The organism is Emergencia sp. JLR.KK010 (assembly GCF_037018265.1).
Taxonomy (GTDB): Bacteria; Bacillota; Clostridia; order Peptostreptococcales; family Anaerovoracaceae; genus Senimuribacter; species Senimuribacter intestinalis.
This window is the reverse complement of record NZ_CP143550.1, coordinates 979753-1035404: the sequence shown is the minus strand read 5'-3', so window position 1 is coordinate 1035404 and position 55652 is coordinate 979753. Positions and strand designations below refer to the sequence as shown.

The 55652-nt window shown below is 44.9% G+C and carries 66 protein-coding genes, 1 other RNA gene and 2 riboswitches (2 of these 69 only partly in view); of the genes, 4 read left to right on the top strand and 63 right to left on the bottom strand.

Annotation, left to right across the window (positions count from 1 at the left end; translation table 11 throughout):
- Together nifJ and V1225_RS04890 are read right to left on the bottom strand one after the other, a co-directional pair.
- On the bottom strand, nucleotides 1-2357 hold the 5' portion of the coding sequence (gene nifJ / locus V1225_RS04895; RefSeq protein ID WP_338547693.1) for a pyruvate:ferredoxin (flavodoxin) oxidoreductase. It extends 1171 nt beyond the left edge of the window; only the first 2357 of its 3528 coding nucleotides appear in the window; the start codon lies at nucleotides 2355-2357; its stop codon lies off the left edge, out of view.
- Between the two features lie 165 nt (nucleotides 2358-2522).
- Nucleotides 2523-2783: a pro-sigmaK processing inhibitor BofA family protein gene (locus V1225_RS04890; protein ID WP_251613429.1), complete on the bottom strand. Its 261-nt coding sequence runs from the start codon at nucleotides 2781-2783 to the stop codon at nucleotides 2523-2525.
- A gap of 94 nt (nucleotides 2784-2877) precedes the next feature.
- Between V1225_RS04890 and V1225_RS04885 the strand changes: the two genes are divergently transcribed.
- Entirely contained in the window at nucleotides 2878-3075 is a 198-nt protein-coding gene (locus V1225_RS04885) for a DUF2508 family protein (RefSeq protein WP_160202034.1), read from the top strand.
- Between the two features lie 112 nt (nucleotides 3076-3187).
- Here the strand turns inward: V1225_RS04885 and recR are convergent, their stop codons facing one another.
- From recR to V1225_RS04790, 19 genes are all read right to left on the bottom strand, one after another.
- Nucleotides 3188-3787: a recombination mediator RecR gene (recR, locus tag V1225_RS04880; protein WP_160202033.1), complete on the bottom strand. Its 600-nt coding sequence runs from the start codon at nucleotides 3785-3787 to the stop codon at nucleotides 3188-3190.
- Nucleotides 3787-4146, bottom strand: coding sequence for a YbaB/EbfC family nucleoid-associated protein (locus tag V1225_RS04875; protein ID WP_160202032.1), 360 nt, complete (start codon nucleotides 4144-4146; stop codon nucleotides 3787-3789). Before V1225_RS04875 ends, recR begins: the two co-directional genes overlap by 1 nt.
- 26 nt (nucleotides 4147-4172) lie before the next feature.
- Complete coding sequence (gene dnaX, locus V1225_RS04870) at nucleotides 4173-5810, bottom strand: DNA polymerase III subunit gamma/tau (RefSeq protein ID WP_251613427.1); 1638 nt, start codon at nucleotides 5808-5810, stop codon at nucleotides 4173-4175.
- Nucleotides 5811-6313: 503 nt separating this feature from the next.
- Nucleotides 6314-6525: signal recognition particle sRNA large type (gene ffs / locus V1225_RS04865), an RNA gene on the bottom strand.
- An 88-nt stretch (nucleotides 6526-6613) separates the two neighbouring features.
- Complete coding sequence (locus V1225_RS04860) at nucleotides 6614-7498, bottom strand: MBL fold metallo-hydrolase (protein WP_251613425.1); 885 nt, start codon at nucleotides 7496-7498, stop codon at nucleotides 6614-6616.
- Nucleotides 7499-7776: 278 nt separating this feature from the next.
- Nucleotides 7777-8883 (bottom strand): AIR synthase family protein, encoded by a 1107-nt coding sequence (locus V1225_RS04855; protein WP_338547692.1) that lies wholly within the window; start codon nucleotides 8881-8883, stop codon nucleotides 7777-7779.
- Nucleotides 8876-10849 carry an NAD-dependent DNA ligase LigA gene (gene ligA / locus V1225_RS04850; protein WP_338547691.1) on the bottom strand — a complete coding sequence of 658 codons (1974 nt, stop codon included), beginning with the start codon at nucleotides 10847-10849 and terminating at the stop codon, nucleotides 8876-8878. The genes V1225_RS04855 and ligA overlap by 8 nt, the downstream gene beginning before the upstream one ends.
- A 14-nt stretch (nucleotides 10850-10863) precedes the next feature.
- Nucleotides 10864-13077, bottom strand: a complete 2214-nt coding sequence (locus tag V1225_RS04845) for a UvrD-helicase domain-containing protein (RefSeq protein ID WP_338547690.1) — start codon at nucleotides 13075-13077, stop codon at nucleotides 10864-10866.
- A gap of 55 nt (nucleotides 13078-13132) precedes the next feature.
- Nucleotides 13133-13900, bottom strand: a complete 768-nt coding sequence (locus V1225_RS04840) for a sugar phosphate isomerase/epimerase (RefSeq protein ID WP_338547689.1) — start codon at nucleotides 13898-13900, stop codon at nucleotides 13133-13135.
- A gap of 52 nt (nucleotides 13901-13952) precedes the next feature.
- Nucleotides 13953-14084: a hypothetical protein gene (locus tag V1225_RS04835; protein WP_275557584.1), complete on the bottom strand. Its 132-nt coding sequence runs from the start codon at nucleotides 14082-14084 to the stop codon at nucleotides 13953-13955.
- Nucleotides 14066-14266, bottom strand: a riboswitch (cobalamin riboswitch). Its footprint overlaps the gene before it by 19 nt.
- A gap of 141 nt (nucleotides 14267-14407) precedes the next feature.
- Entirely contained in the window at nucleotides 14408-15226 is an 819-nt protein-coding gene (locus tag V1225_RS04830; protein ID WP_161908375.1) for a hypothetical protein, read from the bottom strand.
- Nucleotides 15223-15777, bottom strand: coding sequence for an RNA polymerase sigma factor (locus V1225_RS04825; RefSeq protein WP_251613414.1), 555 nt, complete (start codon nucleotides 15775-15777; stop codon nucleotides 15223-15225). The genes V1225_RS04830 and V1225_RS04825 overlap by 4 nt, the downstream gene beginning before the upstream one ends.
- A gap of 313 nt (nucleotides 15778-16090) precedes the next feature.
- Nucleotides 16091-17377: a fibronectin type III domain-containing protein gene (locus tag V1225_RS04820; protein WP_338547688.1), complete on the bottom strand. Its 1287-nt coding sequence runs from the start codon at nucleotides 17375-17377 to the stop codon at nucleotides 16091-16093.
- Nucleotides 17378-17392: 15 nt separating this feature from the next.
- Nucleotides 17393-18478 (bottom strand): hypothetical protein, encoded by a 1086-nt coding sequence (locus V1225_RS04815; RefSeq protein WP_338547687.1) that lies wholly within the window; start codon nucleotides 18476-18478, stop codon nucleotides 17393-17395.
- Nucleotides 18479-18521: 43 nt separating this feature from the next.
- A complete protein-coding gene (locus V1225_RS04810) occupies nucleotides 18522-19889 on the bottom strand; it encodes a DUF4430 domain-containing protein (RefSeq protein WP_338547686.1) in 1368 nt (455 codons plus the stop codon).
- 1 nt (nucleotide 19890) lies between these two features.
- Nucleotides 19891-21186 (bottom strand): fibronectin type III domain-containing protein, encoded by a 1296-nt coding sequence (locus V1225_RS04805; RefSeq protein ID WP_338547685.1) that lies wholly within the window; start codon nucleotides 21184-21186, stop codon nucleotides 19891-19893.
- 118 nt (nucleotides 21187-21304) lie between these two features.
- The gene (locus V1225_RS04800; protein WP_161908370.1) at nucleotides 21305-22237 is read right to left on the bottom strand and encodes an ECF transporter S component; all 933 of its coding nucleotides are present in this window, start codon (nucleotides 22235-22237) and stop codon (nucleotides 21305-21307) included.
- The gene (locus tag V1225_RS04795; protein ID WP_251631405.1) at nucleotides 22216-23862 is read right to left on the bottom strand and encodes an ABC transporter ATP-binding protein; all 1647 of its coding nucleotides are present in this window, start codon (nucleotides 23860-23862) and stop codon (nucleotides 22216-22218) included. The genes V1225_RS04800 and V1225_RS04795 overlap by 22 nt, the downstream gene beginning before the upstream one ends.
- Nucleotides 23835-24743, bottom strand: a complete 909-nt coding sequence (locus V1225_RS04790; protein WP_338547684.1) for an energy-coupling factor transporter transmembrane component T — start codon at nucleotides 24741-24743, stop codon at nucleotides 23835-23837. The genes V1225_RS04795 and V1225_RS04790 overlap by 28 nt, the downstream gene beginning before the upstream one ends.
- A 114-nt stretch (nucleotides 24744-24857) precedes the next feature.
- A riboswitch (cobalamin riboswitch) is annotated at nucleotides 24858-25050 on the bottom strand.
- A 277-nt stretch (nucleotides 25051-25327) separates the two neighbouring features.
- Here V1225_RS04790 and V1225_RS04785 point away from each other — a divergent pair.
- Entirely contained in the window at nucleotides 25328-26239 is a 912-nt protein-coding gene (locus V1225_RS04785) for an Rpn family recombination-promoting nuclease/putative transposase (protein ID WP_251613398.1), read from the top strand.
- Between the two features lie 93 nt (nucleotides 26240-26332).
- On the opposite strand, the gene rplQ is transcribed toward V1225_RS04785, so the two are convergent.
- The 37 genes from rplQ to V1225_RS04600 form a co-directional block, all read right to left on the bottom strand.
- Entirely contained in the window at nucleotides 26333-26674 is a 342-nt protein-coding gene (gene rplQ / locus V1225_RS04780) for a 50S ribosomal protein L17 (RefSeq protein ID WP_161908366.1), read from the bottom strand.
- Nucleotides 26675-26718: 44 nt separating this feature from the next.
- A complete protein-coding gene (locus tag V1225_RS04775) occupies nucleotides 26719-27663 on the bottom strand; it encodes a DNA-directed RNA polymerase subunit alpha (protein ID WP_160201943.1) in 945 nt (314 codons plus the stop codon).
- A 49-nt stretch (nucleotides 27664-27712) separates the two neighbouring features.
- Nucleotides 27713-28333, bottom strand: coding sequence for a 30S ribosomal protein S4 (gene rpsD / locus V1225_RS04770; protein WP_160201944.1), 621 nt, complete (start codon nucleotides 28331-28333; stop codon nucleotides 27713-27715).
- A 22-nt stretch (nucleotides 28334-28355) separates the two neighbouring features.
- Entirely contained in the window at nucleotides 28356-28754 is a 399-nt protein-coding gene (rpsK, locus tag V1225_RS04765) for a 30S ribosomal protein S11 (protein WP_160201945.1), read from the bottom strand.
- 17 nt (nucleotides 28755-28771) lie between these two features.
- Entirely contained in the window at nucleotides 28772-29140 is a 369-nt protein-coding gene (gene rpsM / locus V1225_RS04760; RefSeq protein ID WP_160201946.1) for a 30S ribosomal protein S13, read from the bottom strand.
- Nucleotides 29141-29261: 121 nt separating this feature from the next.
- On the bottom strand, nucleotides 29262-29375 hold the full coding sequence (rpmJ, locus tag V1225_RS04755; protein WP_050738992.1) for a 50S ribosomal protein L36: 114 nt from the start codon (nucleotides 29373-29375) through the stop codon (nucleotides 29262-29264).
- Nucleotides 29376-29512: 137 nt separating this feature from the next.
- Nucleotides 29513-29731, bottom strand: a complete 219-nt coding sequence (gene infA / locus V1225_RS04750; RefSeq protein WP_067532786.1) for a translation initiation factor IF-1 — start codon at nucleotides 29729-29731, stop codon at nucleotides 29513-29515.
- 19 nt (nucleotides 29732-29750) lie between these two features.
- Nucleotides 29751-30497: a type I methionyl aminopeptidase gene (gene map, locus V1225_RS04745; RefSeq protein ID WP_161908365.1), complete on the bottom strand. Its 747-nt coding sequence runs from the start codon at nucleotides 30495-30497 to the stop codon at nucleotides 29751-29753.
- Between the two features lies 1 nt (nucleotide 30498).
- Nucleotides 30499-31143, bottom strand: a complete 645-nt coding sequence (locus tag V1225_RS04740) for an adenylate kinase (RefSeq protein ID WP_338548155.1) — start codon at nucleotides 31141-31143, stop codon at nucleotides 30499-30501.
- 17 nt (nucleotides 31144-31160) lie between these two features.
- Nucleotides 31161-32447 carry a preprotein translocase subunit SecY gene (secY, locus tag V1225_RS04735; RefSeq protein WP_330588301.1) on the bottom strand — a complete coding sequence of 429 codons (1287 nt, stop codon included), beginning with the start codon at nucleotides 32445-32447 and terminating at the stop codon, nucleotides 31161-31163.
- A 1-nt stretch (nucleotide 32448) separates the two neighbouring features.
- A complete protein-coding gene (gene rplO / locus V1225_RS04730) occupies nucleotides 32449-32889 on the bottom strand; it encodes a 50S ribosomal protein L15 (protein WP_160201949.1) in 441 nt (146 codons plus the stop codon).
- A gap of 20 nt (nucleotides 32890-32909) precedes the next feature.
- On the bottom strand, nucleotides 32910-33089 hold the full coding sequence (gene rpmD / locus V1225_RS04725; RefSeq protein WP_160201950.1) for a 50S ribosomal protein L30: 180 nt from the start codon (nucleotides 33087-33089) through the stop codon (nucleotides 32910-32912).
- A gap of 13 nt (nucleotides 33090-33102) precedes the next feature.
- Nucleotides 33103-33606 carry a 30S ribosomal protein S5 gene (rpsE, locus tag V1225_RS04720; protein ID WP_160201951.1) on the bottom strand — a complete coding sequence of 168 codons (504 nt, stop codon included), beginning with the start codon at nucleotides 33604-33606 and terminating at the stop codon, nucleotides 33103-33105.
- A gap of 16 nt (nucleotides 33607-33622) precedes the next feature.
- Nucleotides 33623-33988 (bottom strand): 50S ribosomal protein L18, encoded by a 366-nt coding sequence (gene rplR / locus V1225_RS04715; protein ID WP_251631408.1) that lies wholly within the window; start codon nucleotides 33986-33988, stop codon nucleotides 33623-33625.
- An 18-nt stretch (nucleotides 33989-34006) separates the two neighbouring features.
- Entirely contained in the window at nucleotides 34007-34549 is a 543-nt protein-coding gene (rplF, locus tag V1225_RS04710) for a 50S ribosomal protein L6 (protein WP_160201953.1), read from the bottom strand.
- A gap of 13 nt (nucleotides 34550-34562) precedes the next feature.
- Complete coding sequence (rpsH, locus tag V1225_RS04705) at nucleotides 34563-34961, bottom strand: 30S ribosomal protein S8 (RefSeq protein WP_160201954.1); 399 nt, start codon at nucleotides 34959-34961, stop codon at nucleotides 34563-34565.
- A 178-nt stretch (nucleotides 34962-35139) separates the two neighbouring features.
- Complete coding sequence (locus V1225_RS04700) at nucleotides 35140-35325, bottom strand: type Z 30S ribosomal protein S14 (protein ID WP_160201955.1); 186 nt, start codon at nucleotides 35323-35325, stop codon at nucleotides 35140-35142.
- Between the two features lie 9 nt (nucleotides 35326-35334).
- Nucleotides 35335-35880, bottom strand: coding sequence for a 50S ribosomal protein L5 (rplE, locus tag V1225_RS04695; RefSeq protein WP_160201956.1), 546 nt, complete (start codon nucleotides 35878-35880; stop codon nucleotides 35335-35337).
- Nucleotides 35881-35897: 17 nt separating this feature from the next.
- The gene (rplX, locus tag V1225_RS04690) at nucleotides 35898-36203 is read right to left on the bottom strand and encodes a 50S ribosomal protein L24 (RefSeq protein WP_160201957.1); all 306 of its coding nucleotides are present in this window, start codon (nucleotides 36201-36203) and stop codon (nucleotides 35898-35900) included.
- 14 nt (nucleotides 36204-36217) lie between these two features.
- A complete protein-coding gene (rplN, locus tag V1225_RS04685) occupies nucleotides 36218-36592 on the bottom strand; it encodes a 50S ribosomal protein L14 (RefSeq protein WP_160201958.1) in 375 nt (124 codons plus the stop codon).
- 14 nt (nucleotides 36593-36606) lie between these two features.
- Nucleotides 36607-36867, bottom strand: a complete 261-nt coding sequence (rpsQ, locus tag V1225_RS04680) for a 30S ribosomal protein S17 (RefSeq protein WP_338547683.1) — start codon at nucleotides 36865-36867, stop codon at nucleotides 36607-36609.
- 18 nt (nucleotides 36868-36885) lie between these two features.
- On the bottom strand, nucleotides 36886-37089 hold the full coding sequence (gene rpmC / locus V1225_RS04675; protein ID WP_160201960.1) for a 50S ribosomal protein L29: 204 nt from the start codon (nucleotides 37087-37089) through the stop codon (nucleotides 36886-36888).
- Complete coding sequence (rplP, locus tag V1225_RS04670; protein ID WP_160201961.1) at nucleotides 37089-37520, bottom strand: 50S ribosomal protein L16; 432 nt, start codon at nucleotides 37518-37520, stop codon at nucleotides 37089-37091. Before rplP ends, rpmC begins: the two co-directional genes overlap by 1 nt.
- A gap of 26 nt (nucleotides 37521-37546) precedes the next feature.
- Complete coding sequence (rpsC, locus tag V1225_RS04665) at nucleotides 37547-38425, bottom strand: 30S ribosomal protein S3 (protein ID WP_160201962.1); 879 nt, start codon at nucleotides 38423-38425, stop codon at nucleotides 37547-37549.
- 17 nt (nucleotides 38426-38442) lie between these two features.
- Entirely contained in the window at nucleotides 38443-38778 is a 336-nt protein-coding gene (gene rplV / locus V1225_RS04660; RefSeq protein WP_160201963.1) for a 50S ribosomal protein L22, read from the bottom strand.
- 16 nt (nucleotides 38779-38794) lie between these two features.
- Complete coding sequence (gene rpsS, locus V1225_RS04655) at nucleotides 38795-39073, bottom strand: 30S ribosomal protein S19 (RefSeq protein WP_160201964.1); 279 nt, start codon at nucleotides 39071-39073, stop codon at nucleotides 38795-38797.
- A gap of 17 nt (nucleotides 39074-39090) precedes the next feature.
- Nucleotides 39091-39924: a 50S ribosomal protein L2 gene (rplB, locus tag V1225_RS04650; RefSeq protein WP_160201965.1), complete on the bottom strand. Its 834-nt coding sequence runs from the start codon at nucleotides 39922-39924 to the stop codon at nucleotides 39091-39093.
- 18 nt (nucleotides 39925-39942) lie between these two features.
- Complete coding sequence (gene rplW / locus V1225_RS04645) at nucleotides 39943-40233, bottom strand: 50S ribosomal protein L23 (RefSeq protein ID WP_160201966.1); 291 nt, start codon at nucleotides 40231-40233, stop codon at nucleotides 39943-39945.
- Entirely contained in the window at nucleotides 40233-40856 is a 624-nt protein-coding gene (gene rplD / locus V1225_RS04640; protein ID WP_338547681.1) for a 50S ribosomal protein L4, read from the bottom strand. The genes rplW and rplD overlap by 1 nt, the downstream gene beginning before the upstream one ends.
- A gap of 29 nt (nucleotides 40857-40885) precedes the next feature.
- Nucleotides 40886-41521, bottom strand: coding sequence for a 50S ribosomal protein L3 (gene rplC / locus V1225_RS04635; RefSeq protein WP_160201968.1), 636 nt, complete (start codon nucleotides 41519-41521; stop codon nucleotides 40886-40888).
- A 287-nt stretch (nucleotides 41522-41808) separates the two neighbouring features.
- Nucleotides 41809-42120: a 30S ribosomal protein S10 gene (gene rpsJ / locus V1225_RS04630; RefSeq protein ID WP_160201969.1), complete on the bottom strand. Its 312-nt coding sequence runs from the start codon at nucleotides 42118-42120 to the stop codon at nucleotides 41809-41811.
- 693 nt (nucleotides 42121-42813) lie between these two features.
- Nucleotides 42814-44412: a polysaccharide biosynthesis protein gene (locus V1225_RS04625; RefSeq protein ID WP_338547680.1), complete on the bottom strand. Its 1599-nt coding sequence runs from the start codon at nucleotides 44410-44412 to the stop codon at nucleotides 42814-42816.
- A gap of 211 nt (nucleotides 44413-44623) precedes the next feature.
- Nucleotides 44624-45529, bottom strand: coding sequence for a carbohydrate kinase family protein (locus tag V1225_RS04620; protein WP_251613393.1), 906 nt, complete (start codon nucleotides 45527-45529; stop codon nucleotides 44624-44626).
- A 33-nt stretch (nucleotides 45530-45562) separates the two neighbouring features.
- Nucleotides 45563-47227 carry a nucleoside kinase gene (locus V1225_RS04615; protein ID WP_338547679.1) on the bottom strand — a complete coding sequence of 555 codons (1665 nt, stop codon included), beginning with the start codon at nucleotides 47225-47227 and terminating at the stop codon, nucleotides 45563-45565.
- Between the two features lie 120 nt (nucleotides 47228-47347).
- Nucleotides 47348-47485: a hypothetical protein gene (locus V1225_RS04610; RefSeq protein WP_160201973.1), complete on the bottom strand. Its 138-nt coding sequence runs from the start codon at nucleotides 47483-47485 to the stop codon at nucleotides 47348-47350.
- A gap of 87 nt (nucleotides 47486-47572) precedes the next feature.
- The gene (locus V1225_RS04605) at nucleotides 47573-48097 is read right to left on the bottom strand and encodes a PC4/YdbC family ssDNA-binding protein (RefSeq protein WP_338547678.1); all 525 of its coding nucleotides are present in this window, start codon (nucleotides 48095-48097) and stop codon (nucleotides 47573-47575) included.
- A 121-nt stretch (nucleotides 48098-48218) separates the two neighbouring features.
- Nucleotides 48219-49124 carry a metallophosphoesterase gene (locus V1225_RS04600; RefSeq protein WP_251613554.1) on the bottom strand — a complete coding sequence of 302 codons (906 nt, stop codon included), beginning with the start codon at nucleotides 49122-49124 and terminating at the stop codon, nucleotides 48219-48221.
- A 156-nt stretch (nucleotides 49125-49280) separates the two neighbouring features.
- Between V1225_RS04600 and V1225_RS04595 the strand changes: the two genes are divergently transcribed.
- Nucleotides 49281-50732, top strand: a complete 1452-nt coding sequence (locus V1225_RS04595) for an MATE family efflux transporter (protein ID WP_338547677.1) — start codon at nucleotides 49281-49283, stop codon at nucleotides 50730-50732.
- 403 nt (nucleotides 50733-51135) lie between these two features.
- Here V1225_RS04595 and V1225_RS04590 read toward each other — a convergent pair whose 3' ends face one another.
- Both V1225_RS04590 and V1225_RS04585 read right to left on the bottom strand, forming a co-directional pair.
- Complete coding sequence (locus V1225_RS04590; RefSeq protein WP_338547676.1) at nucleotides 51136-51885, bottom strand: exodeoxyribonuclease III; 750 nt, start codon at nucleotides 51883-51885, stop codon at nucleotides 51136-51138.
- 12 nt (nucleotides 51886-51897) lie between these two features.
- On the bottom strand, nucleotides 51898-52812 hold the full coding sequence (locus tag V1225_RS04585; RefSeq protein WP_160201978.1) for a pseudouridine-5'-phosphate glycosidase: 915 nt from the start codon (nucleotides 52810-52812) through the stop codon (nucleotides 51898-51900).
- Nucleotides 52813-52949: 137 nt separating this feature from the next.
- Here V1225_RS04585 and V1225_RS04580 point away from each other — a divergent pair, with 137 nt between their 5' ends.
- The gene (locus tag V1225_RS04580) at nucleotides 52950-53651 is read left to right on the top strand and encodes a M23 family metallopeptidase (RefSeq protein WP_160201979.1); all 702 of its coding nucleotides are present in this window, start codon (nucleotides 52950-52952) and stop codon (nucleotides 53649-53651) included.
- Between the two features lie 26 nt (nucleotides 53652-53677).
- Here the strand turns inward: V1225_RS04580 and trmB are convergent, their stop codons facing one another.
- The 3 genes in view from trmB to V1225_RS04565 are tightly spaced (at most 7 nt apart) and all read right to left on the bottom strand, a layout consistent with a single transcriptional unit that may run on beyond the window.
- Nucleotides 53678-54316 (bottom strand): tRNA (guanosine(46)-N7)-methyltransferase TrmB, encoded by a 639-nt coding sequence (trmB, locus tag V1225_RS04575; RefSeq protein ID WP_338547675.1) that lies wholly within the window; start codon nucleotides 54314-54316, stop codon nucleotides 53678-53680.
- 7 nt (nucleotides 54317-54323) lie between these two features.
- Entirely contained in the window at nucleotides 54324-55121 is a 798-nt protein-coding gene (locus V1225_RS04570) for an energy-coupling factor transporter transmembrane component T (protein WP_338547674.1), read from the bottom strand.
- Nucleotides 55118-55652, bottom strand: partial view of an energy-coupling factor transporter ATPase gene (locus V1225_RS04565; RefSeq protein ID WP_338547672.1) — the 3' portion only. It continues 323 nt past the right edge of the window; 535 of the gene's 858 nt are visible here — the last part of the coding sequence; its start codon lies beyond the right edge, outside the window; it ends in the stop codon at nucleotides 55118-55120. Before V1225_RS04565 ends, V1225_RS04570 begins: the two co-directional genes overlap by 4 nt.

The following is a 55652-nucleotide window of genomic DNA, read 5'->3' as shown; positions in this document are numbered from 1 at the left end:
TTCTTGATGGTCATAGCATAATCCCAGTTGTCTGCTTCGTGAACCACATCGGCATAAGCTTCCATCTTAAGTGCCTTTTCCTTTGCTGGACAGATGTCTGCGCAGTTGCCGCAGCCCATACAGTCAAGAGCAGAAAGCTGCATCCTGTAGTGCAGTCCGTCAAGCTGTGCGCCCTGCGCTTTGATGGTCTCAAAACCTTTTGGCGCTGCTGCCAGTTCCTCATCATTGAGCAGCACAGGTCTGATTGCAGAGTGCGGGCAGACAAAGGAGCACTGATTGCACTGGATACATTTTGTCATATCCCACTTCGGCAGATGTACAGCTACGCCGCGTTTTTCGTATCTGCTGGTGCCCAGAGGGAAAGAGCCATCCGGGTGATTGATAAAGGTGCTGACCGGAAGATCTTCGCCTTCCTGTTTATTCATCGGAATCAGCACTTCTTCTACGAATACCGGCAGATCCAGAACCTTTTCTTTCGGATCTTCTGCATCCAGCCAGCTTGCCGGAATCTCGACCTTCTGAATTGCGTTGATACCTTCATCAACAGCCTTCCAGTTCATCTCGATGACCTGTTGACCTTTTTTCTTGTATGTCTTTTCGATACCTTCTTTCAGATATTTGATCGCATCATCTACAGGAATTACTTCCGTCAGTTTGAAGAAAGCTGCCTGCATGATCATGTTGATTCTGCTGCCAAGACCGATGGCTTCACTAATTTTCCATGCGTCGATGGTATAGAAGTTGATTTCTTTCTTTGCCAGTGCGCGCTTTACGCTTGCAGGCAAATGTTCGTCCATTTCCTCCGGTGCCCACAAACTGTTGAGCAGGAAGGTGCCGCCCTTCTGCAGATCCTTCAGCATGTCGTACTGTCTCAGATATGCCTGGTTATGACAGGCAACGAAATCCGCTCTGTTAATGCCGTAAGCCGACTTAATCGGATTTTTACCAAAACGCAGATGAGAAATGGTTACGCCGCCAGATTTTTTGGAGTCATACGCAAAATATCCCTGTGCATATAAGTCAGTCTTATCACCGATAATCTTAATGGCTGTCTTGTTAGCGCCGACTGTACCGTCAGAGCCCAGACCCCAGAACTTGCATTTGATGGTGCCTTCCGGTTCTCTGGAAATGCCCACGGTATATCCCAGGGAATGCCCGGTTACATCATCTTCGATTCCTACGGTAAAGTGGTCTTTCGGATGCTTGTGATACAGATTATCAAAGACCGCACGAATCATACCCGGCGTTACATCCTTGGAGCCCAGACCGTATCTGCCTCCGTAAACTTCCGGCGCATACTTTTCACCGTAAAGCATAGTCTTAATATCCTGATACAAAGGTTCACCGATGGCACCTGGTTCCTTGGTTCTGTCCAGCACTGCAATTCTCTCAACAGTCTTTGGCAGAACATCCATAAAGTATTTCTTTACGAAAGGACGGTAAAGTCTAACCTTAATCAGACCAACCTTGTGGCCGTCCGCAAGGAGTTTTTCCATGGATTCTTCGATGGTTTCGCAGACAGATCCCATCGCCACGATTACGTTCTCTGCGTCAGGCGCACCGACATAGTCAAAAGGCTTGTACTTGCGACCGGTTACCTCGCCAATCTTATCCATGTATTCTACTACGATTTCCGGCAGCTCATCATAGAACTTGTTGGAAGCTTCTCTTGCCTGAAAGAAGATATCCGGATTCTGTGCAGTACCGCGAATCATCGGATGTTCCGGGTTGAGCGCTCTCTTTCTAAACTTATCGACTGCATCTAAATCGATTAACTTTCGCAGTTCATCGTACTCGATGGTTTCGATTTTCTGAATCTCGTGAGAAGTTCTGAAACCGTCAAAGAAGTGTACAAAAGGCAGACTGCCTTTGATTGCCGCAAGGTGCGCTACAGCACCCAGGTCCATAACCTCCTGCACAGAACTTGAAGCCAGCATTGCAAAGCCTGTCTGTCTTGCTGCCATAACATCGGAATGATCGCCGAAGATACAAAGGGCATGACTGGAAACAGTTCTTGCTGCTACATGAAATACTGCCGGCAGCATTTCGCCTGCAATCTTGTACATATTTGGAATCATTAAAAGCAGCCCTTGTGACGAAGTATATGTAGTCGTCAAAGCGCCTGATGAAAGAGAGCCGTGCACTGTTCCTGCAGCGCCCGCCTCAGACTGCATTTCCGCAACTCTGACAGTTTGTCCAAAAATATTTTTCTTGCCATATGCTGCCCATTCATCTACCACCTCTGACATTGTCGATGAAGGTGTAATCGGGTAAATAGCCGCCACATCGGTAAAAGCGTAGGAAACCTGCGCTGCTGCGGTGTTGCCGTCCATAGTTTTCATTCTTTTTTTAGTCATAAGATTTTCCTCCCATTCTCTCTTCTCATTTCTAAAAAATAGTTTTAAACTCTAATTTTTTGTAATAAAAATCGTAATGTATCTACTTTAATACAGAAAAGTAACTTTGTCAAGATTGTACAACTAAAAATACAATATACATATAAATATGCACAAAATATACATTTAATTGCATAACAAAAGCAACGTGACAACGCCAGGAACCCCTAAAACGCCCACTGTTAAAGAATTAACAACGTTAATTGGGATGAGAATTCCAAAATTCATTCCAATGTAATTTATTACAATAATTAAAACAGCACCTATCAGACTGTTCGCCAGCAGCCGCAAAATTACTTTCACTGGAACAAGCAGTGCTTTTCCCAATAAAAAGATTAAAATCAACGTACCGCCAAAAGTCAAAAATACGCTCAGTTCTGTGCCCATAGTAAATCCTCCGCCTAAAATAATGTACTCGTTGTATAAAATATGCGCAGGTGGAATAAAATAGAATAAAATAACTACAAAGGATGTGATTCCATTGAAAAACAAAGAGAACCAAATTTTGTCCTGTATCAAAATCGCCCGCTCCGAAATGGAAGCAGCGACAAACCTTTTCAATGAATTGACCGATACTGCCGCTATCGACTGTGCTGCTTACAGTCTTCTTGCGGCAACAAAGAAATATAACTATTTTATGCAGATTGCAAAGGAAGAAGGGCTGCGGGTGCAGGGATGACAGTCGGCTCGGCAATTTTGCGCAGTGCAGAAGTCTCACCGCACCAGTCTGCCCCTTTTGCCCCTTTACCTTCATAATCCAAAAAAGAGACAGATTCCAAAAATCTGTCCCTTTATAATGTTCTGCGCCCTTCCATAGCTTTCAAAAGTGTTACTTCGTCAGCATATTCTAAATCGCCGCCTACAGGTATACCGTTAGCAATTCTGCTGACTTTGATTCCGGAGGGTTTAATCAGCCTTGCAATATACATAGCCGTCGCTTCCCCTTCGATATTAGGATTTGTTGCCAAAATCAGTTCTTTGACCTGACTGTTCTGCAGCCTTACAATCAGCTGCTTCAAGTTGATATCCTCAGGTCCTATGCCATCCATAGGAGAAATTGCTCCATGAAGCACGTGATAAAGCCCGTCGAATTCTTTGATACGCTCCATCGCCATTACGTCTTTCGGACTTTCCACTACGCAAATCACATCCTGTCTGCGGTTTTGGTCAGTACAAATGCTGCACGGGTCCTGATCGGTCAGATTTCCGCAGACAGAACAATATTTCATCGTCTGTTTTGCCTCCAGAATAGAGTGCGCCAGCCCCTGCGCCTCTCCATCTGTCAACGACAGAATATGGAATGCAAGGCGCTGTGCTGTTTTTCCGCCGATTCCTGGCAATTTGGACAGTTCATTGACCAGTTTTCCTAATGGTCTTGGATACTGTCTCATTACATCAATCCCGGAATGTTGAGCCCGCCGGTCAGCTTGCTCATTTCAGTATTAGAAATCTCGTCAATCTGGCGCATTGCCTCGTTGACAGCGGCAATCACTAAATCCTGCAGCATTTCCACGTCATCAGGATCTACAATATCTTTATCCAGATTCAGACTGACAATTTCTTTCTTTCCGTTTACAGTTACGCTCACTGCACCACCGCCAGAAGTTGTGGTAATTTCCTTTTCTTCAAGTTCTGCCTGCATCTGCTCCATCTGGCGCTGCATCTGCTGCATCTGCGCAAGCTGCTTCTGCATATTGCCTGCTCCTCCGCCAACTTTCGGTTTCTTTCCTGCTCTCATTCCTTTTCCCATGTCTTTATCCTCCTATGGTTTACTCTTTATTTAATCGTGATGTCCACACCCAAATCCAGTTTGCTGCGAACTTCTGATGCCAGCTGTTCCGCTTCCTGTCTATGAGGTGATACTTCTTCATTCTGCTCCTCTGTCTTGCAGACCAGTTTCAGGTTCTTTCCCGTAATCTTCTCCATCAGCTGACAAATCTGCTGCTGATTACTCTCTACATACTGTTTGGTGAAAGCGTTTTGTGCGATAACCTTAAACTGACTGTCATTTATCTCTGCCAGTACTGCACCGGTACGAATCAGGTTAAAGCTACCCTTAATATCCTCGCCCTCTTCAAAAATGCGCTCCCAGATTTCATCCAAATCGTAATTGGGTATTTGCACGGTCTGCGGCTGTTGCTGCAGTGCATTGCCTGCACCGTTTTCTTCTAAAACTACTGGCGCTGAGGCTACTACCTGTTCCGCCTGAGGCTGCTGCAGCGGTGCTGTTGCTGCTCCCACTGGGGCTGGCTGTGCCATCTGTGGCTGCCCTTGCGGTCTTACGCTTGCCTGCTGCACCTGACGAACACTTTTGCCTATAGGCGCTGCCTCCGTCAGACCTGAAGCAATTGTTACGATGGCAAGCTCCAGCAGTATCCTCGGCTGGCTGGAATATCTTGCGTCATTGATAGTTCGTGACAAAGTAACAATTCCGCTGTTAATTTCATCCAGAGAGATTTGACTGCTCTGATCCCGCAGCTTTTCTATATTTTCTGTAGACATGTTCAACATGTCTTCTGCATTCTTAATGTATTTTGTAATCAACAGGCTTCGGTAGTGACTCATCCAGTCTTTCATCAGCTGTTTGACATCCTTACCTTCCTGCAGCGCTTCATCCAGAATCACCAGCGCCCCTGCAACGTCATGAAGGGAAACTTTGTCTGTCAGATTGATAAAGAATTCTTCGGAAACCGTTCCCAGAAATTCCAGAATAATGTCTCTGTCAAGTTTACGATCACCTGCTGACAGGCACTGGTCTAAGATGCTGAGTCCATCACGGACAGAGCCATCTGCATTGGCTGCCAGAAGTCGCAACGCCCGCTCTGTAATTTCGATTCCCTTCTCTGCGCAAATTCTACCCATATGGTCGATGAGCACCTTTTCCGGTACTCTTTTAAAATCCAGACGCATACATCTTGACAGAATCGTCTGAGGCAGTTTCTGCGGGTCAGTGGTTGCAAGAATAAAGATTACATTTTCCGGCGGTTCCTCCAAAGTCTTCAACAGTGCATTAAAAGCGCCTGTTGACAGCATATGAACTTCGTCTATAATGTAGACTTTTTTCCGTCCCACTGCCGGCGGATATTTTACACTTTCCCTGAGTTCCCTGATATTATCTACCCCATTGTTGGACGCCGCATCAATCTCAATGACATCCATAAAAGTTCCATCTTTGATCGCCATGCAGTTTGCACAGTGACCGCAGGGTTTTTCTTCCTCTGTAAGACAATTAACTGCCTTAGCTAAAATCCGCGCAGTCGTGGTCTTACCCGTCCCTCTGGTCCCGCAAAATAAATATGCGTGACTGACCGTTCCGGTCTGAATCTGATTCTTTAAGATCCTGACAATGTGGTCCTGCCCGATCACCTCGGAAAAGACCTCCGGTCTCTGCGCCCTATATAAAGCTGTGTACATGAAGTTCCTCTCCTTGTTTTTAACGGTGCTTAATGTGGTAGGAGGCGTGCCTGCTGCTTCCTGACTCGGCTCGGCTCGTTGTGCCCCGCGCAGCGTGCCTGCTCTCCGGCTCGTTGTGCATATTTTTTAAAAAAATCCCTAAAATATGTACAAGTTATCGCTCCCTTATGCATATTTCTCAAAAAACACCTGAAAATATGCACATTCCCCTTCCAAAATCAAGGAATTACACCGAAATACGCTACAAAATTCAACCTTTATCCGAGCAAATATGCATAAATTTTTCTATTTTGCCGAAAATATGCACACCGGCGTGCATATTTTCGATACTTTTTTATTATATATGCACATCACACTGCTCTGGCTGTTTCCGAATAAGAAAAGTGCACATGACAGAATTATAAATTCCTATGCACACATGGCGTCTGCCTCGCGGCGACGCTTCACAAAGTGCTTTTCTCGAAACATATGGAAATATCGACCAGTGGATATTTCCTATGTTATAAAAAAATTGCCCTTTTATAGCTCCGCAGGCGTTGGAGAAGGCTTATCTGCGGCACATAAGAACTTCCGCTTATTGCTGCTTCCTTCCGGACCTGACAAGGTTCACGGCATCCCATTGCGCAGGACCCAAACCATACCAGGCGAAGCTATAAAAGGGCAATGATTCAGTTTTCTCTACAAAGTTTGTACGTTTTAGTCGCACATATTATTATATGGGTTTTGGACGGGATTGTCAAATAGTATTTAGGGGTTTAAGAAGTTTCACCAGTTCCAGGTGCTACTTGCACAAAGGCAGCATGTTAAAAAACAGACTTCCATTTTATATAATTGCCTTCTATTACAATCTCCATCTTCTCTGCCTCATGGAGATAGGTCAGCATGGCCTTCACTGTAGTTCCGTTGAGTACATACTGCCCCAAATCAAAACAAAGGTTATATTTCTCAAAGAGGGCCGCCATGATATCATCGAAAATCAACGCCTTGTTGGAGCAAAGATTCAGAATGTCGTCCATGATTTCCATAGCGTTATCAATATTTACCTGGGCAAGAGGTACGATATCCTCACAGGCTGCGCCGTGGGCTGGCACAAAGACTTTGGCAGAGATCCCTTTGACCATTTCCAATGTCTCCAGATATCTTCCCATATCAAATATATAAGAAATTCGGTATTTATCCAAAGTTTCCTGGCCTACAAGACAATCTGCCAGAAAGACTACATCATCGCAGGTTCTAAGTCCAAACTGCGCATCGGAATGACCAGGAAGTTCTATCATAGATAAACCTTCTGGAAGCAGTTCCTCTGTCAGTTCTGTAACCACACTTTCCTTTGCCATCAAAAATTTGTTCTGCAGTTCGTGCGGCGGACAGGAGCCGAAGAGAAACGCCGGCTCCAGCAGCGGCCGCGCCACGAAGGCGCGGTCGCTGCCACGGCTGCACACGGTGCAGCCGGTCCGCTGCTGTAGCAGTTGGTTTCCACCAATGTGATCTGCATGAAAATGGGTATTGATTACCATCTTCAGCTTCCAACCCTGCCCCTCGATGATGCGCAGGGCTTTTTTGGCAGCATCCTTATCATTGCCGCTGTCAATGAGACAAACCTCTTCTTGATTAATCCTGAAGAGTCCCATCTTTGCAGGGCACTCTATGTAATAAGTCCGTTCACCTATCTGTATCAACTCGTACATCTTGATCCCCTTTCCTCGCTTATCAGCAGAGAAAACTTAACCTATAATTTGATTTTCAAGAAAAAATGTATAAAAATCTCTCAAGTTTGCGCAAAGTCCCTGCATTCAACTCTTAAAATCCTCTAAATCAACCCTGCATTTAAACAATTTTTACAAAATCCACACTGCTGCACAATCTTTCTTATACACTTTTCCCTATTTTTTTCATTTTCGGTTAAGATTTGCCGATTTCCTTATACATTTTCTCGCGATTTTATCGTTATAGGTTAAAAGCTTTGCTATTTTACCACCTTATACAACTCATCCGGCTCTGGCGGCGTGATTTCAGACCGCTCACCGTCTGCTCCAATCAGCACAAGCCCTGCCTCCTTGGCGCAAATCCGCCCAATACAGCAAACCGGCACACCTACCGCTGTAATCGCCTCCAGCAGCGCCTCCTTCTTCTCCGACGCTGCAATGATCATCATGCAGCCGCTGGAAATCAGCCGCAACGGATTGATTCCAAAGTGGTCCGCGATTTTTCTTGTAACCGGCTGCACCGGAATGGATTCTTCCCAAAGCTCCACACCGAGATCTGCGATATGGCACATCTCCCAGACTGCTCCCAGAATGCCGCCCTCAGTTACATCATGCATACCGCCGGTTCCAATCTTTCCGGCAGCAGTGCCCTCTTTCACGACGCTTACATCGTCTAATAGCGATTTTGCATGTATTAGCTCGGATTTTGTCAGCACATCTGTCAGTTCTGCTTCAAAATCGCCTGCAATAATGCCAGTGCCCTCAAGCCCCGCCCATTTTGTCAGAAGCACATAATCGCCCGGGCGCATATCGCCCGCTGACTGGCAGCTGCCTGAAACTGCCCGACCAAAAGCAGTAGAGACGATAACCGGCTGATTCACCGCCGGCGTCACTTCGGTATGACCGCCGATGATCTCAACACCAGAAGCTTCTGCCGCTTCTCCCGCCTGCTCCATGATCGTTGCCACATCTTCAATGGTTGTTCCTACAGGCAGCATGACTGCCAGGGTAATGCCAAGGGGTTCTATACCGTTGCTGGCAATATCGTTGCAGGAAATATGAATCGCCAGCCGGCCAATTTCAGAAACAGCTGCTGTAATTGGATCAGTGGAAATTACACAATCATATGATCCGAAGTCGATAACGGCACAATCTTCTCCCACACCTGCACGAGTTTTCACTTCAGGTCTGCGGTAGGTAATCCTGTCCAGTACAATTTCCTGCAGTACATCGCTGTCCAACTTGCCGACTTTCAGTGGAGCAAGGGCCTGCGTTCCGCCAGATGCTAACTCTGCTTCCAGCGGCGATGCCTCTGCACACCTCGTCATTTTTTTAGCCGACCTCGCCAATTCGTCTTCCTTACACATCTTCTATCACCCCTGTTTCAATCCAAGTCTTGATTGTTTCTTCATCTATAATAGGAATACCAAGTTCCTTTGCTTTCTTGTTTTTTCCGGAAGTGGACTGCAGATCATTATTAATCAGATATGCGGTCTTTGCGCTGACAGAGCCTGCTACCTTGCCGCCAGCCCGCTGAATTTCTGCTTTCAGTGCATCCCGATTCTCATAGTGCTGCAAAGAACCTGTAATAACAAATGTCTTTCCTTCCAGAAAGTCTGCCGTTTCTTCTTCCGTCTCATCGAGACGCACCATGGCACGCACATCTTCCGCTTCCTTTCGCTTCGCCTCATCGTCAAAATACGATACATAGGCGTCTGCCATAATTTCGCCAATTCCATCGATTTCAATCAGTTCTTCACGGGTCAGTGCTGCAGCTTTGTCCCACTTGCGGCCGCAGGCTTTGATAATTACCTTGGCATTGGCAACACCGATGCCTGGAATACCCAAACTGTAAAGGAGCCGTTCCGGCGTCGTATCTCTCGCTTTTTCTATGGATGATGCCAAATTCTCAAAGGATTTTTCTCCAAAACCCTCCATTGCTGTGATTTGTTCCCGATACTGTTCCAGCGCAAACAGGTCCGCTAACTCACGAATCAGCCCTTTTGCAATCAGTTTTTCGATGGTCGCCTCGGACAAACCGTCTATATTCATCGCGTCTCGAGAAACAAACAATGTAAACCGTTTGATCTGCTTTGCGAGACATGCCTCGTTGGTGCAGTACAAGGTTTCTACGCCATTGTCGTTTTTCACTGTAGTTTTCTCTCCGCAGACCGGACAACTCTCCGGCACTTCTATCGCATTACTCCCCGTCAGATTCTCTGCAATCTGCGGAATAATCATGTTTGCCTTGTACACCGTAATGGTATCGCCAAGTCCCAGTTTCAGATCCCGCATCACGCTGATATTGTGCACCGATGCCCGGCTCACTGTGGTTCCTTCCAGTTCTACCGGTTCAAAGATTGCCACCGGATTAATCAGACCAGTTCTCGATGCGCTCCATTCAATCTCCTTTAAAGTCGTCTCCGCAACCTGATCCTGCCACTTAAATGCAATGGAATCCCTTGGAAACTTTGCAGTAGTCCCCAGACTGCGGCTATAATCGATGTCATCCAGACTCAGAACCAGCCCGTCCGACGGCAGATCGTTATCTGCCACTGCTGCTTCAAAATATCCAACGGCATCTACCACATTTTCTGCGTCTACCATCCTGTATTCCACAACATCAAAGCCCTGGTCACAAAGCCACATCATCTGCTTTTGCCGGCTGCCCGCAAAATCTACGCCTGCAGCTTCCACCAGACTAAAAGCGAAGAAATTGACGTTTCGCTCAGCGGTAATGCGGTTATTCAGCTGACGTACAGAGCCGCTGCACAAGTTTCTCGGATTTTTATATTTAGCATCGGCATTCCCGATAGAAGCATTGATCTTCTCAAAATCGCTGTACTTGATTACTGCTTCTCCACGCAGAACCAGTCTGCCTTTATGCGGAATTTCCACAGGCACATTGGCAAAGACGCGGGCGTTGTTTGTAATCACTTCGCCAACATCTCCGTTTCCACGAGTCAGCGCCTTAACCAGCTTTCCTTCCTCGTAAGTCAGTACAATGGTAAGTCCATCCAGTTTCCAAGATAAAAGCCCCTTCTGTCCTGCAAGCCATTCTGCCAGCGCCTGTCTGTCCTTTGTCTTATCCAGCGACAACATTCTCTCCGGATGCCGCTCCTTCGGCAGATCCGAAAGCACCTCATATCCCACATTCTGCGTAGGACTGCCTGCCAGAATCATGCCGGTTTCCGCCTCTAAAGCTGCCAACTCATCGTAAAGCTTATCGTACTCAAAGTTGGACATCATCTCCTCAGCATCCTGATAGTACGCCTTGCTGGCTCTATTCAAAATCTCTATTTTCTCTTTCATTAAAGACTTTTTGTCTTCCATGGTCATTTTATCTCCTAAATTTTCTTTAGCGGAGCGATACCCTTCGCCATTTTTTTCTGTCCAGCAGCATCGAAAATAACAGTCATCGTCTTGTCATCCTGATCGATGACGAGTCCCTCTCCAAATTTAGCATGGCGCACTCTGTCTCCGATAGCAAAATCTTCACCGCCTGCCGCAGCGCTTACATTGGCACGGGTGGCTGCTTTTGCAAAGCGCAGCGCATCGTAAGGTTTCGGGCTTTCCTTGGTTGCATAACCGTCGATAGATCCTGTGGATACACCTAGACCGCTATCTCTTGACTTTCTGACATACACAGCGTCTCCCTCAAGGAGTCTCTTATCAACTTCCCGCAAAAACTGGGACTCTCTTGTGTAGTCCGTCCGTCCGTAGAGCGTTCGCATAGCTGCGCTGCACAGAATCAGCGTTTCCTTTGCACGGGTCATGCCTACATAGCAAAGCCTGCGTTCCTCTTCCATACCTGTCGGCGTATCAAAGGCTTTGTGCCCTGGAAAAAGACCGTCCTCAAGTCCCGGCAAAAATACTACCGGAAATTCCAATCCCTTTGCGCTGTGCATGGTCATCAGCACTACCGCATCCTGACTCTCATCGTGGTTGTCGACTTCTGCCATCAGGGTGATCTTCTCCATAAACTCTTCGATGGTCGGATTCTCGGCTTCATCTTCGTAATCGTAAATAACCGATTTAAATTCCATCAAGTTTTCGATACGTCCCTCTGCCTCTACAGTATTTGCATCTTCCAGGGCTTTCATGTATCCGGTTTTTACAAGGAGGTTGTCATAAATGTCAGACACCCTAAGGTTCTCCCTCTCGGCTCTGCAAAGGTTGATACATTCTACCATCGCCTTGACACCGGCATAAGCCTTAGACGGCAGGGTGGAAAGCACCTCTTCATCAGACAAAGCTTGCAGCAGACTTTCCCCTCTGACCTTGGCAAATGCCTCAACCTTTTCCACCGACTTATCACCCATACCCCGCTTCGGCTCGTTGACTACTCGCTTAAAAGAAAGGTCGTCGTACGGATTTACCACAAGGCGCATGTATGCCATCACATCCTTGATTTCTTTTCTGTCGTAGTAACGCAGTCCCGACAGTACTCTGTATGGGATGTCTCTTGCAGTCAGTGCCTCTTCAAAATGTCTGGACTGAGCGTTGGTTCTGTAAAGAATGGCAAAATCACTGAACTTCCGCTCTCTGGTTTTCATCAGGTCGATCTGCTGCGCCACAAAACGAGCCTCGTCCTTTTCCGTGTCGGCGCGGTAATATTTGATCTTATCTCCAGCTTCCTTTTCGGTCCACAGCTTCTTACCTTTTCTGCCGTGGTTGTTTTCGATCACGGAATGGGCTGCCGCCAAAATGTTGCCTACGGAGCGATAGTTCTGTTCCAGCTTGACCACCTTTGCCTCAGGAAAGTCCTTTTCAAAGTCTAAAATATTCCTGATATCCGCACCTCTCCACTGATAGATGCACTGGTCGTCATCACCTACTACGCAAAGATTGTGATGGGCCTCAGCAAGCATCTTTATCAGCTTGTACTGAATATGGTTAGTATCCTGATATTCGTCTACCATGATATAACGAAACCGATTCTGATACTTGAGCAAAATCGCCTCGTCTGCTTCAAAAAGTCTGACTGTGTTTAAGAGCAGGTCGTCAAAGTCCATGGCATTGTTCTTCCTAAGTTCCTCCTCGTATGCCTTAAACACATTATAAATAATCTTCGTCTTGAAGTTATCCTCCATGGTCTTCCGATAACCCTCAGCGTCCACAGCTTTTTCCTTAAAAGAACTGATAATGCTGAGAAGATACGGCGCACCGAATTCCTTATCGTTGATATTCTGCGCCTTAATGATATTCTTGACGATAGTTTTCTGATCTGTGCTGTCATAAATGACAAAGTTATGATCATAGCCGATGATCTCACAGTGATACCGCAAAATCCGAAGACACATAGAGTGGAATGTCATGATCCACATGTCCCTGCAGCTGCCTACTAAATCCTCTACTCTGCTCCGCATCTCAGCTGCCGCCTTATTGGTAAAGGTTACAGCCAGAAGGTGATAAGGGGATATCCCCTGCTCTATCATATAAGCGATACGCTCTGTCATGGTGCTGGTCTTGCCGGATCCGGCGCCAGCCAGAATGAGCAGCGGTCCTTCGATCATCATAGCTGCCTGTCTCTGTTTGTCGTTCAATCTGTCTAAACTCATCTATGTAAACTCTCCTTATTTTAAATGCTCTTTTATTCTACCACAAACAAACGTTCTATGCACGAAAATATTGACAAAGCCATGCAGCACTTTCCGCACACTGCCTGCTTTCAATGGTCATGGTTACATCTTGCCCGCAGTGCCTTGCTATTTCCTGCAAAACTTTTTTCATATCCATAGCCCCCTGATGAACAGGTCCATGGGAATCTGACGTTCCATCATTGTTATGCAGATGAAAATGCCCGATATAAGGTCCCAGCACGGAAAGCCAGTCAAAGATATCGTATTCCGGCAGGGTGCAGACATTGGCATGGCCTACATCAAGACAAATGCGTGCCCGCGGGTCGTCAAGTTCCTCTAACAGCTGCTTCATCATATACGGTTCATCTTCAAAAACATTTTCGATATAAATAGTAAAATCCTCTGACTTATCCTCTAAGAACTTTTTCCAGAAATAAAGAGATTTCTCGTGGTGCCATTCTTTGAAATATAGAAGCGGCTGATATCCGCTGTGCACAACCATTCGATTCACGCCCAATTTTTCGCACATTCGGTAGGCTTCATTAAGCCTGGTAAGTCCCAGCTCCACCGCTCTGTGGTCGATAGAAGCTGGAATAATCTCCGTAAATGGTCCGTGCATAATTACATTTTTTGCCTGTGAGTCAGAGATTTCCTTTCTCATTGCTCTGATAGTATTTTCTTCCTGGTCGGCATCCAACGCTTCTGATATACAAATATCGTTAAGTTCTATGCCAAGCCCATATCTGGCAATCACCTCTACAGCGTTTTCCGAAAATGTCGCGATACAAATTTTATCCTTCATACCTTCTAGGTTCCTTTCAAAAAATAGTTGAGGCAGGCTGACGAGACCTGCCTCAATCTGTATGAAAAAAGAATGAAAAGCCGGTCATCCACGCTTTAAAAAAAGGGCTGTGGATAACCCACAGCCCGTATTTGCTGTTCTTTTTCAGGTTCGGTTCACCGCCGAATCCGGAAATTCCTCTCATGCAGGTCTCCTGACTCAGGACTCAGCATTTCTTCTGCCTTCCCAGAAATATTCCAGTGGCACCTTAGAAGAAACTCCTCCAATACAGTGGCGGGACCGCACAGGATTTGCACCTGTTTCCCTCTTAGCCTCCTTGCGCATCAGAATCTATCGCAAAAAGGAACATGAGATTGTATCGAATTACAGTTTTATTATAGCTTTTTTTAACTGAAAAGTCAATGAAAACCCACTTCCAATTTACTTATATAAAGTCGCCTAATCGGCACAGCCCCTAACCTAAAACGAGCTTTTTCGGCACCAGTGCACGAGACGTCAAATCTCTCACTACTCCACCACAACCTGCTCTGTTTCACAGATAAAAGATGTAATCACCTTCACCAGTTCAGACAGCGGCAGTTGATGACTGACAAACTCGTAGTGAACATCATCGATTATGAAGGTTGCTACGTATAAATCATAAGTTCCCTCCGGCGCATGGGTATTTTCATCATAAGGTCCATACTCCATCTCCCTGTGCCCAAAGGTGACTTCCGTATTTCCAATGAGGGAAGTCTTAGGCTGCTGTTCCTCACTAATCCACATGTAGTCTCTGCTCATCCCTTTTTTCCATGCACTCAAAGTAAATCCCCTCTCGGCATTCACGCCTTTTGTCATCATAGGCATACCGTCCTCATAAAAACTATGGTAAAAATCCAAAGAAATTTCATCCAAGTATAGCTTGCCGTCCAACATAAGAACGCTTTGTTTATCATTATTAGGCGATTCTCCTAGCCCATTGGGAATATACACAGGCCACAAATCCCTTCCGAAATATGCATTGATTTCTTCCTTCGCCCAAACCTCTTCCACGCAATTATTCGGTACGTGGATTTTGTCGGCGCTAAAACTAGCAAGCTCACTTACTGCAATATCCGAAAGTTCCACCCGCACCAGTTCTGTCGCCGGCGCATTCAACCCCTGTCTATGCAAAAAAACACCGGTTACCGCAATACAGATACAGGCTGCCGCCAATCCAAACCCTTTTAAAAAATTTCTGGAGCGTGCTTTTCTCTTATGCACTGGCGCATAAGCTTCCGAAATAATATCCGAAATAACATCCTCATGCATATAACTCAAACCTGTCAATAAATCTTTTCCGTTCATATTGTAATCCCCTCTTTCTCTAAATAGCTGCGCAGCGCTTTTCTTGTGCGATGCAGTTCTGTCTTCACCTTACTCTGACTAATGCCCATGGTTTTTGCTAGCTCTGCCACAGACTGTCCCAGCCAGTAACGCCGCAAAAACATCTGCCTTTTTCCAATGGGCAACTGCTTCACAAAAGAACTGAGCAGCACTCCGATTTCCTGCCCTGTAAAACTACACTGGACAGATTCGTCGGGTATACACGTCTCCAACTCCACAGATAATTCCACCACCGGAAAATTTCTCTTCTTCGCATGATTCCAGTCCAGTCTGTCAAAACAAGTAAGCCTGCAGATTTTTGCCAAATATGCGAACAAATGATTCGGTCTTTTCGGCGGAATGGCATTCCACGCTTTCAAATAAGTATCGCTGACGCACTCTTCGGCATCCTGACGACTATGCAAAATATTTTCCGCCAGCCGTAAAAGTTGACCTCCATAAAGTGCCTCCGTTTGGGCTATGGCATTCTGATTTCTCTGCCAGTAGAGCATCAAAATCTCCTCTTCATTCACTGGTTGCACCTCCTTTCACTTCTATAGACGGAGAACAATTTCCAAGGTTACACTTCTCACACAAAAAAAACATAAATACGCTCAATTTCTTCTTGAAATTACCACAAAAACCGTATATACTAAAGGAGTCAAAAGTTAATGGTTTGCACACTTTTGAACGTTCTTTCTTAATTAAATACTAAATATCGCAAGAAAAAGACTCTGCCGCCAAGCGGAGTCTTTTTCTTTACAAGAATTGAAATATACGTCTTTTCATCCGCTATAATCCCGACAAAAAGAGAACATCAGTCCTGACGTTCTCTTTTCCTTTGATTTATTTCACTTTTACCTTCTTTGCGCTGCAATACTCACCATAGAGTTTGCCGCCCTCGCCATCGTCTTTATAGGCCCGGATTTTCACATAATAGGTTTTTCCCTTTTTCAGGCTTTTTATAGTCTTTTGCACGCTGGAAGCGGTAGCTGTCGCTGTCTTGCTCGCTGTGAATTTACTGTTTGCGGCATAGACAAGCTGGTAGCCCTTTACGCCGGAAATCTTTTTCCACTTCACTGTCAGCTGTTTTGTTTTTAAAGATTTCAGTGAAGAAATTGTCGGCTTTATTGGTCTTGCAATGGTTTTACCATCTCTCATATCATAGAGCGTATTTTTCCCATTTAAAAACCTGCTGTATGCCGTCAGTCCATAATATCCCTGCGCCGTCGCAAGACCATTGACTACCGGCTCGTAGCCAACTGTAGACTTGTTTACATGGCGAAATCCGCCGCCTGTGGCATAATAAGTCAGCAAAGCATCCAAAACAGATTTGCCATTTTTAATAAAACGCTTGTCCTTATGAGGGTCTATTCCCAAAGAAGTCAGTGCTACAATAACCTGCACGTTGCTCTCTGCGTTAGCAGTCTTCAAAGTTTCAAAACCTCCGTCTGCCATCTGCTTTTCAGAAAGTACAGCAATTGCGCGATCAACAACGGTCCCAACATCAGTCCTCGTCCGATATGGCGCCAGAGCAGACAATACCATAGCGGTTATGTCCACATCCGCTGCATCGCCAGTCAAAGCAAAACCGCCACCTTCTTTTTCTTGAGATAAAATATTCTCAATCAAAAGTTCCCTGCTTGTAACCTGAGAAATTCCTTCTACCTTTGGAATCTCATAGCCGTCGCAGTCCAGTGCCAGCAGCGCCCAGACAGGTCCGTTGATGCCCTGCTTCTTTACCATTTCAAAGTCTGCTAATTTTTCAAAAAGATTGTAGCCGCCTACATTTGTAGGATCTTTTCCCATGGCAGTCAGGGTCAGAATTACCTTGGAATACTCACTGTACTTACGGGCATCCAGCACACCTTTTTTGTCCGCCAAAACTTTCCCGAGATTTTTATAGTACTTATTATATGTAGCATCTGTAACCGCTGCACCATTTCTGGCAAGTCCAAGGAGTGCCCATTCGTCACCATAAGTCGGATTTGCCAGTTTCTTTGTCATATAGCTTTCGGTCTTGCTCATAGCAGTCTTCCAGCTGACACTTGCTCCATGAGCAGAAGCAGCTGAGGAAAGCACTAGCGTGAAAGCCATTGTCAGGGACAAAAATACACTTAATATTTTTTTCATGATTATCTCTTTCAATTATTTCGCAATTACAGAAACAACGTTCGACCATTGAGTATAAACAGTCTTTCCATCTACAGTTCTGTAACCTCTGACTTTGTAATAGTAACGAGTTCCCTTTTTCAGAGATTTTGTGTTCTTATAGGATCTTGCTTTGGTAGTAAACATCTTGGTAAATCCGCTGGATTTCTTAGTAGATCTGTATACCTGATATCCGTCTACTTTATAGCCTGCGCTCTTCTTCCAGGTCAGGGATACCTTTCCTTTGGAGGCAGCTGCTTTCAGATTGGTAATTTTAGTTCCTTTTACGCCTGCTGCAATCTTGCTCTGCACGGTTACTTTGCAAACCGGCGCCATAATCGGAGCATCTACATCCACAGTCGGGGTTCCTTCTGCATTCCAATCGGTTGCAGTAGTTGCTACTGTGCCCTTTGCAGAAATTACGTAAGTCTTTCCAACTTCAAACTGTGCCGGGTCCATTTTAATGACAGCATTTCCTGCTTCGTCAGTTACAACACCTTCCAGTGCCACAAAGCCTTTATCAGTTACAACACCCAGCTGTGCATTTGCAATAGCCGCTGCATCTCCTCCTAGCATGCCAGAGAAGCCTTTCAGTGTCAGGGAAAGATCTTCACCTGTGGTGACAGTGGTTTTCTTTGGGCTGAAATAGCTATAGAAGTCAGAATAGAGTTTATCATCTGCGTTGATGGACGCAACGATTCTATCGCCAGCCTTAATTTTTACATTGGAAATTGTCTCTACCAATGCTACATCGTTGACAAAGAACAAAGTGTTCTGTGTCTCAACGCCCCAGAGTTTTGAAACAAAAGGTCCCCAGTTTCCCTCTTCCATCTTGTATCCATCTTTGCAATATGCCTCATGGAAAGCCTTCATGACGTCGTCCACTGTTGCGCCTTTTGAAACCTTTACGGCTACGTCCGCCATGACTTCGCCTTCTTCTGTTACAGCTACATCACCACGATTGCTGATGGTTACATAAACTGTAGCGCCTTTCTCTGCTGCCCAGGACAGGCAGGTCATCGCTGCTGCAGAAGATACTACTAATGTTAAAACCAGCAGCAAAGATACTAATTTTCTTTTCATTTTTTTCCTCCTTAAAATATATATCAATACTTTATAAATAAATTTATTCTGGCAGTTTGCGGCCTACATCTTCACCCGAATCACAGGTATATGCCCACACGATGGAATCTCCATCTTTCAGCGTATAGGCAGAGCATCCATAATTCGGGAACCAGCCGTTTACTTTGTACATCCAGCCGCTTAAATTGCCGCCGTCAAACTCGTAGAGATAGTTGATTCCTTCTATATAGTAAGAACCAAATGCTGGTGTATAAGAAGACTCTACGTGAATTTTCTTATCCCGGCATACTTTATTCAACACATCAAATACTGTGCTTCCCTCTTTTACAGTCACCTTGGTGGTCGGCAAAATCGTACCGTCAGATGGCACATATGCCTCAAGAGCCGGATTCTCCAGTTTGGATAAATCCTGCGCCAAAGTATCGCAGCGAATTTCGATGGATACGGTAATATTCTTAGATTCTGGTTTATCAGAAGGATTGTCATTGGAAGAATTTCCACCCTTGTTGGAAGAAGAACTGCTGCCTTTCTTATCTCCTGTTTTTCCATCATTGCTCTCAGCATCCTGCTGTGCCACTTCTTCCAGTTCCTCGATATCCAGCGCCTTTTTCTTGCCGTCCTTGTGTATTTTCTTGGTGACAATGACGTAATCGCCGCCTTCTGACACGCTGAAAGTCGCCGTCTGACCCTCTTTAGAGAGCTTGGCATCGGAAACATATTCTAAAGTACCTTTTTCCAAATCAACTTTATAGGCATACGCCTTTGTCTCTTTTTCCAGATACATCGGAGCAGTCACACTAATTTTTCCACCAAAGCTGCCGTCCTGATAGAAAGAGACCACCTGCCCCTGCAGCGAAAGTTCCGCAAGAATCTCAGAAATCTGACCATAGTATGGTCCTTCTTCCTGTGCAGTCAGGTTCATGGTAACTGGCTTTTTCAGATTTTCTCCTGCAATCACATAAGACAATTCTTTGTCCTTTTTAAAATCAACCGTGTAGTTTTCAGACCCCTTTTCTTTAGCCAGTTTTTCTGCTTCTTCCGCAGGCACCACATCGCTGTTATCAGCCTTTTTAAAAGCCTTGATATCATCTTTTAGCTGTTCGTAGGCGTCCTTTTCTGTATTGTACTCACTGGCCTCATCCTCCGCTACTGCTTTGGCTTTGTCTATCTGCTGCGAGAAGGCAAGCAGTGTATATGGAGCATACTGCCCCTCTTCATTTCCGGCATTTTCCTTCTGTTCATCGTAAAGACTCTGAGCAGCTGTAATCTGTTCCTGCAGAGAATCACCGTAGTCAGCCTTCTCAACATCCATGTCATAAATCAGATACGCTGCGATAGCAATGACGATAATTGCCACTGCCGCTGCCCGGATTCTCTTCATTCTGACTTTCTTTTCAAATTCTTTATCCATACTATTTTACTTTAACCTTCTTTATCAAACTGTAGCTTCCGTAAAGCTTATTTCCCTTGGCATCGGTTCTGTAAGCTCTAACTTTAACGTAATAGGTCTTTCCCGATTTCAGACTCTTCACAGTCTTTGACAAGGTGGACTTAGAAGCAGACACAGTCTTGCTTGCCGTGAATTTGCTGTTTGTCGAGTAAACAATCTGATATCCGCTGGCATTTGTAACCTTTTTCCACTTTACTACAAAGGTCTTTGCTTTAGAGGATTTCAGTGAGGAAATTGCCGCCTTTGCAGGTTTTGCCAGAGGTTTTTCACCATCTGTCATATCGAAAAGACTGTTCTTTTGGTTTATAAATCTGTCATAGGCCACCAGTCCATAATACCCCTGCTCTGTTGCCATACCGTTGATAACCGGCGGGTAGCCGTCTGCAGCAGTATTTACATGTCTGAATCCACCCTGTGCATCGTAGAAGGTCATCAGACCATCAACTGCACTTTTGCCATTCTTAACAAAACGCTCATCTTTTCCCGGATCAATCCCCAGTGCTGTCATAGCTATGATAGTCTGTACAATGCTTTCAGCGTTCTCAATTCCCCATGAATCATAGGTACCGTTATCTTTCTGCATATCTGACAGGCATTGCACAGCCTTATCCACAGCTTTCTTTACTTCACTGCGACTAGTATACGGTGCTAGTGCCTGCAGTGCCATAGCCGTAATATCCACATCAGCTTTCGCTCCAGACAGTGCAAAACCACCGCCTGCAAGCTGCTGCCCCAAAATTTCCTGAATCAGTTTATCTCTGGTTGTCTGCACCTCCACGCCTTTTACCTTTGGAATTGTATAATTCTTAGAATCCAGTGCAATAAGCGCCCAAATCGTTCCATTGATTCCCTGCCACTTAATCCGATTGAAATCCGCCAGCTTTTCCAGGAGATTATAACCGCCTACATTGCTTGGGTTCTTGCCAATAGCACTGAGCGCCAGAATCGTTCTGGAATACTCTGTGTACTTTTTTGCATGAAGAACACCTTTACATGCTTTGACGGTTTTCACCACATCGTTATAGTAATCGCTGAAAAGCTGGTCATTCAAGTTTGCACCAGAACGCGCCAGTCCCAAAATCATCCATTCTGTTCCATAAACAGCACCCTTTTCATTCACCTGCTTTGTAATATAGGTCTTCGTTTTTTCAAGTGCTTCATTGTACGGAGTGTCACTGTCCGCTGCGAAGGCAAAGCTTGTCATGAACGACAAAACCAGACAAAACGCTACAAACAAGGATAGTAGTTTTCTTTTCATAGATTCCTCCTTAATACAACTAAATCTTTCTAGTCAGATTTCACTTTTCTTACTCTTTTAGAAATTCTTGTAAAGCAAGGACTTGTCATCAAATCACTCTGTCAACCTGCGAAAACCATTATTTGTATATTCCATACTTTATTTTAATCCTCTCTAATTTCTTTATGATGCTGTTGCCAAACAGAAACACGCATAGCGCCGCTGTACTGCCGTGGTACGCATCATAAGGTGCGCCTGAGATGTACAAAAGTCTCATCTGCTCAATAGATAATGCTGCTCCAGGTGCGCCCGCTGATGTTACCAGTGCGCATATATTCATAATCCCTCCGTAAAGGACGAAGGTTGTAACAAAGGTAAATATTGCCAAAGTCACGCCGTCTACAGGCAGTCTCTTTCGCTGCAGCAGCACACCCGCTAAAAGTCCTAGAAAGCCGAAAACATAAAGTCTCCATCCGAAAAAGGTTCCGTCTGTACCCGGCCATATCTGATAGCATACATATGCAATCAGTATTCCGAATATCACGCACAGTACTGGTCCCATAATTAGCTTAAAGTGGCGTGATTTCAGCTCATCCAGGTCTACCTTGTTAAATGCCAAACCTGCAAGAAATCCTAGAATCCCCCAGCAGAACATCTGCCACGGTGTCCACGGTCCCTGCCCCATATAAAAATTGCAGACAAACCGGGATACTGCGCCAATGAGGAAACCTGCCTCCGGTCCAAGAGAAATACCTGATATGATGATCATCGCCGTGCCAATTTGCAGCGGCAGTGAAATATGGCAAAACAGCTGCAGACTTACTGTCAGCGCCGACATCATAGCAATCAAAACGATTTCTCTCGCTTTTGGCTTTCGCTTTTCAAAGACCATGAAGAAAGGAAGCATGGTATAAATCAGCAGAATCACGCTGACAATCATAAATTTGCTCTTTCCAAACTGCAGTCCGATAAAAATTGTCAGAGGCATTGCCAGAAAAATCAGGGCTGCCGATACCAGCGTCCGTTTACGATGCGCTGCTTCTACCTGCGTTAAATTGTAGCTTTTAGCCATGTAGCCACCTCCTCACAGGTAATACCGTCCGGCTTCCACTGACGAATAATCTTGTTTGCTGTGGTGGTGTAAAAGTTGTTACCGGAGAAGAAGGTCTTCGGATTGCCAATAGATACAATGTCTCCGTCAAAGAACATTGCGCACTTATCCGCATATTCTGCGCAAAACTCTACATCGTGGGAAACCATAAAAATGGTCACGCCGCTTTCCACCAGCTTTCGCAGAATCCCAGCAAGGGTTCTCTTGAAAAAAGGATCAAGCCCCTTAGTCGGCTCATCCAATAGCAAAATCTTAGGCTCCAGCAGAAGGATTTTACCAAGTGCCAGCCTCTGCTGTTCTCCACCGGACAAATCGTAAGGATTCGCCTTGCGAAGATGCTCTATTTCCATCAACTTAAGCATAGCATTGACATGCTCAATTCTGCGGCTGTCTGACATTTTCATAAAATGCAGAGCTTCCAGCAGTTCCTCTTCCACTGTAATCTCTGTAAAAAGCGCCTGGGGATTTTGCGGAAGCATAGACATGATATCCCTGTCAGTTTTCACCGTGCCCCGCTGCGCCTTTAGCATGCCTGCAATCATTTTCAGGGTCGTGCTCTTTCCGGTTCCATTTCCGCCAAGAAGACAATACCACTGATTCTCTTCCACGGAAAGATTCAGACCCCGCAGTACTTCACCGCTTTCTCTGCTGTATTTAAACCAAAGGTCTTTCACCGTAATCACTGCCTTGCCGGAAGACTCTGCCGGCTGCTCTTCTGCTGGTGTTGTGACCTCCGGGCTCTTTCCCTCCAACAGTTCTGCCGCCTTCAGTCTGCCCTCTCTGATGGTCAACGGGCTCTTTTCGTCAGGCAATACACTAGAAAAAATTCTCATCACTGCAGGCAGCCCATAGAACATTGGATGCCTATCCTCTTCTGATTCTCCGGACAGGAATTCTCCAATTTTTCCCGGCTCATCAAAGGCGATAACCTCACCTTTGTCCATAACCATGACTTTGTCTGCCATAGGGAATATCTCCTCAAGGCGATGTTCCGAAATAATAATGGTCGTACCAAGATCTCTGTTAATTTTATATATGGTTGATAAAAATTCTGAAGCCGCAATAGGATCCAGCTGGGAAGTCGGTTCGTCCAGAATCAGAAGCTTCGGTTGCATTGCCATAATAGACGCCAGATTGAGAAGCTGCTTCTGTCCGCCAGACAGTTCGCTTACATTTTTGCGAAACCAGCCCTGGATGTCGAAATAGCTTGCCATTTCTGCCACTTTTCGCTTAATCGTCGCATTGTCCATGCCCAGACTTTCAAGGCCAAAGGCAAGCTCGTGCCAAACCTTATCCGTAACAATTTGATTGTCCGGATTCTGCTGTACAAATCCAATTTCCGTTACACTGCGCCGATCATCGAGATCTGCCACAGGCTCACCGCAGTACAAAACCTGCCCCTGCAAATTGCCGTAGGGAATCAAATTTTTCTTCAGTTGTTTCAAAAGAGTGCTTTTTCCGCAGCCCGACTTGCCGCACAGTACGATAAACTCGCTGGGCTCTATAGCAAAACTTACATCCTTTAAGGCGTTACCTTCCGCTAGGGGATAAGAAAAAGTCACATGTTCAAGTCTAATTGTTTCCATTTATATTCTCCTATGATGTCGACAATCATCGGTGCCGCTGATAAAATTGCGTAGCTGATTAAAATCAACGCCGTTGTCAAATCCAACTGCGGAAGGACCAGTTTCGGATAAAAGTACATGTTGGTGACCCCTAGATAAGCACCATAAAATACCGGAGATGCCGTCACTGCCATCAATATCAGCATGGCAATATCTCTTCTCGAAAACTTGAAGAGGTGAAAGCTTGTTCTGCCCTTCAGCCCATAGCCTCTGGCTTCCATAGAGTCAGCACTTTCAATAGATGCTTCCAATGACCATGCAATTAAGATGGATACTTCCTTTAAAAGCTGTCTGGCGCGTCTGATTAAATTTCCTTCGGTATGACTGCGTTTCATGCATTTTTGCCCCAGCGTAATTTCCGCAAAGCGGTTTTTGAGCAGGGGGATAAATCTGAAAATCATGGACAAGGTCAGCCCCAGCACTGGTGCAACTTTTCCGAAGAGGTAAATCAGCTTATCCGCTGTAATAATTACGTTGAAGCAGGAAAACCACACAACCACGGCAATGAGCATAACCGCAGATGCAATACCGTAAACGATAGACTCCGCTGTAATTCTGTTGGTATTGATATACATCAGCACCGTTTCTCCATTGTTGTTGAAAAACATGTTGATAATTACCATGACAAGGAGCATCGCCAGCGAAATCCCAAGGTTTAGCTTCAGGCTCTTAAAGCCTTTGAGCACGAAGGCATAGCTCCAGGAAAATACCAGGCTCACCGCCAAAAAATACGGTGAAATAGAAAACATAGTAATACCCACAACCAGCGCAAAATAGGTAATGTTGACAAGTGGGTGAAAGGAACAAAATTCCGCTGTTTCACCAAGTCCTTTATTTTCCATGGCTCACCTCCTGTGATATGATATCATTATCCTCAGACAATAAAAAAGCTGTAGCACAATGGTGCTACAGTCCGTTTTTTCTGTATCTTCTATCTCGCTTAGCCAATAACCGTCAGCCGCTTTCATATTCCATGCAGGTCTTCTGGCTCAGAGATCATCACACTGCTATCCTTCCCGACGTTTCATCACGAAACGTTAGTGGTTTCTTAGCAGCATTCCTTCAATACAGCGACGGTAACCGCGCAGGACTCACACCTGCTTCCCTCTTAGCTGACAACTTGTCAGAACATGAAATAGTTTCATTCAATTGTTTCTAATGATTTATATACAGTATAGCACAGGCGGAAAGCTTTGTACAGTATAAAACTCTGCTTCCAAATCAGTTTACCATTTTTACAAAGTATTTTCTCAAAACATAGCTGGCAGCCCGTTTCTTCTTTCAGTCTATCATCTTCCAAATTCTGTATTGACTAGGGGATTTTTCCATGATAAAATTAGTATAAGGAGAAAAAGGCAAACTTTTACTATTTTGTCATTTTCTCTTTTTTAGTTTTTGCTGATTTCGTTCAAAGAAAGGGAGAAATATGAAACAAAAATCACAATTACGCCTGACTGATGATCTGGTCTTCTACTTTGTCTATGCATCCGATACAGACGCATCCCGCCATGCACTTATGGCTATGCTGAATCTGGTTCTGGACCGCAAAGATGATCCCATTACAGAGGTTACCGTTCTAAACAGCGTGCACAAAGGCTTCAAACCGAGCGATAAAGGCACGATTATGGACATCCGCGCCAAAACCCATGATGGAGAGCAGTTCAACGTGGAAATGCAGAATAAAGTACAGGATGGCTTCGAAAACCGTATTCTGCTGTATGGCTGCCGCATGACAAATTCTTCATTGGATTCCGGGGAAAACTATGATAAAATGAAGAAAAACGTAGTCATCTCTTTTGTCAACGGCATACAGTTCAGCCATATTCCGGATTTCCATACCCGGTTTATCATGGCAGAGGACACCTACGGGTACCCTCTGACTGACAAGCTGGAAATTCATTTTCTGGAGTTGGGGAAACTGCAGGCGCAAGATCCTTCGCTGATGAGCCCGTTGGAGCAGTTCTGTTCCTATATAAAATACGTTGGTGATGACCAGAAAGAAGACTATGTTGCAAAACTCTTAGAAACTGATGAGGAGGCAATCCATATGTCCGATCGGGTATACAAAAATGTTACAGACGATGAAGTCTTAGAAGTTCTCTTATGGCATGAGGAGATGGCAAAACACGACCGTACTACGGAACGTGATGCAGCCAGACGAGAAGGTCTCGCAGAAGGTAAAGCAGAAGGTATAGAACAGGGCATCGCCGCCCTTATTTTGGATAATCTGGAAGAAGGAAAGACGCAGGTACAGATTCTCTCTAAGCTGCAAAAGCACTTCTCCCTAACCGAGGATAAAGCACAAGAGTACTATTTAAAATATAGCAAGACGTACTAAGCGTTCCCATCCATAAAGAAATATAGAATGAACAAACCCTGCAAGGCGTATGCCTTACAGGGTTTTCATGTTTAGTATTAAGTTGATGTTTGATTATACTAATTCTACGAACACTACTTCAGCGCAATCGCCTCTTCTAGGTCCCAGCTTCAGAATTCTTGTATATCCACCGTTTCTGTCAGCATACTTTGGTGCAATTTCATCAAACAGCTTGCTTACTACGCTTTCGTCGTAGATGTATGCCAGCGCCTGTCTTCTTGCGTGAAGGTCGCCGCGCTTTGCAAGTGTAATCAGCTTTTCTGCTTCTCTTCTAGCTTCCTTAGCTCTGCAGTCAGTAGTAGAAATTCTACCTTCTCTGAGCAGATCAGTTACCAGATTTCTCAGCATAGCTTTTCTGTGAGCAGTAGGTCTGCCCAGTTTTCTATATCCTGGCATATCAATTCTCCTTTCACTTCGTTATTGTCTGTCTATGCAAATGATTAATCGTCGCTTGGTTTGAGACCAAGTCCTAATTCTTCTAATTTTGCTTTCACTTCGTCGAGGGACTTCTTACCAAGGTTTCTAACCTTCATCATATCCTCTTCGGTGCGTTCGGTTAATTCTTCAACAGTGTTGATTGCAGCTCTCTTCAGGCAGTTGAAAGAACGAACGGAAAGTTCCAATTCATCAATTGTCATTTCCAGCGCTTTTTCTTTCTGGTCTTCTTCTTTTGCAACCATGATTTCCATACCGTCGGTAGAATCATCCAGCTGAATGAAGAGATTCAGGTGTTCCTGCATAATCTTCGCTCCTATGGATACGCCTTCTTCCGGCGTGATGGAACCATCTGTCCAAATTTCCAGAATCAATCTGTCAAAGTCAGTGACCTGACCAACTCTTGTGTTCTCTACTGTATAGTTGACTTTTCTGACAGGTGTGTAGATAGAGTCAACTGGAATCACTGAAATCGGTGTGCTTTCAGTCTTGTTCTGGTCAGCAGGCACATAGCCTCTGCCTCTTGCGAGGTTAATCTCCATTACAAGAGTAGCATTTTCTTCCAGTGTTGCAATATGCAGCTCAGGATTGAAAATTTCCATTTCGGAATCGCCAATGATGTCCGCAGCCGTTACAACTTTTGGACCAACCGCATTGATGATTACACGCTTTGTATTATCGCCGTTCAGTCTTACAGCAAGTTTCTTTAAGTTTAAGATGATTTCTGTTACGTCTTCTTTGACACCTGGTATCGTTGAAAACTCGTGAAGTATTCCGTCGATTTTTACAGAAGTTACAGCAGCACCCGGAAGCGAACTCAAGAGAATTCTTCTCATGCAGTTTCCCAGTGTTGTACCATAACCTCTTTCAAGAGGTTCTACGACAAATTTGCCGTAAGTACCGTCTTCGTCCACAAACTTAGTGATTGTTGGTTTTTCGATTTCTATCACTAAAAACCCTCCTTCTTATTCCAAGTAATACCGGTTTTATGCCGCTTGTTTACTTGGAGTACAATTCGACGATTAAGTGCTCTGCAACCGGAGTATCGATATCTTCTCTTGTTGGCATAGCAACAACTTTACCTTCTAATTTCTCAACGTCTACTGCCATCCATGAAGGTACAGTGATTGACATTTCTTTGATTTCCTTAAATTTAGGGGAGCTTGTGCTCTTTTCCTTAACTTTAATGACATCACCAGCTTTCAGCTGCATAGATGGAGCTGTAGCTTTCTTGCCATTTACTGTGAAATGTCCGTGAACAACCAGCTGTCTTGCTTCTTTTCGGGAAGATGCAAAACCTAATCTATATACTGCGTTATCCAATCTGGTTTCTAATAAGATCAGTAAGTTTTCACCAGTCTTACCCTGTTTTCTAGCAGCTTTATCAAATAAATTTCTAAACTGCTTTTCCTGCATTCCGTAGAATCTCTTAGCTTTCTGCTTTTCGCGGAGCTGCAGTCCATAGTCAGAAGTCTTCTTTCTGGACTGACCGTGCTGTCCGGGAGCGTAATTTCTCTTCTCAATTGCGCATTTGCCGCTATAGCATCTTTCACCCTTCAAGAAAAGCTTCTGGCCTTCTCTTCTGCATAATCTGCAGTTAGCGTCTGTATATCTTGCCATGTTATATTACTCCTCCCTTCAATTAGACTCTTCTTCTCTTTGGCGGTCTGCATCCGTTGTGCGGAATCGGTGTGATATCCTTAATCATAGTGATTTCAAGACCAGCTGCCTGCAGTGCTCTGATAGCAGCTTCTCTTCCGGATCCTGGACCCTTTACATAAACTTCAACTGTTTTTAAGCCGTGTTCCAGTGCACCTTTAGTTGCTTCTTCAGCAGCCATCTGTGCAGCGTATGGAGTAGACTTTCTGGAACCCTTGAAACCGAGGGAACCTGCGCTGGACCAGGAAAGTGCATTTCCGTCCATATCTGTAAGAGTGACTAAAGTATTGTTAAAGGTGGATTGGATATGTGCCTGGCCTTTTTCAATGTTCTTACGTTCTCTTTTCTTTTTTCTAACTACCTTTTTAGCAGTTTTAGCCATTGTTTCCTACCTCCTTCTTATTTCTTCTTTCTGCCTACAGTCTTTTTAGGACCTTTGCGAGTTCTAGCGTTTGTCTTTGTTTTCTGACCTCTAACAGGCAGACCTCTTCTATGTCTGATACCTCTGTAGCTGCCGATTTCCATCAGTCTCTTGATATTCAGAGAAACTTCTCTTCTCAGGTCACCTTCTACAAGGTATTCTTCATCGATGATCTTTCTGATTTTACCAGCTTCATCTTCAGTCAGGTCTTTTACCCTTGTATCAGGATTTACGCCTGCTTTTTCAAGGATTACATTTGAGGTTTTTCTTCCGATACCGTAAATGTAAGTTAAACCAATTTCTACTCTTTTGTCTCTTGGTAAGTCGACACCGGCTATACGAGCCATACGTTTCCTCCTTCTCCTATCTTCCGTCACCTTCCAGGGGTGATACAGACAGGGGTTCTAATAACAATAAATTTTATCTTCCCTGCGGTCCTGGTCCTCGTAGGGGATTTAACGAATTTAATTAACCTTGTCTCTGTTTGTGCTTCGGATTTTCACAGATTACCATTACTCGTCCGTTTCTTTTGATTACCTTGCACTTTTCACAGATTGGTTTTACGGAAGCTCTAACTTTCATTTTAATTCCTCCTCCATATCTATGCGATTTTCTATAATTCCTGAGCGAAGTCGAGGGAATTTCAAACAAGATTTCCTTACAGCGAAGCTGCGAAAGATTTTATCTTGTCTATAATTCCCAGGGCGAAGTCGAGGGAATTATTTATCTCTCCAGATAATTCTTCCGCGAGTCAGGTCATAAGGGGAAAGTTCCACTTTCACTTTATCTCCCGGAAGGATTCTTATATAATTCATTCTGATTTTTCCTGAAATGTGTGCGAGTACTTCAAAACCGTTTTCAAGCTTCACCTTGAACATAGCGTTTGGCTGTGCGTCTACAACGGTTCCCATTGCTTCGATGACGTCTTTTTTCGCCATAAATACACCTCTCTCTTTACTATAAGGTAAGCAGTTCAGGCTCACCATCATTAATAACAACAGTATTTTCATAATGCGCTGCAAGCTTTCCGTCAGCTGTAACCACTGTCCAGTCATTGAGCAACGTTTCTACTTCGTAGCCGCCCTGACAAATCATCGGTTCAATAGCAAATACCATACCGCTGACCAGTCTCGGTCCTTTTCCCGCCTTGCCATAGTTAGGAATCTGCGGATCTTCGTGCATATCTCTTCCTACGCCGTGTCCTACAAAGTCACGAATCACAGAAAATCCTGCACCCTCCGCATGTACCTGAACGGCATGGGAGATATCTGACAGTCTGTTTCCCGCTCTTGCAAACTTGATGCCTTCGAAAAAGCTTTCTCTGGTAACATCAATCAGCCTTTGTGCTTCAGGTTCAACCTTGCCGATAGCGTAAGTTCTTGCTGCGTCACTGACATAGCCTTTGTAGGTCGAACCCACATCTACGCTGACAATATCGCCTTCCTGAATGATTCGATGCTTGTCGGGAATGCCATGCACGACCTCTTCGTTAATGGACACACATGCGCTGCCGGGAAAACCACCGTAGCCTTTAAATGATGGAATCATTTTGTTCTTACGGATGGTTTCCTCTACATAGCGGTCGATGTCCATAGTGGACATGCCCGGTTTAATAAAGTCTTCCAGCGTTTTTAGAATATAGCCGGTAACTTTTCCGGACTCGCGCATTAAATCAATTTCCTGTTTGGATTTGATGATGATCATACTATTCACCTAAAGCTTTTACAATTTCAGCAAATACAGTGTCGAGAGGAAGCGCTCCATCGATAGTAACGACATTGCCTGCCTTTGTGTAGTAATCCACCAAAGGCTTGGTCTTTTCGTTGTATTCTGCGACTCTGGTTTCAACAGCATCAACGGTGTCGTCCGCTCTCTGGAACAGCTCGCCTCCGCAGAGGTCACAAATGCCTTCTTTTTTAGGAGGAATGTTTACGACATGGAAGGAAGCGCCGCAAGCCTTGCAGACTCTTCTTCCGGTAATTCTTGTAACCAGTTCTTCCTTTTCCACTTCGATATCAATCACAGTGTCAAGTTTCTGACCGTGCGCTTCTAAGAATTCATCCAGCTTTTCAGCCTGATAAACAGTTCTAGGGAAGCCGTCGAGCAGGAATCCATTCCTGCAGTCATCTGCAAGAAGTCTGTCCGTTGCTAAATCGATTACCAACTCATCTGGAACCAATTCACCTTTGTTCATATATTCCTGTGCTTTCTTACCAAACTCTGTTCCGTTTTTGATGTTTTCTCTGAAAATATCTCCAGTTGAAATGTGTGGGATATTGTACTTCTCCACAATTTTCACTGCCTGTGTACCCTTTCCGGCGCCCGGAGGGCCTAACAATACTGTTCTCAGCATTTGCTCATCTCCTCTTATTTCAGGAATCCCTGATAGTTTCTCATAACCATCTGGTTTTCCAGTTGTTTCATTGTATCAAGCGCAACGCCTACTGCGATAAGCAGAGAAGTTCCGCCGAAGTGCATTCCCTTCAGTGCTGGAACCAGTACCCCTAAGATTGTCGGCAGCGTTGCGATTACTGCCAGGAAAATAGCGCCTACAAATGAAAGTCTTGACATTACTTTGTTCAGATATTCAACTGTTGCTTTTCCCGGTCTGATACCCGGAATAAATCCGCCGTTTGCTTTCATGTTCTGTGCTACTTCCACAGGGTTAAAGCTAACTGCTGTATAGAAGTAGTTGAAGAATATAATCAGCAATACGTTAAATACTGCATATACCCATACACCCGGATTCCCCGCAGGTGACAGCCACTTAGTTACAAACTCAGTAAAAGCAGTGCCTGGGAAGAAGTATGTGATTGTCAGTGGGAACTGCAGGATGGACAGCGCGAAAATTACCGGAATTACCCCTGCCTGGTTAACCTTTAGAGGGATATGGGTGGATTGTCCGCCGTACATCTTTCTTCCTACAACTCTCTTCGCATACTGTACAGGAATTCTTCTGGTACCCTGCTGAATTTCAATAACGCCCAGAATAACTGCAACTGCAAATACTACGAACACCAGCAGTGTTACGATGGAAAGCGCTCCATCGTTATACTGGGTCCACAGACTGCGAAGTCCGCTCGGAATTCTTGCAACGATACCGCCGAAGATAATCAGCGAGATACCGTTACCGATTCCATTCTCGTTAATCTGCTCACCCAGCCACATCAGGAATGCAGTACCTGCTGTGAGAACCAGAATAATTACTGCGAAAGAGAACCATGTCTGGTCGGTGATTGCTCTTCTGAACAGACCTACTGTCAAGCCAAGCGCCTGAATCAGCGCAAGTACGATGGTCAGATAACGAGTAATCTGCGCCATCTTCTTTCTTCCTTCCTGTCCTTCCTTTGCCAGTCTTTCAAAATAAGGGAAAGCCATGGTCAAAAGCTGGATAATGATGGAAGCCGTAATGTATGGTGTAATACTTAAAGCAAATATGGTGAACTGGCTGAAGGATCCGCCGGAAAACAGGTCGAACAAGTCGAACAATCCGGTTTCACCTGTAAACATCTGTGCCAGCGTACCTCTGTTAATGCCCGGTACAGGAATGTTGGATCCGATTCTAAAAACGACCAGCATTAACAGCGTGAAAATCATTTTGCTTCTTATTTCAGCGACTTTAAATGCCTGTGAAATAGTCTTAAGCATCTCCATCTTAAATCACCTCTGCCTTTCCTCCAGCAGCTTCGATTTTTTCAATTGCGCTCTTAGTAAATTTGTGTGCCTTTACTGTGATACCGATGTTCAAAGTTCCATTTCCAAGAATCTTGATTCCGTCTTTCACCTGTTTTACCATGCCTAATTCTTTCAACAGCTCAGGTGTAACTTCAGTACCAGCTTCAAATCTATTAAGATCTTCTACATTAACAATTGTATACTCTGTTCCAAAGATGTTGGTGAATCCTCTCTTTGGAAGACGTCTGTAAAGTGGCATCTGTCCGCCTTCGAAGCCAAGTCTGACTCCGCCGCCGCTTCTGGACTTCTGACCGTTCATACCTCTGCCGCCGGTTTTACCCTGGCCGGTAGCAGTACCACGACCTCTTCTTTTGCGGTTTTTAGTGGAACCTTCTGCCGCTCTTAACTCATGCAGTTTCATTTTACCTTGCACCCCCTATCTTACAGTTCTTCTACAGTAACAAGATGTGCTACTTTTGCTACAGCACCGCGAGTTGCAGGTGTGTCAGCTAATTCGACACTTCTATGCATCTTCTTCAGTCCTAACGCTTCGACAACTTTTCTCTGTTTAGGGGAAGCGCCAATTGTGCTCTTTGTCAATGTGATTTTTAACATAGCCATGAAACGTTCCTCCTTATCCTAAAATTTCTTCAGGAGCTTTGCCTCTCAGCTTAGCAACTTTTTCTACAGTCATCAGGCTCTTCAGACCTTCCAAAGTTGCATAAGCCATGTTTCCAGTGTTGCTGGAGCCGATGGACTTAGCTCTCACGTCTTTGATACCTGCAGCTTCCAGTACGGTACGTACAGAGGAACCTGCGATAACTCCGGTACCCTGTGCAGCAGGCATCAGTAAAACTTTACCTGCGCCGAAAATACCAACGTTTCTATGTGGGATAGTTGTTCCAACTGTAGGAACATATATTAAATTCTTCTTAGCATCTTCTGTTGCTTTTCTTACAGCTTCAGGAATTTCCTGTGCTTTACCAAGACCAACGCCTACATAGCCATTGCCGTCGCCGACTACTACAGTTACGCTGAATCTCATGTTTCTACCGCCTTTAACAGTCTTAGCTACACGTCTGATATTAACGATAGTTTCTTTTAAGTCAAGCTTGGATGCATCAATGATATTACGCATTCCTTATCTCCTCCTGTTAGAATTTTAATCCGCCTTCGCGAGCGCCATCAGCCAGTTCCTTCACTCTTCCGTGATAGAGGAAACCGCCTCTGTCAAAAGCAACAACTTCGATTCCTTTTGCCAGTGCTCTCCTTGCGATGGCTTCACCGACTTTCTTTGCAGCTTCCTTGTTTCCACCGTAACCGATTTCGGCTTTCAGTTCCTTATCAAGGGAAGATGCAGAAGCTAAAGTAACTTTGTTTACGTCGTCGATAATCTGGCAAGAAATGTTCTTGTTAGACTTGAAAACGCAAAGTCTAGGCTTCTCAGGAGTTCCGGATAAATTCTTTCTGACTCTTTCGTGTCTCTTAACACGTCTGTCGTTTCTGCTTTCTTTTGCCATTTTTCTTCACTCCTTTCCTTATTTAGCTCCAGCTTTTCCTTCTTTTCTGCGGATAACTTCGTCCTCGTACTTGATACCCTTTCCTTTGTACGGTTCAGGCATTCTCCAAGCTCTGATGTTTGCCGCATAGTTTCCGATAACTGCTTTGTCGATACCCTTTACTACTACAGTGGTAGCATCAGGAACTTCTGTTGTGATTCCTTCAGGGTCTTTCATTTCTACAGGATGAGAATATCCAAGGTTCATAACCAGTGTGTCACCTTTTTTCTCTGCTCTGTAACCAACACCGATTAACTGGAGTTTCTTCTGGTAACCTTCAGTTACGCCAACTACCATGTTGTTTACCAGTGTTCTTGCCAGACCGTGCTGAGATCTGTACTCTCTAGCATCGGAAGGTCTGGTAAATAAAATTTCGTTTTCTTTTACTTCTACGCTGATTAATTTGCTTACCTGTTCCTGCAGCTGACCTTTCGGTCCTTTTACTGTTACAAGATTGTTTGCATCTACAGTAACTTCTACGCCGGCAGGAAGTGCAACAGGTCTATTACCTATTCTAGACATAATTCATTACCTCCTACCATACATAACAGATGACTTCGCCGCCAACGCCAAGCTGTCTTGCTTTCTTGTCACTGATTACACCTTTAGATGTGGAAACGATTGCGATTCCCAGACCGCCCAGTACCTTTGGTACTTCGTTAGCCTTTGCGTAAACTTTCAGACCAGGCTTTGAAATCTTCTTAATTCCTGTGATAACTCTTTCTTTGCCGGCACCGTACTTCATCTGTACTTTGATGATGCCCTGCTTGTTATCGTCTATAACTTCGAATCCATTAATGTAGCCTTCTTCCAGTAAAATCTCTGCGATAGATTTTTTGATTCTTGATGCAGGGATTTCAACTGTTTCATGACCTACAGTATTGGCATTTCTGATTCTTGTTAGCATATCTGCTATTGGATCTGTCATTGTCATTACAGTATATCTCCTTTACTCTTGCGCGGTTCGAAGCGTCTAATCCTTTCTTTTTGCTGAGATCGGGGCGGTAAAATTCACCAAATCGGAGATTTGGGAATTTCTCGCACAAGACCTACCAGCGATTTCTTTCAGAAATCGGGTTAGGGCTTCGCCTTCGCACTGATTTAACGAATTCTTACCAGCTAGCTTTTCTTACGCCAGGGATTTCACCTTTGTAAGCAAGCTCTCTGAAGCAGATACGGCAGATGCCGTATTTCTTTAATACAGAGTGAGGCCTTCCACAAAGTCTGCATCTTGTATAAGCGCGAGTGGAGTACTTCGGTTTTCTCTGCTGTTTTACTTTTAGAGATGTCTTAGCCATCTTAACCTCCTATTGCTTTTCGAACGGCATGCCCAGAAGCTCAAGCAGTGCTGCTGCTTCTTCGTCAGTCTTAGCCGTCGTCGTAAATACAATGTTCATACCTTTGATTGTGTCAACATCATCATAGTTAATTTCAGGGAAGATTAACTGTTCCTTGATACCCATGGAATAGTTTCCTCTGCCATCAAAAGAGTTTTTGCTAACACCCTTGAAGTCTCTTACTCTAGGAAGAGAGATGTTGAAGAACTTATCAATAAATTCATACATGTTATCCCCTCTCAGAGTAACTTTTGCTCCAACCGGCATGCCCTGTCTCACTTTGAAGTTAGCGATGGACTTTTTAGCCTTTGTTACAACCGGTCTCTGACCTGTGATCAGTCCGATTTCTTTTACGGCTGTTTCCAGAATCTTAGCATTTTCTTTTGCTTCGCCAAGACCCATATTTATAGTAACTTTCTCCAGCTTAGGTACTTCCATTACATTTTTGTACTGGAACTTTTCCTGCAGTGCTGGGAATACTTTTTCTTTATAAGTTTCTCTTAATCTTGCTGTCAAAATCGTCTCCTCCTTTCTTAGTCGATTACAGCTCCGGTCTTTCTGTTGACTCTAACTTTTTTGTCGCCATCAACTTTGTAACCGATCTTTACTGCTGCTTTTGCTTTTGTATCGTAGAACATTACGTTAGAAGCGTCGATTGGACCTTCTACATGTTTGATTTCAGCCTTAGCAGTTCTTGTCTGCTTCTGGTGCTTAGTCTGAATGTTTACGCCTTCTACGATGACTCTGTTTTCTTTCGGCATAGCTTTCAGGACTTTGCCTGTTTTGCCCTTATCTTTACCAGTAATCACAATTACTGTGTCGTCTTTTTTAATACGCATCTGTCAACACCTCCTTACAGTACTTCTGGTGCCAATGACACAATCTTCATAAAGCCCTTATCTCTGAGCTCTCTTGCAACAGGTCCGAAGATACGTGTTCCCACTGGGCTCTTGTCTTCTTTATCTTTAATGATTACTGCAGCGTTCTGGTCAAACTTTACATAGCTGCCGTCTGCTCTTCTGGCACCTTTCTTAGTTCTAACCACTACAGCCTTGACAACGTCACCTTTTTTAACGACGCCGCCTGGTGTTGCTTCTTTAACAGCACAAACGATTACATCACCGATATTCGCATACTGACGGGAAGTACCGCCCAGAATACGGATACATAAAAGTTCTTTTGCACCTGAATTGTCAGCAACTCTTAATCTAGTTTCAGTCTGAATCATGATTTGGTGCCTCCTTATTTAACTTTCTCTACGATGTTCACAAGTCTCCATCTCTTGTCTTTGGACAGAGGTCTTGTTTCCATAATTCTAACTTTATCGCCAATCTGGCATTCGTTGTTTTCATCGTGAGCCTTCACCTTCTTGGTTCTTTTTACAGCTTTGCCGTAAAGGGAATGTCTTACGAAGTCTTCGATTGCAACAACTATAGTCTTATCCATCTTATCGCTTACTACGATGCCGACTTTAGTCTTTCTTCTGTTTCTTTCAACTGCCATAATTTACATCCTCCTTTCTTAAGCCTGAACCTTTTCCAGTTCTTTTTCTCTTATGATAGTTTTCACTCTAGCGATGTTTCTCTTTACTTCTCTCATTTTAACAGGGTTTTCAAGCTGGCCTGTTACGTGCTGGAATCTCAAGTTGAACAGTTCTTTTTTCATCTTTTCCAGCTCTGCTGCGAGCTCGATTTCTGTCATTTCTCTCATTTTCTTTAATTCCATTATGCTTCACCACCCTCTGCTGCGTTTTCCTTGATGGCAAACTTACATTTAACAGGTAACTTGTGCATAGCAAGTCTCATAGCTTCTCTTGCCTGTTCTTCAGTTACCCCCTCAATCTCAAACATGACTCTGCCAGGTTTTACAACTGCTACCCAGTACTCAGGTGCACCTTTACCGGAACCCATACGTACTTCAGCAGGTTTCTTTGTTACTGACTTGTGTGGGAAAATCTTGATATATACTTTACCACCTCTTTTGATAGATCTTGTCATGGCAATACGAGCTGCCTCGATCTGATTGGAGGTGATCCATCCACATTCCTGTGATACCAGGCCATATGCACCGTAGGTAATTGTGTTGCCCTTGGTTGCTACGCCCTTCATTCTACCTCTATGAACTCTTCTGTGTTTAACGCGCTTTGGCATTAACATGGCTTTGTTCCTCCTTTCTTCAGTGCTTATTCTTCAGTAGCTTCTGCAGTTTCCACTGCTGCTTCTACCTGTGGTTCTTCTACTTTTTCTACCTTCGGAGTCTTTCTAACTCTCGGGTTTACAGCTTTCGGCGCTTCGTGTCTGTCGTTTCTGTCGCCGCGATCATTTCTCTTTCTGTCGCCACGTCTATCGTTTCTTCTTCTGTCGCCGTCTTTCTTGCCTCTTCTGTCTCTCTTTTCACGCTTTTCTTCGCGAACCGGGCTCTGTAATCCCTTGTCGAGGATTTCTCCGTGGTTAATCCATACTTTGATACCGATCTTACCATAAGTGGTGTCTGCTTCCGCAAACCCATAATCGATATCAGCTCGAAGAGTGTGGAGAGGAACGTTACCTTCGCTGTACTTTTCACTTCTAGCGATTTCAGCACCGCCCAGTCTTCCGGAGCAGAGAACTTTGATTCCCTTTGCGCCAGCTTTCATGGTTCTGCCCATTGCCTGTTTCATGGCTCTTCTGAAAGATACACGTCTTTCTAATGCCTGTGCGATGGACTCAGCTGTCAGCTGTGCATCGAGTTCAGATCTTCTAACTTCTTCGATGGAAATCTCTACTTCTTTCTTTGTCATTTTAACCAGTGCAGCCTTCAGTTCTTCAACGCCGTTGCCGGAACGTCCAATTACCATACCAGGTCTTGCAGTTAAAACGATGACTCTGATTTTGTTTTCTGCAGCTCTTTCAATTAACACTTTAGAAACGCCTGCAGCATATAATTTTTTCTTTACGTATTCTCTGACTTTGTTATCTTCAACCAGCATGTCTGCAAAGTTGTGCTTGTTTGCATACCATTTGGAATTCCAGTCTTTGATTACGCCCACTCTCAATCCATGTGGACTTACTTTCTGACCCATTCAATGAACCTCCTATCTTAGTCTCTTTCCTTCAGAGTCACGCCAACGTGGCTTGATCTCTTCAGAATGATTGATGCTCTACCTTGTGAACCGGCTCTCCATCTCTTCATTGTAGGGCCCTGATGAGCATATACCTCAGCAACGTATAAATTGTCCGGATTCATATCGAAATTGTTTTCAGCGTTTGCTGCTGCTGACTGAACAACTTTTTCAACGATTTCAGCACCTTTACCCGGTGTGAATTTCAGGATTGTTAATGCCTCCGCTAAGTCTTTGCCTCTAACCAGATCAGTTACCGGTTTCAGCTTGATAGGAGACATTCTTACGTATTTTGCAACTGCTTTTGCTTCCATTTCTTATCTCCTTTTCTTATCTAACCTTTGATGACTTATCTGCAGCATGACCTCTGTAAGTTCTGGTTGGAGCAAATTCTCCAAGCTTATGTCCTACCATGTCTTCTGTAACATATACAGGCACATGTTTTCTTCCATCATGGACTGCAATTGTGTGACCCACCATCTGTGGGAAGATTGTAGATGGTCTAGACCAAGTCTTGATAACTTTCTTTTCGTTCGCTTCGTTCATTGCTTCGATAGCTTTCAGAAGCTTCACGTCTACGAAAGGACCTTTTTTAAGTGATCTACTCATTTATCTATGCTCCTTCCTTATTTCTCATTTCTTCTCTTTACGATATACTGATTAGAAGCTTTGTTCTTCTTTCTGGTCTTATAGCCAAGAGCAGGTTTACCCCAAGGAGTAACAGGACCTTTACGTCCGATAGGCGCTCTGCCTTCACCACCGCCGTGTGGGTGATCGTTCGGGTTCATAACAGAACCTCTAACGGTAGGTCTGATACCCATGTGTCTTTTTCTTCCTGCTTTACCAATCTGGATGTTGGAATGATCTGCATTGCCAACTTCACCGATGGTTGCTCTGCACTGAATCAGAACTTTTCTAACTTCTCCGGAAGGCAGTCTTACCTGCGCATATTTGTCTTCTTTTGCCATCAGCTGCGCGGCATTACCTGCGGATCTTGCCATCTGACCACCTTTGCCAGGCTTCAGTTCGATGTTGTGAATCATTGTACCAACTGGAATGTTAGCGATTGGAAGTGCGTTTCCAACCTTGATATCAGCTTCAGGACCGGAATAGATTACATCGCCTACCTTTAATTTTTCAGGTGCGATGATATATCTCTTTTCACCGTCTGCGTATACGATTAAAGCGATGTTTGCGCTTCTGTTTGGATCGTATTCGATTGTCTTAACAGTTCCCGGAATATCGTCTTTTCTTCTCTTGAAGTCGATGATTCTGTATTTTGGTCTTGTACCGCCACCTCTGTGTCTAACGGTAATCTTACCTCTAACGTTTCTTCCTGCATGTTTTTTCAGAGTTACTGTCAAAGATTTCTCAGGAGTTTTCGCTGTGATTTCTTCGAAAGTAGAAACGGTCATACCTCTCTGTCCAGGAGTCGTTGGTTTATATTTTTTAATTCCCATTCGTAGTTACCTCCTATATTACAGACCCTGGAAGAACTCGATTTCTTTGCTGGCTTCTGTCAAGGTTACAATCGCCTTCTTGTAAGCAGCTCTTCTTCCCATGGTTCTTCCCATTCTCTTTAATTTTCCGTCATAGTTCATAATGTTGACTTTTTTAACTTCAACACCAAAGATTTCTTCAACAGCCAGTTTTACCTGGGTCTTGTTAGCGTCTGTTGCAACTTTGAATGTGTACTTCTTTTCCTGTGCCTGGTCCATACTCTGTTCGGAGATAACCGGCTTGATAATTACGTCGTATGCGCTTCTCATTATAAGTACACCTCCTCAATTTTTTCGATTGCTTCCTTTGTTACGATGAAGCTTGTGTGGTTTACGATTTCGTAAACGTTCATGGTTCCTACCTGGGCAGTTTTTACGCCAGGGATGTTTGCTGCGGATCTAACAACGTTTTCGTCTTTTTCGGCAGTGATGATCAGTGCCTTTCTTGCAGCTTTGACATTCTCTAAAACCTTAATCATTTCCTTAGTCTTAGGAGCATCAAATTTCAGTTCATCGAGCACGATGATTTCTTTATCTAATACCTTTGCGGAAAGAGCGGACTTCAGTGCCAGTCTCTTTAACTTCTTAGGTACTTTATAGCTGTAATCTCTTGGCTTCGGTGCGAAAGCGATACCGCCTCCTACCTGTGAAGGGTCAGTTGTGGAACCCTGTCTGTGACGACCGGTACCTTTCTGTCTGAAAGGCTTTCTGCCGCCTCCTCTGACTTCGCCTCTAGTCTTTGCGGACTGTGTGCCCTGTCTCTGGTTTGCCAGATAATTTACAACAACTGCGTGAACAGCGTTAGCATTTGGTTCGATACCAAAGATTTCGTCTTTAAGCTCAATTGTTCCGGCTTCAGTTCCGGCCATGTTAAGCATTGTTACTTTTGCCATTTTATGCTTCCTCCTTTCTGAAGTCTATTCTATTTGTCCTGACCTTTGACAGCGTACTGGACTTTTACCAGACTTCCTTTGCCGCCAGGTACTGCGCCCTTAACCAGCATCAGGTTTCTGTCAGTGTCAACTTTTACTAAAACTACGTTCTGAACGGTAACAGTTTCGCGTCCCATTCTACCAGGTCCGGCATTACCCTTGAATACTCTGGAAGGATAAGTACCGGCAGCCAGTGCGCCGGCTAATCTCTTGTGCTTAGAACCGTGGGTCATCGGACCTCTGTGATGTCCGTGTCTCTTGATGTTACCCTGTGTGCCTTTACCTTTGGAAGTACCGGTGATGTCCAGTTTGCTTCCTTCTTCGAAATCAGCAACAGTGATAACCTGTCCTAATTCGTAAGTTTCGCCTTCTTCTACTCTGAATTCAGTCAGATGTTTCTTCAGAGGAGCACCGCTCTTTGCAAAGTGACCTGTCATAGGTTTGTTCACTCTGTGTGCTTTCTGATCTTCGAATGCAACCTGTACTGCGTTGTAACCGTCAGTTTCTACTGTCTTAACCTGTGTTACAACTTCAGGACCAGCTTCGATAACTGTTACAGGAATTACTTCTCCTGTTTCTGCGAAAATCTGGGTCATACCGATTTTCTTGCCTAAAATAGCTTTCATATTGTTTCTCCTTTTCACTTACATTGGATTGCTCTGGTGTGCAACTTGCCGCAGCGGCGCCGCATCTTGCGCCTGGGCTCTCACAGGTGAGCCTTTGGCAGCTTTTCCCTCTCATGCAATCTTACTAAGGGAAGGTCCCTTACTTTACTTGTCTTTTTCTGGCATTGCTGCGTTGCTGCTCCTTCTCTGCGATACTCACGCACTTAAGTGCGCTCCGTTTCTCGAAACTCACACGCCTTGCACTCCCGAAAAAATCCTGCGTAACTTTACTATTACACCTTAGCTGACTACAGCTTGATTTCGATGTCTACGCCAGCAGGTAAATCCAGCTTAGTTAAAGCGTCTGTAGTCTGCAGTGTAGCATTGGTGATATCGATCAATCTCTTGTGTGTTCTCTGTTCGAACTGCTCTCTGCTGTCCTTATATTTGTGAACAGCTCTCAGGATTGTCACGATTTCTTTCTCTGTCGGAAGCGGAATCGGTCCGGAAACATCTGCGCCAGTTTTCTTGGCAGTTTCCACGATCTTCGCTGCGGACTGGTCTAATAACGCATGGTCATAGGCCTTAAGCTTAATTCTGATTTTCTGTAATTCGCTCATTTTTTCCTCCTAAAATTTTTTGTACTGTTTTCGCTATGCTTGTACAGGGGTTCTTTTCTGACCAGATGTTCTGTGCCTCGCGAATCTGCGCAGAACCCAGTCAAATGCCCACTTCTGTAACGTGTGCGGTGGAATTGCTTACTTTGCACACGGCTCCGTGCGTTTCTTTATTTTTCGCACAAAGCAAAAGTCGGCGAACACCTTCGCCCCCATCTGGTGGGGACAATTCTCTGTAGAAATTACCGGATAGCTCCGCAACTTCCTACTTCATCGCCTTAAGCAAGCCTTTTAATTATATATGAGGTTGGTAAAGATTGCAACCCTTTTTTAAAAAAACTTTTCACGATTTTTGAAGTTTTTTCATGATATGACACAGTGATTTCAACTGCTTAAACCCCATATCATTATACACTGATCCTGGCGTTTCTATTATGACAACAACCATCTTAGAATTCATTTTACCTGTGCTGCACTATTTTCCCTAAAAACACCCTGGAAGGTGGACTTTTTCCAAGTGAAAAAGCGGCATCCGCACCATGACCCTTGATTCAGCGTTATATGGTGCAGCATCAAGACTACACAAGCGCAGAAACGCAACATTGCCTTACATTTGCCTTAAAATGGTGGAGATTTTTACATTCCTAATTCGAGATTCTCTGCATGTATATCCGATGACTGCACTGCGCCATCGACTTAAACCCTGAAAATCCGCATCAAAAACTCACCTCCCGGTAGCGCCCGCAGCTCTGCCGGACTTACAGCTTTCATGCGCAGAACCAAAACACTGTATGCCGCCATGCTGAGTAGGATACTGCATAAAACGCCCAAAGCGTTTCCCGCCCATGCGAAGACTATATTATAGGAGCCATACGCGCACAGACCCATAATCATAGCTGCCAGCATAGGCTTTACAAAGGTTTGCACAAAGGGAAAGTGTACACCAGTTTCCTTTTTTATTTCATGCAAGTTTAAAATCAGTGCAATCAAATATGCGCCACTTGTTCCCAAAGCAGCTCCCCTCACATGAATAGTGGGAATACCCACCAGCACATAGGTCAGCACCGTTTTCAGCACAGCGCCGACAGCCATATTGCGCACCGGTTTCATCTGTTTACCTACGGACTGCAGCGCTCCAGTTGTGGTCTGCACGATGGCAAGGAGTATCACGCCGATGGTCATAACCTGCAGAGTCGGCACAGCCTGCAGCGCATTTTCTCTCTGATTAAAATACAGCAAAAGAAGAATTGGTTTGGCAAGAACAAAAAGACCTACAGCGCAAGGACACGCTAAAAGCATAGTCATACGCATACTAATTCGGATGTTTTCCTGCACCTTATCTTTTCTTCCCTGCCAAAAAAATGCTGCAATGGAGGGCACCAGGCTCACCGCAATTGCCTGCGTAAAAGTCTGGGGCAGTGAAATCAGTGTATCGCAATAAGCACCATACTGATTATACAAGTTCAACGCCTCACTCGCTTCCCAACCTGTATCTTTTAACCTTGAAACCACCAGTGTCGTATCAATGGCTGACATCAAAGGCATGATTTCTGCCCCGATTACGATAGGTACTGCAATCCAGGCAATTTTCTTCAGAATTTCTACAGTCGATTCCGACCTTAAACCGGCTTCGCCTGTAAGGCGTTCGGGAGCTTTTCCAAATTGTCTACATCGTCTCCAGTAAATCGCACCTATTACGCACATGCCTGCCATGGCCCCCGCGACAGCGCCAAAAGTAGCGCCAGCAGCGGCGATATCCAAGCCCTCATCATATAAATAAAATCCCAGTCCAAGTCCTGCGGCTACTCGCACCACCTGCTCGAAAACTTCTGAAACCGCTGTAGGGCGCATATCCTGCTGTCCCTGAAAATATCCCCGAAAGGCAGCAAGCAGCGGTACGATACACAGCGCTGGCGCTATGGCCCTCAGAGAATTTTGAGAGCCGGGAATATCAATTACAAAGGCGATTAAATCTGCTCCGAAAAAACAAATGGCAAAAGCGGCTGCTCCGATTACCGCCATCAGTTTCAACGCTGTAAGAAAGACTTTTCTTGCGCCAGACCGATTCCCTACCGCAGTGCGCTCCGACACCATGCGCGAAACTGCAACCGGTATCCCCGCCGTTGCCAGCACTAAAAAAATGGCATATATCGTATATGCTACATTATAGTATGCCATACCCTCGCCCAGCTTGTTGGCAATAGGAATTCTAAGCGCTGCTCCCAGCAGTTTCACTAAAATTCCTGATATGCTCAAAATCACTGCGCCTCTTATAAAATTTCTCTTTCCATCCATGTTTTCTCCCAACCCTTTTATAGCTTTCTATTTAGTATATCAGAATAGACCATTTATTTGAACTGATATTTTATAGAAAGATAACAAAAGAAAAAGGACGTGATTCTCAAATTCAGCGAACCCCGTCCTATCTTTTTAATAATATTCCACTTTTGCCTGAAAGCGAGCCTTTGTATGTGTACATACCGGTCACTCACCCGGTGCTTCTATTCTATATTCTGTCGTATACTTTTTCCATAGATATCTCCGGATTTACTGCCGTCTTCGCTTCCATAGCAATAGATGCACAGGCGATGCCCATCTGCGCCGCTTCTCTGGCTGACATGCCTTTCACATGCCCCAGCAAAATCGCTGCAGAAAAAGCATCGCCGGCTCCAGTGGCGCTTAATACCCTCACCGACTTTGTCGCTGCGATCCCCTCGCAAGCGCCTTCTCTGTAATAAGCACCCTTTTCGCCAAGACTGATAAAGACCCTTTTTACACCCTGTCTGCAAAACCATTCTCCTGCTCTTGACAGAGAAATCTCATCAGTGATCTTAATACCGCTTAACAGTTCTGCCTCAATGCGATTGGGTTTTATGGTGTGAAAAGCTCCGATAATCGGCTTTACCCGTTCCGCCTTTGAAGCAGATACCGGATCCAGAAACAGAGGTACTCTGGCATGCTCCGTGATGTAGTCCAAACTCTCCCTCTGTAGATTGCAATCCACACCAACGATTTTCGAGCGATTCAAAAACTCCATCTTATCTTCCAGAAATGCCGGTGTAATCCGCTCCAAAATATCCATGTTGCAAATGGCAAGTTCCATATCATTTCTATGATTGAGAATAGACAAATACACCCCCGTACTTTCACCCTGAATATGGTAAATATGATCTGTACCCACACCCAGACTTTCAAGCTGTTTTCTAGCACTTTCTCCCATAAAGTCATCACCTGTCAAAGAAAGCATGGCTGCATCGCCGCCCATTCTTGCGATATTCTCTACGATATTTCGTCCTACGCCTCCAAAGGACTGATTCACAATCCCTGGATTGGAATCCGCCGTGCGAAGAGGCTGATAGGGAATCCCCTCAATATCAATATTGATTCCTCCGACTACAGTTATCTCTGCCATTTTCTTGCTGCATCCTTTCTGGTATACCTCTTATCAATCCGTAAAAATACTTCCGCCGATAAACTCTCTGATAATTGAGTTGTTGACGATGATACTGTCATCCTCTATGGTTTTAAAGAAACGCAGGAATTTCAGCATGCGCACTGCATCTGCATATTCTGCTTCCTGGGGACTTATTTCCTTCAACAGCGGCTCTGCATATTTCTTTAGAACTGCAATCTCATAAACATGGTACGAATTAAACAGCACATCCGCTTCTCCGCTGTACGGGAAAATATTTTTGTCCTCACCCGCACGGACCTTTGGCCAACTTGCAATAGTGCTCTGCGCGTTGTGTCCTCTATACAGATTATCGCGCACCATACGCCGCAGCATTCGTTCATCAGTCGTTGGGATTCTGTTATGTGCATCGATATTAAGCTGCGTCAGCGGACTGATATAAACCTTAAACTTTTCTTCCTTCGGAATATAGGCAGTCAACTCTTCGTTGAGCGCATGGATGCCTTCAATGACGATAGGCTGATTTGCCTTGATCGATGTAATTCTTCTCCCGTATTCTTTATGTCCAGTCATAAAGTTGAAAGTCGGCAAATCCACCTTTTCGCCTGCCAGCAGGTCATTCATATTGCTGTTGAACAATTCAATATCCAGCGCCTGTAAATTTTCATAATCCCTCTCGCCGTGCTCATCGAGCGGCGTCTGCTCCCGCTCAACAAAATAGTCGTCAGTTCCCATATAAATCGGATCCAGACCATTCACCTTCAGCTGAATGCAGAGTCTGCGCGCAAAAGTGGTCTTGCCTGATGAAGACGGTCCGGCAATGAGAACAATCCGTTTATTCTGCTGTTTTATCATATCGGCAATCTCTGCAATTTTCTTCTCGTGCAGCGCCTCAGAAAGCTGAATCAGCTCTCTGTACTGACCATTTTCAATTTTCTCATTCAAATCCGCCACGTAGTTGACGCCCAGCAGTTTGTCCCATCTGGTTTGTTCTCCAAATGCCTGATACATCTTCGTTTCATCCACATAAGGCGGAATCTCTCCCGGATTCGATGGGTGCGGAAAACGCAGCAACACGCCGCGGCGATATTTCATCAGCTGAAAGAACTGAATATATCCTGTAGACGGCGCCATCAGCCCATAGAAAAAATCTCTGACATTGCCGAGGGAGTAGAACTTTACGTCCTTTAAATTAAGAGAAGCACCCATAATCTTCTGTTTGTCTCTGCGCCCTTCTCTTTCAAAAATCTCCATGGCTTTTTCTCTGGAGACAACCTCTTTCACAAAAGGCATATCGGCATCTACGATTTCCCGCATTCGCTTTTCGATCTGCGCAACCTGCGCCTCAGTCACAACTTCTGCTGTCTTAATTTCTGTATAGACTCCTTTATTTAAAGAGTTCTGTATTTCAACACGCACATTGCCCAGACAATCTGACACGGCTTTCAGATAGATTAAAGACAAGCTGTACTGATAAATCAGATTAGCAGCCTGCGTCCTTATATCCAAAAGTTCCACACGGCATTCTGCATCCAGCGCATAAGTCAGATCCTCAAATTTATTGTCTACCTTCGCCGCTATAATCGTATAAGGCAAGTCCTTCTCATAGCTTCGATAAATTTCCTCTATTGTAATTCCCTGTTCCAGTTCCAACATTTCCCACGGACCCCTTGGAACTGTTCTAAGATAAACCTTCATATTTAATCTCCTTCCTTGCGGCAGTACCGCAATCCTTCTGAGGTTATTATATCACACTCGCCTTTTATGTAAAAGCAAAAACACAAAGAGAGGGATTTCTCCCTCTCTCATCTGCTGAAATTAGCAACATGTAGGTTCGCATGTGTCGCCGCAGCTGCCACATCCGAAAGCGCCCGGATTGCAGAACAGCAGAACCAGTAATAAGAAAAAGAATAACAGACTGTCGTCCATACCTCTTCTATTATTAAAACATGACATAATACATACCTCCTGTTTTAGTCGTTTGCTATATATTATGTGGTCTGCTTGTCATTGGTTCATGAAAAATCGACACAATCTGCTAGCTTAAAACGGAGTTGCATCGCTGACCTGCACAGGCGTCAAATCCACAGACTCTTGCTCTGTCTCAGTATCAGCTCTAGACTCCTCCACCTCTTCAGCTGAACACTGACACGGTTTCTGAGATGCGCATGACAAATCCTCACCTTCTGCGACTTCCGGTTCAGGCGGAAGTGCTGCTTCATAGCTTTCGGCATCAACAGCCTCTGCAATCGCACCTCTGGCCTCGGCACTCTGCTCAAACTGTTCTCGCTGACGATCTCTGCGCTGTTTCTCAAGCCTTCTGCCTTCTTCCACTGCCTTTCTCGTGTTATTGTTCAGATACAAATCCACCAGCTTTCGCATTTCTGCAGCATGAAGGGTAATGCCCTTACGCATGCGTTCATGATGAGGATCCCAATCGCGAAGATCATATTTAGCGGCAGCGCCATTCCAACTGATGATATTCAGCTCACGATTCCATCCGCTCTCAAATCTGGTGATAACTCCTAAATGTTCTTTAATTTCAAATGTGATATTTTTCTCTGACATTTCCATCTCTCTTTCCATGCCAGTTCGCCCATGTATATACTACCATTTTTTACATTTACTGTCAACTTCTTTATCAGCATTTTATTTTCCCTTACACACAAGCTTAGAAAATCAAATACTACTATTGCTGCGGTTCGATTTGGATTACCACAATCTCTGGTCTATTGAACACTCTGAACGGGAAGGTACTGTTGCCCAGTCCCCTGCTGATTACCATAGTACTATTCCCCGATTGATGCATACCACTTGTCAGCTTCGGTAAAATTCCCTGCCCAGGCGCAAACAGTCCCTGTGTGAAAGGCAGTCGAATCTGTCCGCCGTGCGCATGCCCTGCAAAAATCAGATTGATACCAGGTACAGCATACACTTCCAAAAACTGCGGCTCATGAACCAGCAATAATGTAAAAGCATTCTCACCTTCCCCCGCATCTGTCAGAAGCGCCGCAATACACTCCCGCACCAGCTGCCTATCAATTTCCGTATCAGAAACCTTCTCTCTACTGCACTTTTCTCCTTCACGTAAAGCGCCGCCGCTAATCTTCGCACGATAAATCGTTTCCTCTGACAGCCCTAAAAGCCGCATCTGCGGCGCACCACTTTTTGTAAAGGTTGTCGCTCTGTCCCTGAGCAGGACAACTCCCATTCCTTCTAACACATCGTACATCTGCGATATTTCCTCTACGGGCAGCGCCAGCTCGTGATTTCCATCAACATAGTAAACCGGCGCAATCTTCACAAGTCCCTCCATCAATGTGATTCCCGCCTGATAGTCCGTATGATTTCGATCTGTCAAATCCCCTGTAAACACAATCAAATCCGGCGAAGCAGCCCTTGTTTTTTCTAAAATCCGTCTCTGTGCTTTGCCGAAATACTCACTCTGTAAGTCCGACAGATGTACAATCCGAAGTCCGTCAAGGGCAGAAGGCAGCGCCTTGTTCCAGTAAAAATATCTCGTTGTTTTTATGCTCTTTCTGCTCCACCAAAGAAAGCCTCCGAGAAGCAAAAGCAACACTGTCATCACAATCATCTGAATCAAATCCTTTTTTCCTTATAAACAGCATTATACAAGAAAATAGCTTTTGCCGCAACATCCGCACATAATACACAGCAAATCTCTTGTATACAATCCACATGCTTTATGATATACTGGTATTCACGTATTACAAACAAGGAGGGCAAAAGTATGCAGCAGTTACAACAGAACAATCATCCGAAACGTCTGAAGCTCATCGGGGACAGAGCGTTTTATAAGAAAGTGCTTCTTATTGCCGTCCCGATTATGCTACAGAACGGCATTACCAACTTTGTCAATATGCTGGATAATATCATGGTAGGACAGGTGGGTACAGAGCAGATGTCCGGCGTTTCCATCGCCAACCAGCTGACGCTGGTCTTTAACATGGCAGTGTTTGGTGCTGTGGCAGGTGCCGGTATTCTGGGCGCCCAGTTTTTCGGCAGCAAAAATAACGACGGGCTGCGTCATACCATGCGTTTTAAAATACTCTGCGGTGTGATTCTGACCCTACTTGCCGCATTAATTCTAATTCCCTTCGGCGGCACGCTAATCGAAGCGTTTCTCCATCAGGGAGAAAGCCATGGCGATCTTGCCGCCACGTTAACCTATGGCAGAAACTATCTTTTAATTATGCTGATTGGCATGCTGCCCAGCGCCCTGTCTCAGGTTTATTCCAGTACACTCCGCGAAACCGGGCAAACTATCGTGCCGATGATCAGCGGTATCGTTGCTGTCCTTGTTGACCTGGTCTTCAATTACATTTTGATTTTTGGAAAATTTGGCGCGCCTGCTCTGGGTGTAGAAGGGGCTGCTATCGCCACTGTCCTCTCGCGCTTTGTCGAGCTTGCTATTATCGTAGTATGGACACATCAACATACGGAGCAACTTCCTTTCATCAAAGATCTCTACCGCAGTCTCCATGTGCCGGCAAGACTTGTCAAACAGCTGCTGCGCGTCGCTACGCCGCTGTTTTTCAACGAACTACTCTGGTCACTGGCGCTGGCTTTCCTGGCGCAGTGCTATTCCATGCTGGGGCTTGACGTCATAGCCGCAGAAAACATCGCCAATACCTTGAGTAATGTTACCAACGTAGTCTTCGCTTCTCTGGGCGGCTCTGTTGGCATCATCGTGGGGCAACTGCTTGGCGCGGGAGAACTGGAAAAAGCCCGGGAGGAAGACAATCAGCTCATCGCCTTTTCCATGTTCTGCAGCGTGATTACAGGAATTCTTCTCATCCTCATCGCGCCTCTGTTTCCGCAGCTCTATAATACTGCCCCGGAAATCCAGCATATCGCCATGCGGTTCATCCAGATTCAAGGACTGTCCGCGCCGCTGTTGGGATTTATCAATGCGTCCTACTTCACCCTGCGTTCCGGCGGAAAAACCATCATCACCTTTTTCTTTGACAGTATGTTCCTGTGGGTCTGCACCATTCCTGCGGTCACCATCATGGTTCGCTTTACCAGCCTGCCTGTGGTGCTGGTCTTCCTGATCGACCATTCGCTGGATTTGATCAAATGCGCCATCGGATTCGTCTTGGTCAAAAAGGGCGTCTGGCTGCAGAACCTGACCGGCGAGCAGGGCGAAAATCAGAATGGAAGTGAAAGTTGTGCAGACTAACCATAATCGCCATCGATTTGCACAACCCATCGCAAAACAATAAGTTCAAAGTTATGCAAATACTTGCTTGAATTCATCCCTTTGCACAACTTTATGCCAGTCAAATACCTTGAAGTGGTACAGAACATGCTAATCTCTCGTAAATTGTACAACTACAGAAGGAAAAAAGGGTAAAAGTTTTGCAAATGAATGCTGCATCATAAAATCTGCACAACTGTATGATAACCAAAGTCCTTAAAGTTGTGCAAATCGGGTAGTTACCGTCTATTCCTACACAACTACCTATCAAAAAACATAAAGCAACACAAAAGGCACAGCCCCAGCGGTGGTTCAAAATCCCACTAAAGGCTATGCCTTAATTTTTTCCTATTTCCGTACGTCAATTCCTTTCAAACTGTATCCTCTACAGCTCTATTTCCAGCTCCACTGGGCAGTGGTCGCTACCAAAGATGTCCGTATGAATCTTTGCATCCACAATTTTGTCTGCAATGCGCTCACTGACGAGAAAATAGTCGATTCTCCACCCCGCGTTGTTCTTGCGAGCGTTGAAACGGTAGGACCACCAGCTGTACACGCCTTCCAAATCGGGATATAGATAACGGAACGTGTCCACAAAACCTGCCGCCTGCAGTTTGCGCATTTTGTCCCGCTCCTGGTCGGAAAATCCGGCGTTGCCCCGATTAGTCTTTGGATTCTTCAGGTCAATTTCCTCCTTAGCAACATTCATATCGCCGCAGATGATGACCGGCTTCTTCTCATCCAGTTCCAGCATAAACTCCCTGAAATCATCTTCCCACTCCATACGGTAGTCGATTCGCTTCAGCTGATCCTGCGCATTGGGCACATAAACATTGACCAAAAAGAACTTCTCATATTCCAAAATCACAGCCCTACCCTCATCAGTATGCTTACCGAAATTAATCTGCACAGACTGCGGCGCTTCCTTTGCAAAAATAGCCGTGCCGGAATAGCCCTTCTTTTCAGCGCTGCTGAAAAATTCCAGATAATCGGGCAGATCTACTTCCGCCTGCCCTTCCTGCATCTTCGTCTCCTGAATGCAGATAAAATCCGGCGTAAGCGCCGTCATAGATTCTACGAATCCCTTGCCGAGACATGCCCTCAGCCCATTAACATTCCACGAAATTAGTTTCATCTCTTTGCTCCTTTATAATGTGCAAAGAGCACAAGCAATCTGGGCTGCAACCTTTGCATTGTTGTAAACAAGCTGAATATTCGCCTCAAGGCTTTCTCCGTCTGTAATTTCCTTTACCTTCGCCAGCAGGAACGGTGTCGTCTCTTTGCCGCTGATATTCTTTTCAGCGGCCTCTGCAATCGCCTCGTCAATAGCGCGGTTAATCGTATCTGCATCCATGGAAAACTCTTCCGGAATCGGGTTAGCAACCAACATGCCCGTATGCAGTCCACATTTTCGCTGTGCATCAAAGGCTTCCGCAACCGCTAGCGGCGTATCCAGTCTATAATCTACGGCAAATCCGCTCTTTCGGGTATAGAATGCCGGCAGTTCTTCCGTCCCGTAGCCGATAACAGGAACGCCTTTGGTCTCCAGATATTCCAAGGTCAAACCCAAATCCAAAATCGCCTTTGCTCCAGCACAAACTACCATAACTGGGGTGTTAGCCAGTTCCTCCAGGTCTGCTGAAATATCCATGGTAGTTTCTGCGCCTCTATGCACCCCGCCGATTCCACCGGTTGCAAAAATTTTAACGTCTGCCATGTTGGCAATCATCATAGTCGTTGCCACGGTCGTCGCTCCGTCAATCTTTTGGGACAGCACTACAGGCACGTCTCTTCTTGAAGTCTTTACAATTTCAGCGCCTTTCTTACCCAAATATTCGATTTCGTCTTTAGAAAGACCGCACTTGAGTCTGCCACCGAGAATGGCAATCGTTGCAGGTACTGCACCATTATCTCTAATAATCTGCTCCACAGCAAGAGCCGTCTCTACATTCTTCGGATACGGCATGCCGTGAGAAATGATGGTAGATTCCAGCGCAACCACTGGTCTGTTACTTTCCAGCGCCTCTCTTACCTCTGGCGCAATATCTAAATACTTGTTCATTAAAACCCCCTGTTTATTATATTATCACAAGAATTTTTTCCTATTTTAAATTATAGACGCTTCTCCCTTTTTTTACAAGTTAATATTAGTATGAATCCTGCCGGAAGTGGTGATACTAAATGCAGGAGGTGAAGAACATGCGCCAAGCAGAAAAGAAAAAAGGAAAAGACAAAGTTGCTGCGGTTTTAATGCTTTGTTTCTGTCTCATCGCTCTCGTCTCGATTTTCACCATAAAGTCCAGCATAGACAAGATTGCAAAAAGTGCAGGTGATGTGCCGACAGCGACAGAAACACCGACAAAACCACAACTAGATGAGCAGACTGATTCCCCAACGGAAGAAGCACTCGATGAAAATGAAAATTCGGAAGAAACTGCTTCCAACATTCCAACAGTTGACAGCCAGAAACAGACAAAGAAGAAAACATCTTTTGCTAGTCCTATTGACATGTCAACAGCAAAAATTTCCAAGGAATACTCCATGGATATGGTGATCTACAACCTGACCTTAGACCAGTACATGACCCACCCCGGCCTTGATTTTGAGGCGCCGCAGGGTTCCGGCGTAAAAGCTGTGGCTGACGGCACCATCACGGAGGTTTACACCGACGACGCCTATGGCATTACCATCGAAATCACCCATCAGGGCGGTTACATTTCCCGCTACTGCAATCTGGCAACAGACAAGCTATGCGAGAAAGGCGATACCGTAAAGAAGGGGCAGGTCATCAGCAACATCGGCAAATCTGCGCTGTACGAATCCATGGACAAAGCTCATCTGCACTTTGAGCTTTTGAAAAACGGAAAAGTCTGCGATCCGACCAAAGTCATTTCTAACTAATCGCAGTCGAAAGAAAAAGAGCCATCTCAGGCTCTTATCTTTACATAGTTGATATTTTTCCCCGTCTTTGCGAATTTATCTTCGTATTCAGTGGTAATATTTTCTGCCGCAAACTCCGAAGCGTGAAGATCTCTGCTCATCTCTAAAATTTCCAGATTTTCCTCTTCAATCTGTTCCAGGGTAAATGTAAACAACCCTTCGTTGTCTGTTTTGAAACAAATGCTGCCACCGGCACAAATAATCTGCCGATACTGCTGCAGCCTTTTTCCGTAGGTAAGCCGCCTCTTTGCATGGCGATCCTTCGGCCACGGGTCACTGAAATTCAGATACACCCCCGCAAGTTCTCCATCCGCAAAGAATTCTCTAATGTCTTTTACATATTCCAAAACAAATCGTACATTGGCGATTTGATCTGCGTCCGCTTTTTCAAAGGCTCTAAGTACCACACTTTGGTGTCCCTCGATTGCCACGAAGTTTCTGTCCGGATACTTCTTCGCCATTTCTGTGATAAACTGACCTTTGCCACAGCCAATTTCCAGATAGACAGGGTTATGGTTTCCAAAAATTTCCTGCCATTTTCCCTTATTCGCAGCTGGGATTGGTACCGTAAACGCCCCATAAGCTGCCAGTTTATTGTCAATATCTTTAATCTTTCTCTGTCTCATATATCCTCTAATAAATCTTCATCAAAACAATGGCTGCCAGAAACAGCGCCATCAAAACCATCGCAGCGTAATCTCTGCCCTGCATTTTCATGGCATGCATGCGCGTTCTGCCTTTGCCGCCTCGATAGCACCTTGCTTCCATGGCCATAGCTAGATCCTGCGCAATGCGAAATGCGCTGATAAACAGCGGTACTAAGATTGGAATCAGTGCCTTTGCTCTGTTCAAAATATTGCCGCTCTCAAAATCCGCCCCTCTCGCCTGCTGCGCTTTCATAATCTTATCCGTTTCTTCAAGAAGCGTCGGAATAAAACGGAGTGCAATAGACATCATCATCGCAATTTCATGAGCGGGCACGCCGACATGCGAAAGAGGTCCTAAAAGCCGCTCTATACCGTCAGTTAGACCGATTGGTTTTGTCGTCAAAGTCAAAAGGGATGAGCCGATAATCAAAAGTACCAGACGCAGCGCCATAAATGCCGCCATATAAAGACCTTCTTTGGTGATTTTCAAAAATCCCCACTGCCACAGCGCATCGCCGCTTGTCATGAAGATATTGAGGCAAAAGGTAAAAACGATAATCAAAAGTATCGGCTTCAGTCCGCGCATAATAAAGGAAAGAGGTACTTTGCTGACCGCCACCACGGTGCCCAGCGCTGCAATACTGACCGCAAATCCGACAAAGCTGTCCACCAAAAACAACTCTACGATAAACAAAATCGTCGCAATAATTTTGATTCTCGGGTCTAATCTATGAATGGGGGATTCCACCCCGTAATACTGTCCAAGCGTAATATCTCTAATCATGATTTCCTCTGCAAATACTCATATATTGATTCTGTCGCCTCCTTGAGACTCAGAATGTTTTCTTCCACAGGAACGCCCTTTTCTTTGAGCTGGCACATCAGTTCCGTCACCGGCGGTACAGAAAGTCCGATTCCAGCCAGCCTGTCTCTCTGCGCGAAAATTTCTTTCGGTGTACCCGCCATGACCAGCTTTCCTTCGTCCATGACCAGCACTTTGTCCGACAGCGCTGCCACGTCCGCCATATTGTGGGAAACGAAAAGAATGATATTGTTCTGCGATTCATGCACCTGCTCAATCATAGAAAGTATATCCTTGTGCGCCCCCGGATCAAGTCCCGCAGTAGGCTCATCCAAAATCAGCACATGGGGCTTCATGGCGATAACGCCTGCAATAGCTACCCGCCGTTTCTGCCCGCCGGAAAGCTCAAAGGGGGATCGATCTTTGATGTCCTCGTAGGAAAGCCCCACAAGCTCCAGTCCTTCCTTAACTCTGCTGTCAATTTCCTCCGGGGAAAGCCCCAGATTCTTCGGT

Bases quoted from the DNA above. Each gene is read 5' to 3' on its own strand.
- V1225_RS04890 (WP_251613429.1), bottom strand. From the start codon at position 2,783: ATGGGCACAGAACTGAGCGTATTTTTGACTTTTGGCGGTACGTTGATT.
- recR (WP_160202033.1), bottom strand. From the start codon at position 3,787: ATGAGACAGTATCCAAGACCATTAGGAAAACTGGTCAATGAACTGTCC.
- V1225_RS04875 (WP_160202032.1), bottom strand. From the start codon at position 4,146: ATGGGAAAAGGAATGAGAGCAGGAAAGAAACCGAAAGTTGGCGGAGGA.
- dnaX (WP_251613427.1), bottom strand. From the start codon at position 5,810: ATGTACACAGCTTTATATAGGGCGCAGAGACCGGAGGTCTTTTCCGAG.
- V1225_RS04860 (WP_251613425.1), bottom strand. From the start codon at position 7,498: ATGTACGAGTTGATACAGATAGGTGAACGGACTTATTACATAGAGTGC.
- V1225_RS04855 (WP_338547692.1), bottom strand. From the start codon at position 8,883: ATGTGTAAGGAAGACGAATTGGCGAGGTCGGCTAAAAAAATGACGAGG.
- ligA (WP_338547691.1), bottom strand. From the start codon at position 10,849: ATGGAAGACAAAAAGTCTTTAATGAAAGAGAAAATAGAGATTTTGAAT.
- V1225_RS04845 (WP_338547690.1), bottom strand. From the start codon at position 13,077: ATGAGTTTAGACAGATTGAACGACAAACAGAGACAGGCAGCTATGATG.
- V1225_RS04840 (WP_338547689.1), bottom strand. From the start codon at position 13,900: ATGAAGGATAAAATTTGTATCGCGACATTTTCGGAAAACGCTGTAGAG.
- V1225_RS04835 (WP_275557584.1), bottom strand. From the start codon at position 14,084: ATGAGAGGAATTTCCGGATTCGGCGGTGAACCGAACCTGAAAAAGAAC.
- V1225_RS04830 (WP_161908375.1), bottom strand. From the start codon at position 15,226: ATGAACGGAAAAGATTTATTGACAGGTTTGAGTTATATGCATGAGGAT.
- V1225_RS04820 (WP_338547688.1), bottom strand. From the start codon at position 17,377: ATGAAAAAAATATTAAGTGTATTTTTGTCCCTGACAATGGCTTTCACG.
- V1225_RS04815 (WP_338547687.1), bottom strand. From the start codon at position 18,478: ATGAAAAGAAAATTAGTATCTTTGCTGCTGGTTTTAACATTAGTAGTA.
- V1225_RS04810 (WP_338547686.1), bottom strand. From the start codon at position 19,889: ATGGATAAAGAATTTGAAAAGAAAGTCAGAATGAAGAGAATCCGGGCA.
- V1225_RS04805 (WP_338547685.1), bottom strand. From the start codon at position 21,186: ATGAAAAGAAAACTACTATCCTTGTTTGTAGCGTTTTGTCTGGTTTTG.
- V1225_RS04800 (WP_161908370.1), bottom strand. From the start codon at position 22,237: ATGGCTAAAAGCTACAATTTAACGCAGGTAGAAGCAGCGCATCGTAAA.
- V1225_RS04795 (WP_251631405.1), bottom strand. From the start codon at position 23,862: ATGGAAACAATTAGACTTGAACATGTGACTTTTTCTTATCCCCTAGCG.
- V1225_RS04790 (WP_338547684.1), bottom strand. From the start codon at position 24,743: ATGGAAAATAAAGGACTTGGTGAAACAGCGGAATTTTGTTCCTTTCAC.
- V1225_RS04785 (WP_251613398.1), top strand. From the start codon at position 25,328: ATGAAACAAAAATCACAATTACGCCTGACTGATGATCTGGTCTTCTAC.
- rplQ (WP_161908366.1), bottom strand. From the start codon at position 26,674: ATGCCAGGATATAGAAAACTGGGCAGACCTACTGCTCACAGAAAAGCT.
- rpsD (WP_160201944.1), bottom strand. From the start codon at position 28,333: ATGGCAAGATATACAGACGCTAACTGCAGATTATGCAGAAGAGAAGGC.
- rpsK (WP_160201945.1), bottom strand. From the start codon at position 28,754: ATGGCTAAAACTGCTAAAAAGGTAGTTAGAAAAAAGAAAAGAGAACGT.
- rpsM (WP_160201946.1), bottom strand. From the start codon at position 29,140: ATGGCTCGTATAGCCGGTGTCGACTTACCAAGAGACAAAAGAGTAGAA.
- rpmJ (WP_050738992.1), bottom strand. From the start codon at position 29,375: ATGAAAGTTAGAGCTTCCGTAAAACCAATCTGTGAAAAGTGCAAGGTA.
- infA (WP_067532786.1), bottom strand. From the start codon at position 29,731: ATGGCGAAAAAAGACGTCATCGAAGCAATGGGAACCGTTGTAGACGCA.
- map (WP_161908365.1), bottom strand. From the start codon at position 30,497: ATGATCATCATCAAATCCAAACAGGAAATTGATTTAATGCGCGAGTCC.
- secY (WP_330588301.1), bottom strand. From the start codon at position 32,447: ATGGAGATGCTTAAGACTATTTCACAGGCATTTAAAGTCGCTGAAATA.
- rplO (WP_160201949.1), bottom strand. From the start codon at position 32,889: ATGAAACTGCATGAGTTAAGAGCGGCAGAAGGTTCCACTAAAAACCGC.
- rpmD (WP_160201950.1), bottom strand. From the start codon at position 33,089: ATGGCTATGTTAAAAATCACATTGACAAAGAGCACAATTGGCGCTTCC.
- rpsE (WP_160201951.1), bottom strand. From the start codon at position 33,606: ATGCGTAATATCATTGATGCATCCAAGCTTGACTTAAAAGAAACTATC.
- rplR (WP_251631408.1), bottom strand. From the start codon at position 33,988: ATGGCAAAAGAAAGCAGAAACGACAGACGTGTTAAGAGACACGAAAGA.
- rplF (WP_160201953.1), bottom strand. From the start codon at position 34,549: ATGTCTAGAATAGGTAATAGACCTGTTGCACTTCCTGCCGGCGTAGAA.
- rpsH (WP_160201954.1), bottom strand. From the start codon at position 34,961: ATGACAATGACAGATCCAATAGCAGATATGCTAACAAGAATCAGAAAT.
- V1225_RS04700 (WP_160201955.1), bottom strand. From the start codon at position 35,325: ATGGCTAAGACATCTCTAAAAGTAAAACAGCAGAGAAAACCGAAGTAC.
- rplX (WP_160201957.1), bottom strand. From the start codon at position 36,203: ATGCGTATTAAAAAAGACGACACAGTAATTGTGATTACTGGTAAAGAT.
- rplN (WP_160201958.1), bottom strand. From the start codon at position 36,592: ATGATTCAGACTGAAACTAGATTAAGAGTTGCTGACAATTCAGGTGCA.
- rpsQ (WP_338547683.1), bottom strand. From the start codon at position 36,867: ATGGCAGTTGAAAGAAACAGAAGAAAGACTAAAGTCGGCATCGTAGTA.
- rpmC (WP_160201960.1), bottom strand. From the start codon at position 37,089: ATGGAATTAAAGAAAATGAGAGAAATGACAGAAATCGAGCTCGCAGCA.
- rplP (WP_160201961.1), bottom strand. From the start codon at position 37,520: ATGTTAATGCCAAAGCGCGTTAAACACAGAAGAGTTCATAGAGGTAGA.
- rpsC (WP_160201962.1), bottom strand. From the start codon at position 38,425: ATGGGTCAGAAAGTAAGTCCACATGGATTGAGAGTGGGCGTAATCAAA.
- rplV (WP_160201963.1), bottom strand. From the start codon at position 38,778: ATGGAAGCAAAAGCAGTTGCAAAATACGTAAGAATGTCTCCTATCAAG.
- rpsS (WP_160201964.1), bottom strand. From the start codon at position 39,073: ATGAGTAGATCACTTAAAAAAGGTCCTTTCGTAGACGTGAAGCTTCTG.
- rplB (WP_160201965.1), bottom strand. From the start codon at position 39,924: ATGGGAATTAAAAAATATAAACCAACGACTCCTGGACAGAGAGGTATG.
- rplW (WP_160201966.1), bottom strand. From the start codon at position 40,233: ATGAGAAGCGCATACGACGTAATTATCAAGCCGGTTATCTCCGAACAG.
- rplD (WP_338547681.1), bottom strand. From the start codon at position 40,856: ATGGCAAAAGTAACAATGCTTAACATGGCCGGAACTGAAGCCGGAACA.
- rplC (WP_160201968.1), bottom strand. From the start codon at position 41,521: ATGAAAGCTATTTTAGGCAAGAAAATCGGTATGACCCAGATTTTCGCA.
- rpsJ (WP_160201969.1), bottom strand. From the start codon at position 42,120: ATGAGCGAATTACAGAAAATCAGAATTAAGCTTAAGGCCTATGACCAT.
- V1225_RS04625 (WP_338547680.1), bottom strand. From the start codon at position 44,412: ATGGATGGAAAGAGAAATTTTATAAGAGGCGCAGTGATTTTGAGCATA.
- V1225_RS04620 (WP_251613393.1), bottom strand. From the start codon at position 45,529: ATGGCAGAGATAACTGTAGTCGGAGGAATCAATATTGATATTGAGGGG.
- V1225_RS04615 (WP_338547679.1), bottom strand. From the start codon at position 47,227: ATGAAGGTTTATCTTAGAACAGTTCCAAGGGGTCCGTGGGAAATGTTG.
- V1225_RS04610 (WP_160201973.1), bottom strand. From the start codon at position 47,485: ATGTCATGTTTTAATAATAGAAGAGGTATGGACGACAGTCTGTTATTC.
- V1225_RS04605 (WP_338547678.1), bottom strand. From the start codon at position 48,097: ATGTCAGAGAAAAATATCACATTTGAAATTAAAGAACATTTAGGAGTT.
- V1225_RS04600 (WP_251613554.1), bottom strand. From the start codon at position 49,124: ATGATTGTGATGACAGTGTTGCTTTTGCTTCTCGGAGGCTTTCTTTGG.
- V1225_RS04595 (WP_338547677.1), top strand. From the start codon at position 49,281: ATGCAGCAGTTACAACAGAACAATCATCCGAAACGTCTGAAGCTCATC.
- V1225_RS04590 (WP_338547676.1), bottom strand. From the start codon at position 51,885: ATGAAACTAATTTCGTGGAATGTTAATGGGCTGAGGGCATGTCTCGGC.
- V1225_RS04585 (WP_160201978.1), bottom strand. From the start codon at position 52,812: ATGAACAAGTATTTAGATATTGCGCCAGAGGTAAGAGAGGCGCTGGAA.
- V1225_RS04580 (WP_160201979.1), top strand. From the start codon at position 52,950: ATGCGCCAAGCAGAAAAGAAAAAAGGAAAAGACAAAGTTGCTGCGGTT.
- trmB (WP_338547675.1), bottom strand. From the start codon at position 54,316: ATGAGACAGAGAAAGATTAAAGATATTGACAATAAACTGGCAGCTTAT.
- V1225_RS04570 (WP_338547674.1), bottom strand. From the start codon at position 55,121: ATGATTAGAGATATTACGCTTGGACAGTATTACGGGGTGGAATCCCCC.